41 protein-coding genes and 1 pseudogene (1 of these 42 cut by a window edge) are annotated in these 42,385 nt (G+C 67.6%); 14 read left to right on the top strand and 28 right to left on the bottom strand.

Annotated elements, in window-relative coordinates:
• Nucleotides 1-120: 120 nt before the first annotated feature.
• Nucleotides 121-2,772, bottom strand: a complete 2,652-nt coding sequence (locus AB0J95_RS30795; protein WP_364765504.1) for a carbohydrate-binding protein — start codon at nt 2,770-2,772, stop codon at nt 121-123.
• Here AB0J95_RS30795 and AB0J95_RS30790 point away from each other — a divergent pair.
• Complete coding sequence (locus AB0J95_RS30790; RefSeq protein WP_364765507.1) at nt 2,653-2,925, top strand: hypothetical protein; 273 nt, start codon at nt 2,653-2,655, stop codon at nt 2,923-2,925. The two genes, AB0J95_RS30795 and AB0J95_RS30790, sit on opposite strands and share 120 nt — an antisense overlap.
• Before the next feature lie 18 nt (nt 2,926-2,943).
• On the opposite strand, the gene AB0J95_RS30785 is transcribed toward AB0J95_RS30790, so the two are convergent.
• Nucleotides 2,944-4,419, bottom strand: coding sequence for a discoidin domain-containing protein (locus tag AB0J95_RS30785; protein WP_364765463.1), 1,476 nt, complete (start codon nt 4,417-4,419; stop codon nt 2,944-2,946).
• A 138-nt stretch (nt 4,420-4,557) separates the two neighbouring features.
• Between AB0J95_RS30785 and AB0J95_RS30780 the strand changes: the two genes are divergently transcribed.
• Both AB0J95_RS30780 and AB0J95_RS30775 read left to right on the top strand, forming a co-directional pair.
• Nucleotides 4,558-5,274, top strand: coding sequence for a tyrosine-protein phosphatase (locus AB0J95_RS30780; protein WP_364765460.1), 717 nt, complete (start codon nt 4,558-4,560; stop codon nt 5,272-5,274).
• Between the two features lie 119 nt (nt 5,275-5,393).
• Nucleotides 5,394-5,978, top strand: a pseudogene (locus tag AB0J95_RS30775) (response regulator transcription factor); the annotation flags it as partial.
• Here AB0J95_RS30775 and AB0J95_RS30770 read toward each other — a convergent pair.
• The 4 genes from AB0J95_RS30770 to lanKC all read right to left on the bottom strand — a co-directional run bounded on the left by AB0J95_RS30770 (nt 5,907) and on the right by lanKC (nt 12,221).
• Nucleotides 5,907-7,727, bottom strand: a complete 1,821-nt coding sequence (locus AB0J95_RS30770) for an ABC transporter ATP-binding protein (protein ID WP_364765457.1) — start codon at nt 7,725-7,727, stop codon at nt 5,907-5,909. The pseudogene AB0J95_RS30775 and the gene AB0J95_RS30770 overlap by 72 nt on opposite strands.
• On the bottom strand, nt 7,724-9,379 hold the full coding sequence (locus AB0J95_RS30765; RefSeq protein WP_364765454.1) for an ABC transporter ATP-binding protein: 1,656 nt from the start codon (nt 9,377-9,379) through the stop codon (nt 7,724-7,726). Before AB0J95_RS30765 ends, AB0J95_RS30770 begins: the two co-directional genes overlap by 4 nt.
• 84 nt (nt 9,380-9,463) lie before the next feature.
• Nucleotides 9,464-9,616 (bottom strand): SapB/AmfS family lanthipeptide, encoded by a 153-nt coding sequence (locus AB0J95_RS30760; RefSeq protein ID WP_364765451.1) that lies wholly within the window; start codon nt 9,614-9,616, stop codon nt 9,464-9,466.
• Nucleotides 9,617-9,638: 22 nt separating this feature from the next.
• Nucleotides 9,639-12,221, bottom strand: a complete 2,583-nt coding sequence (gene lanKC, locus AB0J95_RS30755) for a class III lanthionine synthetase LanKC (protein ID WP_364765448.1) — start codon at nt 12,219-12,221, stop codon at nt 9,639-9,641.
• 297 nt (nt 12,222-12,518) lie between these two features.
• Between lanKC and AB0J95_RS30750 the strand changes: the two genes are divergently transcribed.
• Entirely contained in the window at nt 12,519-12,887 is a 369-nt protein-coding gene (locus tag AB0J95_RS30750) for a VOC family protein (protein WP_364765445.1), read from the top strand.
• An 85-nt stretch (nt 12,888-12,972) separates the two neighbouring features.
• Here the strand turns inward: AB0J95_RS30750 and AB0J95_RS30745 are convergent, their stop codons facing one another.
• The 4 genes from AB0J95_RS30745 to AB0J95_RS30730 are packed head-to-tail and all read right to left on the bottom strand — an operon-like array spanning nt 12,973 to nt 15,844.
• Nucleotides 12,973-13,440, bottom strand: a complete 468-nt coding sequence (locus AB0J95_RS30745) for an NUDIX domain-containing protein (RefSeq protein WP_364765442.1) — start codon at nt 13,438-13,440, stop codon at nt 12,973-12,975.
• 28 nt (nt 13,441-13,468) lie between these two features.
• Nucleotides 13,469-13,978 carry a protocatechuate 3,4-dioxygenase subunit alpha gene (pcaG, locus tag AB0J95_RS30740; protein ID WP_364765439.1) on the bottom strand — a complete coding sequence of 170 codons (510 nt, stop codon included), beginning with the start codon at nt 13,976-13,978 and terminating at the stop codon, nt 13,469-13,471.
• On the bottom strand, nt 13,975-14,670 hold the full coding sequence (gene pcaH / locus AB0J95_RS30735) for a protocatechuate 3,4-dioxygenase subunit beta (protein WP_364765436.1): 696 nt from the start codon (nt 14,668-14,670) through the stop codon (nt 13,975-13,977). The genes pcaG and pcaH overlap by 4 nt, the downstream gene beginning before the upstream one ends.
• Before the next feature lie 10 nt (nt 14,671-14,680).
• A complete protein-coding gene (locus AB0J95_RS30730) occupies nt 14,681-15,844 on the bottom strand; it encodes a 4-hydroxybenzoate 3-monooxygenase (protein WP_364765433.1) in 1,164 nt (387 codons plus the stop codon).
• A gap of 73 nt (nt 15,845-15,917) precedes the next feature.
• Here AB0J95_RS30730 and AB0J95_RS30725 point away from each other — a divergent pair, with 73 nt between their 5' ends.
• On the top strand, nt 15,918-16,673 hold the full coding sequence (locus tag AB0J95_RS30725; protein ID WP_364765430.1) for an IclR family transcriptional regulator: 756 nt from the start codon (nt 15,918-15,920) through the stop codon (nt 16,671-16,673).
• Here the strand turns inward: AB0J95_RS30725 and AB0J95_RS30720 are convergent.
• A complete protein-coding gene (locus AB0J95_RS30720) occupies nt 16,654-16,860 on the bottom strand; it encodes a hypothetical protein (protein ID WP_364765427.1) in 207 nt (68 codons plus the stop codon). The genes AB0J95_RS30725 and AB0J95_RS30720 overlap by 20 nt on opposite strands.
• Nucleotides 16,861-17,228: 368 nt before the next feature.
• Between AB0J95_RS30720 and AB0J95_RS30715 the strand changes: the two genes are divergently transcribed.
• The 5 genes from AB0J95_RS30715 (at nt 17,229) to AB0J95_RS30695 (ending at nt 21,782) form a co-directional block, all read left to right on the top strand.
• Nucleotides 17,229-18,026, top strand: coding sequence for a CoA transferase subunit A (locus tag AB0J95_RS30715; protein WP_364765424.1), 798 nt, complete (start codon nt 17,229-17,231; stop codon nt 18,024-18,026).
• A complete protein-coding gene (locus AB0J95_RS30710; protein WP_364765421.1) occupies nt 18,023-18,709 on the top strand; it encodes a CoA-transferase in 687 nt (228 codons plus the stop codon). Before AB0J95_RS30715 ends, AB0J95_RS30710 begins: the two co-directional genes overlap by 4 nt.
• A 5-nt stretch (nt 18,710-18,714) precedes the next feature.
• On the top strand, nt 18,715-19,959 hold the full coding sequence (pcaB, locus tag AB0J95_RS30705) for a 3-carboxy-cis,cis-muconate cycloisomerase (protein ID WP_364765418.1): 1,245 nt from the start codon (nt 18,715-18,717) through the stop codon (nt 19,957-19,959).
• Nucleotides 19,956-20,708, top strand: coding sequence for an IclR family transcriptional regulator C-terminal domain-containing protein (locus AB0J95_RS30700; RefSeq protein WP_364765415.1), 753 nt, complete (start codon nt 19,956-19,958; stop codon nt 20,706-20,708). Before pcaB ends, AB0J95_RS30700 begins: the two co-directional genes overlap by 4 nt.
• A gap of 165 nt (nt 20,709-20,873) precedes the next feature.
• Nucleotides 20,874-21,782, top strand: coding sequence for a LysR family transcriptional regulator (locus AB0J95_RS30695; RefSeq protein WP_364765412.1), 909 nt, complete (start codon nt 20,874-20,876; stop codon nt 21,780-21,782).
• Here the strand turns inward: AB0J95_RS30695 and AB0J95_RS30690 are convergent.
• Genes AB0J95_RS30690 through AB0J95_RS30635 form a run of 12 tightly spaced genes read right to left on the bottom strand, consistent with a single transcriptional unit; the run spans nt 21,760 to nt 32,932 of the window.
• The gene (locus AB0J95_RS30690) at nt 21,760-22,245 is read right to left on the bottom strand and encodes a hypothetical protein (protein WP_364765409.1); all 486 of its coding nucleotides are present in this window, start codon (nt 22,243-22,245) and stop codon (nt 21,760-21,762) included. The two genes, AB0J95_RS30695 and AB0J95_RS30690, sit on opposite strands and share 23 nt — an antisense overlap.
• Nucleotides 22,242-22,715 carry a hypothetical protein gene (locus tag AB0J95_RS30685; protein WP_364765406.1) on the bottom strand — a complete coding sequence of 158 codons (474 nt, stop codon included), beginning with the start codon at nt 22,713-22,715 and terminating at the stop codon, nt 22,242-22,244. The genes AB0J95_RS30690 and AB0J95_RS30685 overlap by 4 nt, the downstream gene beginning before the upstream one ends.
• Nucleotides 22,712-23,926, bottom strand: coding sequence for an MCE family protein (locus AB0J95_RS30680; protein ID WP_364765403.1), 1,215 nt, complete (start codon nt 23,924-23,926; stop codon nt 22,712-22,714). Before AB0J95_RS30680 ends, AB0J95_RS30685 begins: the two co-directional genes overlap by 4 nt.
• Complete coding sequence (locus AB0J95_RS30675; protein ID WP_364765400.1) at nt 23,926-25,086, bottom strand: MCE family protein; 1,161 nt, start codon at nt 25,084-25,086, stop codon at nt 23,926-23,928. The genes AB0J95_RS30680 and AB0J95_RS30675 overlap by 1 nt, the downstream gene beginning before the upstream one ends.
• Complete coding sequence (locus AB0J95_RS30670; protein WP_364765397.1) at nt 25,083-26,261, bottom strand: MCE family protein; 1,179 nt, start codon at nt 26,259-26,261, stop codon at nt 25,083-25,085. Before AB0J95_RS30670 ends, AB0J95_RS30675 begins: the two co-directional genes overlap by 4 nt.
• Nucleotides 26,258-27,328, bottom strand: coding sequence for an MCE family protein (locus AB0J95_RS30665; RefSeq protein WP_364765394.1), 1,071 nt, complete (start codon nt 27,326-27,328; stop codon nt 26,258-26,260). The genes AB0J95_RS30670 and AB0J95_RS30665 overlap by 4 nt, the downstream gene beginning before the upstream one ends.
• The gene (locus AB0J95_RS30660) at nt 27,325-28,356 is read right to left on the bottom strand and encodes an MCE family protein (protein ID WP_364765391.1); all 1,032 of its coding nucleotides are present in this window, start codon (nt 28,354-28,356) and stop codon (nt 27,325-27,327) included. The genes AB0J95_RS30665 and AB0J95_RS30660 overlap by 4 nt, the downstream gene beginning before the upstream one ends.
• Nucleotides 28,353-29,657 (bottom strand): MCE family protein, encoded by a 1,305-nt coding sequence (locus tag AB0J95_RS30655; RefSeq protein ID WP_364765388.1) that lies wholly within the window; start codon nt 29,655-29,657, stop codon nt 28,353-28,355. The genes AB0J95_RS30660 and AB0J95_RS30655 overlap by 4 nt, the downstream gene beginning before the upstream one ends.
• A complete protein-coding gene (locus tag AB0J95_RS30650; RefSeq protein WP_364765385.1) occupies nt 29,654-30,514 on the bottom strand; it encodes an ABC transporter permease in 861 nt (286 codons plus the stop codon). The genes AB0J95_RS30655 and AB0J95_RS30650 overlap by 4 nt, the downstream gene beginning before the upstream one ends.
• Before the next feature lie 6 nt (nt 30,515-30,520).
• A complete protein-coding gene (locus AB0J95_RS30645; RefSeq protein ID WP_364765382.1) occupies nt 30,521-31,315 on the bottom strand; it encodes an ABC transporter permease in 795 nt (264 codons plus the stop codon).
• 7 nt (nt 31,316-31,322) lie between these two features.
• Nucleotides 31,323-32,081, bottom strand: a complete 759-nt coding sequence (locus AB0J95_RS30640; RefSeq protein WP_364765379.1) for a glucose 1-dehydrogenase — start codon at nt 32,079-32,081, stop codon at nt 31,323-31,325.
• Nucleotides 32,078-32,932 carry a 3-oxoacyl-ACP reductase gene (locus AB0J95_RS30635; RefSeq protein WP_364765376.1) on the bottom strand — a complete coding sequence of 285 codons (855 nt, stop codon included), beginning with the start codon at nt 32,930-32,932 and terminating at the stop codon, nt 32,078-32,080. The genes AB0J95_RS30640 and AB0J95_RS30635 overlap by 4 nt, the downstream gene beginning before the upstream one ends.
• 231 nt (nt 32,933-33,163) lie before the next feature.
• On the opposite strand from AB0J95_RS30635, the gene AB0J95_RS30630 reads away from it, so the two are divergent.
• Nucleotides 33,164-34,348: an acyl-CoA dehydrogenase family protein gene (locus tag AB0J95_RS30630; protein ID WP_364765373.1), complete on the top strand. Its 1,185-nt coding sequence runs from the start codon at nt 33,164-33,166 to the stop codon at nt 34,346-34,348.
• A 2-nt stretch (nt 34,349-34,350) separates the two neighbouring features.
• Nucleotides 34,351-35,337 carry an acyl-CoA dehydrogenase gene (locus AB0J95_RS30625; RefSeq protein WP_364765370.1) on the top strand — a complete coding sequence of 329 codons (987 nt, stop codon included), beginning with the start codon at nt 34,351-34,353 and terminating at the stop codon, nt 35,335-35,337.
• A gap of 59 nt (nt 35,338-35,396) precedes the next feature.
• Here AB0J95_RS30625 and AB0J95_RS30620 read toward each other — a convergent pair whose 3' ends face one another.
• The 3 genes from AB0J95_RS30620 to AB0J95_RS30610 form a co-directional block, all read right to left on the bottom strand.
• Nucleotides 35,397-36,002 carry a hypothetical protein gene (locus tag AB0J95_RS30620; protein ID WP_364765367.1) on the bottom strand — a complete coding sequence of 202 codons (606 nt, stop codon included), beginning with the start codon at nt 36,000-36,002 and terminating at the stop codon, nt 35,397-35,399.
• Between the two features lie 163 nt (nt 36,003-36,165).
• Entirely contained in the window at nt 36,166-37,254 is a 1,089-nt protein-coding gene (locus AB0J95_RS30615; protein WP_364765364.1) for a nitronate monooxygenase family protein, read from the bottom strand.
• 3 nt (nt 37,255-37,257) lie between these two features.
• On the bottom strand, nt 37,258-38,874 hold the full coding sequence (locus AB0J95_RS30610; protein ID WP_364765362.1) for an acyl-CoA synthetase: 1,617 nt from the start codon (nt 38,872-38,874) through the stop codon (nt 37,258-37,260).
• A 56-nt stretch (nt 38,875-38,930) separates the two neighbouring features.
• Between AB0J95_RS30610 and AB0J95_RS30605 the strand changes: the two genes are divergently transcribed.
• The gene (locus AB0J95_RS30605; RefSeq protein WP_364765359.1) at nt 38,931-39,710 is read left to right on the top strand and encodes a crotonase/enoyl-CoA hydratase family protein; all 780 of its coding nucleotides are present in this window, start codon (nt 38,931-38,933) and stop codon (nt 39,708-39,710) included.
• On the opposite strand, the gene AB0J95_RS30600 is transcribed toward AB0J95_RS30605, so the two are convergent.
• Nucleotides 39,691-40,323, bottom strand: coding sequence for an SDR family NAD(P)-dependent oxidoreductase (locus tag AB0J95_RS30600; protein WP_364765356.1), 633 nt, complete (start codon nt 40,321-40,323; stop codon nt 39,691-39,693). The genes AB0J95_RS30605 and AB0J95_RS30600 overlap by 20 nt on opposite strands.
• 101 nt (nt 40,324-40,424) lie before the next feature.
• Between AB0J95_RS30600 and AB0J95_RS30595 the strand changes: the two genes are divergently transcribed.
• Complete coding sequence (locus AB0J95_RS30595; RefSeq protein ID WP_364765353.1) at nt 40,425-41,264, top strand: helix-turn-helix transcriptional regulator; 840 nt, start codon at nt 40,425-40,427, stop codon at nt 41,262-41,264.
• On the opposite strand, the gene AB0J95_RS30590 is transcribed toward AB0J95_RS30595, so the two are convergent.
• A protein-coding gene (locus AB0J95_RS30590) for an acyl-CoA synthetase (RefSeq protein ID WP_364765350.1) crosses the window boundary here: on the bottom strand, nt 41,255-42,385 show its 3' portion. The gene runs 381 nt beyond the window's last position; 1,131 of the gene's 1,512 nt are visible here — the last part of the coding sequence; its start codon lies beyond the right edge, outside the window; it ends in the stop codon at nt 41,255-41,257. The two genes, AB0J95_RS30595 and AB0J95_RS30590, sit on opposite strands and share 10 nt — an antisense overlap.

Here is a 42,385-nt window from a genome sequence, read left to right as displayed (position 1 = left end):
ACTTGACAGATGTGATTCCCTCCGGGCAGGCCATACCGGAGGGACAGGGCACGGCCCTGAACCCCCTCTGGGTGGCGCTGCCGCGCGGCGAGCGCATCTTTCGACGAACCCGAAGAACAACTAATACTGAACCGTCAGTGTATCCACATCAAACAAGAACCCAGTCCCCCCAACAAAAACAAGGAACAGAGCCCCAGAACCCGAAGACAGGGACGTGGAGACAGTCTGGAAAGTCTCCCACCCACCAGTGTTGGGAACAGAGACAGACCCAAGCAGAGCCCCCGTAGCAGACCCAGCCCGAACCTGAATAGTCCCACCAGAACCAGCGGAAGAGACCCGAGCAGAGAAGGACCGAGCCCCAGCAGCGGGAACCTGAGAGTACCCAGCCCAGTCCCCGTTCTCAATGAACCCGGCGGTCTGCCCACCCGAAGCGGGAGCATGAGCGGCGGCCTGAACCCCAGAGGTGGAGGTAAAAGCCTCCCCCTCCACAGTCCGGGTCACCGGCCCAGAACCCCCAAAAGTGAAGGAGTCCAGGTCAAACAAGTTCCCCTGCCCGGTAACCCCCTTGAAAACCAAGAACAAAGAGGTGGTCCCAGCAGGAACACCAGACAACCCAGCAGAGACAGTAACGAAGTTGTCCCAACTCCCAGTATTGGCAACAGCCACAGATCCCACCAGAGGCCCACTAGCAGACCCAGTACGAACCTCAAGAGTCCCACCAACACCACCAGAAGAGACTCGAGCAGTAAAACTCCCGGCCCCGTTCAAAGCGTACGGAGTAAAAGAAACCCAGTCGTTGTTGTCAACAAAACCAACAGTGGTACCACCTTCAGCCCCGCCGTGAGTGGCCAGCTGGATCCCGGACTGCGAACTGAAGTGCTCCCCCTGCCGGTGCCGAGGTTGCAACTTCCGCACGCTGTGGGTGGTCAGCCCACCGTTGTCGGTGTACTCGGCATCGAACACCCCATACACGTTCGCCGCCGGATCATGCTCCCCATCGATAGGCACGGCGATCGACCCCGAGCACCCGTTCACCGAAGTGATCTGATGCGAATGACTGTCATGCCCCAGAAGATACGTGACCTTCACCCGCGAACAGTTGATCGACCCATCCTCCGGATCGGACACGTTCACCTGGAACGGCACGGTATCCCCAAACGAGAACAACTGACCGTCCAAAGGAGACGCAAGCGTCACCGAAGGCGCCGTGTTCCCCACGGAGATCAGGACGTTCGCAGACCCAGTCAACCCCTGCGGATCCCGCACGGTCAAAGTAGCCGTGTAGTTGCCGTTCGCCGTGTAGGTATGCGAGGGATTAGCAGCGGTAGAAGTACCGCCATCGCCAAAAGCCCAGGAGTAGGTCAAAGCCCCACCCTCAGGATCACTACTCCCCGCGGACGAGAAGTTGACCGCCAAGGGAGCCCGCCCGGAGGTAGGCGACCCGGCAGCCACAGCGACGGGATTCCGGTTCTGCCCACCAATGTACTCGATCCGCCACAACGCCTGATTCCCAGACCCCGTGCCATAGTCGAGCACATACAACGCCCCATCAGGCCCGAAGGCCATGTCCATGACCTGAGTCCCAGTCCAAGGGAAGGCTCCGATGTCCCCAACCCCACCAGACCCGGTGACCTCGATGGCCTTGATCCACCGCCGCCCATACTCCCCGGCGAAGAACCGCCCATTCAACGAAGCCGGAAACTTCACCGTCGACGGGTTGGCAGCGTCATACCGGTACACCGGTCCACCCATAGGCGACTCGGACCCGGTCCCAAACTCGGGAGGAGTCCCGTTGTCCCCGCCGTACTTGATCCAGGAAGCCTTGGCAGCAGGCAACTTCTGCAACCCGGTGTTCCGCGGCGAGTTGTTGGTCGGGCCGCCCGCGCAGTCGAACTTCGCCCCAGAAGGCCCAGACGGGAACACGAAGTCGTTGTAGGTCTCGTCAGAAGTGTTGGTACCAGTGCAATACGGCCACCCATAGAACCCCGGCGAGGTGATCCGGTCGAACTCCACCTGCCCGTTCGGCCCACGCTGCGGGTTCGTCGTCCCCGCATCGGGACCGTAGTCACCCAGGTAAACGATCCCAGTGGCCCTGTCCACGCTCATCCGGAACGGGTTGCGGAACCCCATCGCGTAGATCTCCGGCCGCGTCCCGGAAGTCCCCGGCGCGAACATGTTCCCCGAGGGGATGGTGTACGACCCGTCGGCCTGTGGGTGGATCCGTAACACCTTGCCCCGCAGGTCGTTCGTGTTCCCCGCGGACCGTTGCGCGTCGAACTGCGGGTTCCGCGAGGTCCGCTCGTCGATCGGCGTGTAGCTGTCGGACTGGAACGGGTTGGTGTCATCCCCCGTAGTCAGATAGAGGTTCCCGGCGGCGTCGAAGTCGATGTCCCCGCCCACGTGACAACACTGCCCACGGTCGTTGGGCACCACCAGGACGACCTTCTCCGAAGCCATGTCCAGGGTGTTGTTGGTGGTCAACACGAACCGCGACAGATGCAGCTCACCCTTGAACCGGTCGAAATCCGCCTGCGTCCCATCAGTCGGCGCATCACCGTCCGGAGTGGACAGGCGCGGCGAGTAGTACAGGTAGATGAACCGGTTCGAGGCGAAGTTCGGGTCCGCGGCCACACCCTGCAGACCCTCTTCATCGTGCGAGTACACGTTCAGCTTCCCAGCCTGAACGGTGGTCCCAGCGGCATCGGTGACCCGCACTGTGCCGTCACGTGCGGTGTGCACCACGGATCTGTTGGGCAGCACGGCGATCGACATGGGCTCGCCCAGCTCGCCGGCACCGAGGGCGAGCTGGACCTGTTGGTAGTCGGCGGCGGGAATGGTGGACCCCGCGAAGGCCGGGGCGGGAACAGCGAAGGCGGCGGTGACAAGCAGTGCGGCCGTGAAGCCGCACCGACGCCGTGGAGCTGAAGACATCGGCGTCCTCTCTCAAACGCGATAGGCCTGCAGATCGGCGAGCTGCCCGGCCGGCCACCCGGTGTTGGCGGTGAAGAAAAGCCGGAGATAGCGGTAGGTCACCGGCCCGAACGTCACGGTCACGGTGTTCTGCGAAGAGGGACTGAAGGTATAGCCCGAGGACCCCAGAACCTGCTGGAACGCCAGGTCATTCCCGGCACCGAGGATCGACAGCGTCTGCGTCCGGGCACCCCAGAACGAAGGCAGTCTCAACACCAGCTTGGACACCGGGGAAGCCGTCCCCAGATCCACGGTCAGCGACTGCGGGAAAGCGTTGTTCGCGCTCTCCCAGTACGACCCCTGGTTACCGTCGACGGCGTACCCGGGGAAGTACCCAGGCACGTTGGACGAAGCGGAAACCGGCCGCCCCAAAGCGAGATCCGGGTTCGGCAGCGGACCCGGCGCACCGGTGAACTGCCCGACCCAGTACCTCGTCCGATCCAGGTACGCCGTTTCCGAAGCCGCACCCGAAGTCCCATAGGCGCCGGAGTACGTCAAATACCCTTGCCCACCAGGCGGAGAAGACCGCGCGGGCTCGAGCATCGAACCCTCATGCCACTCGTTGAACGAGGTCACCGACACCCATGTCGGCGCCCCACCGGTGGCCGGGTTCAGCGCGTTGCCCCACTCCCTGTCATACGTGCCACCGTTCGCCCGGTCCACGGTCGGCGTCGAGTTCCCCGGAACCGCGCGATCGTCGATATATCCCGGAGCCACCGAGGGCGCCCACACCAGACCGTTGGCCTTGCAGAAGTCCGAGGCGTTCTTCCACCCGGGAGCCGTGGCGCCCGCGATGCCGTCGTAGGTGTACATCCCGCCGAAGTGCGCGACCTTGGTCGTGTCGGTGGTCTGGGCCAGCACGATGCTGGACGACCGCACCTGGTCCAGCGCGGTCCAGTCGGCGATCCGCAGGCTTTCGAACACGTAGAACGCAGATCGGTTGCCGTGCGCGGCATCCCGGTAGAACGCCGGGCTGCTGCCGTACTTGTTGTTGATGTAGTTGATGTCCGCGACCGTGGACTCCGCGGTCCGGTTGCCGTAGGGCTCGAGGTGCCAGGCGACCTTGATGCCGAACTTGGCCGCCGAGGCGAGGATCGTGGGTACCAGGTTGTCCTCGTAGGACCCTTGGCCCCACCAGCTGGTCACGATCACGCCCGCGCCGGACCGCTGGACCCAGGCCATGTGCTGGTCGACCACGGCGGGGTCGCCGGAGTCGTACGCGCCCAGGGTGGGGTAGAAGTTAGCCCCGATGTCGTTGGGCGGCGTGTGCCCGCCCTGGTCCCAGTGCCGGTAGCTGCCGAGCCTCGCGGGGCTGCCGTACCAGGGGTAGTAGAAGAGATGGACGTCGGTCGATACCGCCTGTACCGCTGCCACAGCCGGTGGCGCAGGCACACCACTGGCTAGCAAGAGCAGGGTCAACAGGCCGACAATGCTTTGCAGGGTGCGCATGTCTGCCTCTCTTTCCCGGCAACGCTGCCGGGTGCCCGGAGTGTACGCATTGCGAACAGATCACGGCAAGATATAAACGTCATTACGCAAATTTTTGACTTGTCCAGGACAACGGGGGCCTCAGGCATGCTGGAGCCCATGACTGTGGAACGGCACCTGGACTGGGACAGCTGTTACAACGCGCGCGACCTCGGCGGTCTGCCGCGCCGGAATGGCGGCCAGACCCGTTGGGGCGCAGTGGTCCGGTCCGACAACCCGGACCGCTTCTCCGAGGAGACCTGGGCCAAGGTCCACGACTACGGCATCCGCACGCGCATCGACCTGCGCGGCGAGCACGAGATGCTCGACGGCGTCGAGCCCAAGGGGATCACCAGGCTGACCATCCCGCTGGACGACCGGTCCGACGAGGAGTTCTGGAACAAGTACGGCGAGAACGGCGACTTCACCAGCTGCACGCCGCTGTACTACACGCCGTTCCTGGACCGGTTCCCGCACCAGATCGCCAAGGTCTGCACCGCGATCGCGCACGCCGAGCCGGGCGGGGTGCTGTTGCACTGCGCCGCCGGCCGCGACCGCACCGGCCTGATCTCACTGGTGCTACTGGCTCTCGCGGACGTCGAACCGGAGGCGATCGTCGCCGACCACGCGCTGAGCACCGAGCGGCTCAAGCCGGCCTGGGCGGAGCTGAACCTCGACGACCAGACCGCCGCCATCGAAAAGGTCATCGCCCGTTCAGGTACGACCGCTCGCGACTCGTTGCTGGCCACCCTCGAACGGCTCAACGCCCGCGACTACCTGACGAAAGCCGGGATGAGCAGCGCGGACGTCGAGTTGCTCGAAGATCGGCTGGTGTGACGACTACTCCGATCGTATGAGCACGAATCCACCTCTCCGCCCGCCAGGTAACGGCCATCTGCCCGTGCCCTATCTACCCGTCGCATGGAGTGCGCGCCTGACTGCACTCCGAGGGAGGGATGATGTCGGCAGGGCCCCAGATGAGCCCGGAGGCGTACCGTGGCGCGGCCACCGAACCGCGCCTGATCAGTGTGCTGCTCGTCGTTGACATGGACCTGTTACGCGACGCGCTTGTGACGCTGTTATCCGACCAGCACGACATGGAGGTGGTCGCCGACCTGAAGTGCGATGAGAAAGTGGTCGCGGTCGCGGCCCGGATCCGCCCGGCCGTGGCGGTGATCGACATCGACCATCCCGGCTCGCACGGGCTGACGCTCGTCCATCAGCTGCGGGACTGCTTACCGGACACGCAGGTGGTCGCGCTGGCCGCGGCCAAGCCGCCGGGGCTGATCCAGCAGGTGCTCTCCACCGAGGTGCTTGGGGTAGTGGACAAGCACACCTCGGCCGAACGCCTGCTGCAGGCCATCCGCGGGGTGGCCAGGGGAGACCAGGTGATCGACGTGGGCCTGGCGGTGGCCGCGCTGTCCGCCGGACCGAACCCGTTCACCCCACGGGAGCTGCAAGTACTGCGGTTAGCCGCCGACGGTGCCTCCGGACCGGAGATCGCCTCCCGGCTGTCGCTGTCCAAGGGGACCGTGCGCAACTACCTGTCCAAGGTGATGAACAAGACCTGTGCCCGCACCCGGATCGACGCCATCCGCATCGTCCGTGAGGCGGGCTGGTTGTGAGGATGCCCAGTGCCCCCAGAGGTCCCGGTAGAGCGGTGACGTCGCCAGCAGTGTGGCGTGGTCGCCGACGGCCGCGCTGACCCCGTCGAGGACCAGGATCCGCTCGGCCCGCCGCGCCGAGCTGATCCGGTGGGCCACGACGATCAGCGTCCCCGGGCGCTGGGCGAACGCCAGCTCGGCGCGCCGCTCGGCGACCGGGTCGAGGTGGCAGGTCGCCTCGTCCAGCACCACAACCGGTGCCGTGGAAAGGTATGCGCGCACGAGCGCGATGAGTTGCCGCTCCCCAGCGGACAGTTCCGCGGGGTTGACCGCCTCGCCGAAGCCGATCCGGTCGGCCAGCGAACGTGCCCCCACCGCGTCCACCGCGGCCTCGATCTCCGCGTTCGTCGCGTCCGGCCGTAGATAGGTCACGTTCTCCCGGAACGTCCCGGCGAACACATATGCCTCTTGCGGGATCAGCACCCGCGCCTCGGGAACGACCTCCCGCGCCGGAACGCCGCCCAGCTGCACGGTGCCCGAGGTGGGGCGGCGCAGCCCGCAGACCAGACTGGCCAAAGTGGACTTTCCGATCCCGCTCGGTCCCACGACCGCCAGGTGTTCACCGGCCATCACCGTCAGGTCGAGGTCACACAGCACCGGTTCGGCGTGCGGGCCGTACGCGAAGGTGACGTCCCGCAGGATCAGGTCGTGGCCGTCCGGCTGGAGGGCCGGGCGCGGCGGCAGCGGCCGGTCACCGGACTCGTCCAGGATCCGGCCGAGGGTGACCACGAACCGCAGCCCGCTGCCGCCCACCCCGGCGATGACGGCTCGGAGGGCGGGCTGGAGTCCAGACAGGACATACGTCAGCCCGCCCATGATCGCGCCGGCGGTCAGGCCCCGAGAGACCAGCCATGGGCCGGCGCCGAGCAGCACGAGGAGCGGAACCCAAGCGCCGAGGGCATAACACCCGGTGCGCAGCGCGGCGACCTTGGCCAGCGCGCGTTCCGCGTCGGCCTGGTCCTGGATCGGGCCCGCGACCATGGCGGCCGCGTGTTCCTCGGCTCCGGCCGCGACCACGTCACGGGTTCCGGCGAGCACCGCGCCCGCCGTCCCGGCCAGACGTTCGTCGGCCAGCACGGAAGCGCGCTGCTTCGAAGCCGAAAGCCCGAGAATGGCGAGGAAAGCGCCGAAGCCGAGCAGAAACGGCGGCAGGATCAGCAGAACGACGACCGGCGCCAACGACAGCGAGCCGATGACCACCCCGACCACGGTCACCAGAAAACCCCGGATCACCACGATGATCCCGGCGAACGTGTCCCGGACGACCTCCACCTGACGGGTCAGCCGAGCCAGAGCGCCTTCGTCCCGCTGTCCGGAGACCGCGCGACGCAGGGCTCCGCCGACGACCTTGCGCACCAGCTCGTCGCGGAACGGTTCGACCAGCTCCCCCAGGCGCTGGAACACCTTTCGCGAACCGGCCGCGCCGATCACCGACGCGGCGAACAGAACGCCCAGCCATACGAACCCGACGACCAGGTTCCCAGCCAGAAACCCGTCATCCACGGCATGCGCCACAGCCAGACCGGACACCGCAGCGGGCAAGGCCTCGGGCAGCGACCACGCGGCCAACGCAACAGCGGGGCGGCCGCGCAGGGCCGCCATGCCGTACCGGACCTCGCGCATCATGCGGCGGCCCCGAAAACGTCGCGGTAGGCCGGGTCGAGCCAGAGGTGTTCGTGCGTACCGATCGCTCTGACCCGCCCGGAGTCCAGCCATACCACCAGATCCGCGCGGGCCGCGGTCGCCACCCGGTGGGTCACGATGAGGCGGGTGCGGTGGCCGTGGTCACCGGTGAGGGTCTGGCTGATCTGCATCTCGGTGACCATGTCCAGGCTGGAGGTGGCGTCGTCCAGGACAAGCAGGCGCTGCGCGTGCCAGGCCCGGGCCAGGCCAAGGCGTTGGGCCTCGCCGCCGGACATCGGCGCGTCGGCCAGGGGTGTGGTGTAGCCCAAGGGAAGCCGCGTCACGAACTCGTGCGCGTGGGTCGACTTCGCCGCTTCTCTAACACTGTTAGAGTCCCGGCCCATGCCGACCGCGTCCGCAATGGTCCCGCCCACCAGAACCGGTCGCTCGAACGCGCAGCCAATGGATTTCCGCAGTTCGGCGTGCCCCAGGTCACTCAGCGGAACGCCATCGAGCAGGACCTGCCCGGCCGACGGGTCGCGCAGCCGGGCGGCAACCGCTGCCAGCACTGACTTTCCGGCGCCAGACCGGCCCACGACCGCGACCGCCGCCCCGCCGGGCAGCGTCATGCTCACCCCGTCCAACACCAGCGCGTCTCCACTGTGGACGGACACCTCACGGAACTCCAGCTCGCCGGGCCCGCGTGGAAGTCGTTGCCGGCCATAGCCCATCGGCTCGACGTCGAGGACCTCACCGGCCCGGTTCGCCCCGGCCTTGGCGCGGGCGAGCCGGCTGAAGATCCCGGTCATGCTGCCCAGCCCGGCGCCGATGACGGCGTACTGAACGGCCGCGAACAGCTCACCCGGCGTGATCCGCCCGGCCGCCAGGGCAAAGCCACCGGCGCCGAGGACCGCGATGGTGACGAGTGGACCGACGACCGCGCCCTGGGCGACCGACCGGGACAGCACGTGCCAGCTGCGCATGCCCTGGTCGTGCAGCGCGGGCAGGTCGGTGAGCACGCGGCGTTTCTCGTCGTGCACGGTGCCCGCGGCGGCGATGGTCCGCGCGCCGGTCAGCGACTCGGTCAGGCGGGCGGCGATCCGGCCCTGGACCCGTTGGTAGGACGTGATGACCGCGGCCGTCCGTTTCGTAAAAGCGCGAAGCACCAGGGCGACAAGCGCCACCCCGGCCAGGAAGGCCGCCGCGAGCAAGGGATCGATGAGGGTGAGCAGGACCAGGCTGCCGACCGGCGGCAGCACCGCGACCCACACTGTGAGCAGGCTCGGCCCCGCCTGTGCCGCGTCGACGGCGTTCCCAGACACACGTGTGACCAGATCGCCGGTGTCGAACCGCGAATCCGGGCCGACCGCCAGCAGATGCCGGATCAGCCGATTACGTAACCAAGCTGTTGTACTTGCCGCACAAGCGGTTCCTACGAAACTGTCAAGAAGGTCGACCGCGATCCCCAGTGCGATCAGCACAGCGGCGGCCACGAGCCACAGATTTCCGGTCCCACCAGCGACGATGGCGTCCACAGCGCGACCGAGCACAGTGGGCAGAGCGAGGGTGCACAACGTCCCGGCGAGGGCCGAAGCCGCGAGCCAGGGCAGCCATCGGCCGCTCTGCCGGGCTATCAAGCCGAATGCCGTCGGCACACCCAAGCTCCTATCATGAGGGCGCTGCCCCGGGGCGAGGCTCAGTCGTCCCGAGGCAGCGCCTGCTGGTGTGGATCGCCAGACTCAGTGGCAGATCAGCACAGACAGGCCGGAGGAGCCGTCGCACAGGGTCACGGACAGGTTGCTCGGGCAGCTGTGGCCGCTGCTGCTGCTGCCGCCACCGCCGCCGTTCGCCGGGGCCGACGATTCCATACCCTGCAGGTCGAGAAGCGACATTTCGTTCTCCTTGTCGGGGGTGTTACGAACCCGCACCGGATGGCGTGGGCGTCTGGGGAGCCGACCGCGCGGACACGGTCAGCAGGGGGATGCGCACGGGCTCGTCGTGCAGCGCGGTGCCCAGGGCCAGCAGGATCCCGGCGGTGCCGGTGCCCAGGTCCATGGACAGGCGCAGCAGGCCCGTGCCGGGGAAGGCCATTCCCTCGCCGTACGGCAAGGCGTGCCACGCGAGGTTGCGGATCTGTTTGACCACGAGGGGGTCGTCGGCGGGCAGGCGGCTGGCGAGGTAGGCCAGGATGCCCGCCCGGCCGGACAGCAGCCCGGGCAATATGTACATTGTGGACTTCGCGGCCAGCTCGATGCCCCGGTTCGCCTGGACGAACTCGTCGTCGTGCCGCCGGGCCAGGTACTGGTCGAGTACCACGCCGATGCCGACGCTGCCGACGTCGAGGTACGGCATGGTCCGCCAGCCCTCGTTGACCTCCAGCACACCGTTGTCCCGCAGGTAGCACTTGCCGAGGTCGTGTTTGAGCGCGACGGCGGCCTTGTCCAAATAGGACTTGTCACCGGTCTCGTCGTAGGCCCGGATCAGCAGGAGCGCCTGACCGGAACGGCCGCGCAGGAGGCCCGCGTACGGATGGGCGCCGCCGCTGATGCCAGAGTCGTCGTCCTTGTGCTCGCGCTCGGCGACCAGTTCGGCCGCCCGCATCCCGGCCACGCGCAACGCGGGTTCGCCCGTGCGGTCGGCCAGGTGCAGCAGGTTCAGGCCGACGCCGGCGAGGCCACCGGCCAGGTCCGGCCCGAGCGACTCCCACTTCTCGCGCAGGCAGATGTCCACTGTGTCCAGTGCTTCTTGCTGGTATCCCAGGTGGTCCAGCGCGAACGCGGCGCCGTGCAGCCCGTCGTACAGGCCGAGCCGGGAGCCCGAGGACGGCATTTTGGCGTGCCGCAGCAGCCATTCCTCGTACTGCTCGAACCGGCCGGCGCCGGTGGCCGACAGGGCGTAGAGGACACCCGCAGCGCCGTAGGCCAAGCCGAGCCCACCGACTGCGAACACCTCGGGATCGCCGGGGAACAACCGGTCCTCGCGGTCCGGGGTGGCGCTGGCGACGATCGCGCGGACGAGCTGGTCCCGAAGTTCCGGCCATCGGGCAGGGTCGGCCGGAACTTCGGGACTCGTCGTCGCCGGAGTCCCCGGAGGGACGATCACGTCCACGCCCTTGGCCAGAAAGCCTTGGGGCACAGGGAAATGCTCGGCGATGATCTCGGCGAAGTGCCGGGCCTTGACCCGGTGCAGCCCGACCAGGTTGGTCATCGGCAGGAACAGCGCGAGCCGCAGGCAGGCCAGCGCGTACTCGTCGATGGCGTAACCGGTGGTGCTGCGCGGGGCGGTGAACCCCTGGTTGCCCAGGCCGGGCCGGGTCTCCTCCTCGATCGGCGTGGCGACCTCGTAGTCCAGCAACGCGATCGTGTCGTCCTCGCGGACCACGATGTTGTAGAGGTGCAGGTCGCCGTAGACGATCCCGCGCTCGTGCACGGCTTTCACGGTCTGTTCGACCTGTTCGTACACGTGCACGGCCCATTCGGTGAACCGGGCGTGGTCCTCGGCCGTCGCGGCCGGGTTGATCAGGGGGTACTTGCTGGTGATGGAACTGGCGATGGTGGTGCCCTTGACGTACTCCATCACCATGAACCGGTGCTCGCCCAGCCAGAACAGGTCGTACACCTCGGGGATGCCGGGGATCCCGGCCAGCCGGCGGAGGATGTTGTGCTCGCGTTCCAGGCGGTGCACTGCGTCGTGGCCCCAGGCGTCCACACCGGCGTGCGGGCGGGCCTCCTTGAGCACGACCTCCCGGCCGTCGGAGTCCTTGCCGACGTAGATGCCGCCACCGTTGGAGAAGTGGATGACCTGCTCGAACGTGTAGGGCAGGCCGACGGTCTTGACCGCGTTGCGCTTCTCCAGCTGGGGCTTGAGGAAGTCCGGTAACGTGACCCAGGGCGGCATGTAGAACACCGGGTCGCGGCGGTCCGCGACGAGGGTGCCGTCCGGCTGGGCGATCGCGGCGACCACCTCACCGGTGGCCGGGTCCACTGTGTACCGGTTGGCGAACGCTCCATATCGGACGTACAACGGCCCGCGTTCCCAGCGCAGGTCGGTGAGGATGTACGGACTCGGCTGGCCGTCGAGCAGTTCGCCCAGTTCGGTGAGGATCTGTTCGCAGTGCGCGTCGTTCACCGGGTAGATCGTGACCAGCTTGCCGCTGAACCCGCGCGGCGCGTACTTGGAGATCCGGGCGATCAGGGCCTGCTGGGAGCGCAGGAACTTGAAGTGGATGCCGCGTTCCACGCAGTAGTCGGAAATGGTCTCGACCACCTGCGCGGCGTTGCCCTGAGCGGCGCTCGCGTGGATCTTCCAGCCCTGCAGGGGCAGGCCGGTGACGAACGAGGGAGAGAACACGAACCAGTCGTCCTGCTCGTAGCGCTCCCAGCCATCGGGCAACGGCCGGGAGGCGGCGGCGAAGGACTCACCGGCGGTCGCGACGGAGTGCATCGCGTCGTAGAACGACGGATCAGCCATCACGTAGGCCTCGTACTCCCTGTTCATAGCGCTAAATCCTGGTGAGCGAGCACCTGAATCGATAGTGAGTTCCGTCATCGGTCCCCGACGCGCATGTCACCGGCTACTGGTGCGTTCTTCACACACCTCGGCTCCGGGGTGTAACGCCCCGATCATCCAGCGCGATGTCCCCCCTGACGAAAGGGCTGGTCACCAAAGCCCCCCGTGGTGACCAGCCCCGAGTCACACCCACCGGCTCCACCGCGCATGGGACGTCAGTGGGTGAAAGTCTCGCGGCAGGTGTGGCCGGGAAAACCCCGGCCACCCGCCGGTAGGTTGGTTCCCATGGCCCACCTGCGCGACCTGGTCATCGACTGCCACCACCCCGCCGCCCTCGCCCGCTTCTGGGCCCAGGTGCTGGACGATTACGCCGTGGCGCCCTACGGCGAGCGGGAGCTGGAACGCCTGCGCGAGCAAGGCATCACCGACCCCGAAGACGACCCCACCGTCCTGCTGCAGCCCGCCACAGGCGGCTTGCGCATCTGGTTCCAGCAGGTGCCGGAGTCCAAAGTGGTCAAGAACCGCGTCCACTTCGACGTCAACGGCGACTACCAGGACATCATCCGGGCCGGCGCCGTCCTCGTCGAGCACTTCGAGCACTGGACCCAGCTCGCCGACCCCGAAGGCAACGAGTTCTGCGTGTTCCCGGTCTGACTGCCGGCCAGCGCCTTGGTGACCGGGCAGGTGCGCTCGGCGGGCTCGGCGAACGTGGCCTCGTCCACCCCGTCCACCACGGCGGTCAGGAGTAGTACGGCGCCGGGGAGGCGTCGAACCCGTGCTGGATGCGCAGCCGCACGGCGGGGTGAATGGTCAGCTCGTAGAGAAGTGCCTGCTCAACCCACAGGACTTCCTTGCTGTCGGTGCCGGGGTGCGGCGATCCGCCGAGCACACGGCCGCGGAACGCGATCGCGAACTCCTGCCGGACCTCCCCGGTGTCGTACGAGATCACGTGCTCCGGGTCCGAGTAGATCCCGATCAGCCCGGTGACCTCGATGTCGATCCCGGTCTCCGCCTTGACCTGCCGGACGGCCGCGGCGCTGATGGTCTCGCCGACCTGCTGCGGCCCGCCCGGCAGCGAGTACAGGTCGTTGTCGGCCCGCCGGATCATCAGCAGCCGCTCGGCCTCGTCCAGCACGAACACGCTGACCGCCACGACGATGCTGGTCGCGGCGGGGGCGTGGAACTCCAGATAGTGGTCGATCCGCATGACCCCATCCTGGCCCCGCGGCCGGGTTCTACAAGTCGAAGAACACCGTCTCGTCGGCGCCCTGGAGGTGGATGTCGAACCGGTACCCGTCCGCCGTCGCAGTCGCGATCAACGTCTGCCGCCGCTCCGTGGGAACACCATCCAGCACGGGATCGGGCGCATCCGAGAGGTAGATCCGCGTGACGACACGGTCCAACAGCCCACGGGCGAACACCGACACGTCGATGTGCGGCGCCTGCCCGGAAAGCGCACCGGGCGGCAGAGTCAGGATCCAATAGGTGCCCTGTGCATCGGTCGGGCACCGGCCGAAGCCACGGAACGAAGTCGCCGCCGGGGACTCGGGATGGTTGAACAAACCGTCAGGATCGGCCTGCCAGGTCTCGATCAGCGCATCCGGGACGGCCGCCCCGGCGCCGTCGAAAACCGTACCGGTGATCCGGATCGCGCCCGGAGTCCCCTCCGGCACCACCAACGGCCCGTCCGGCCAGGGCAGCCCGATCGCCAGGAACGGCCCGACGGTCTGCGATGGAGTCGTCATTCGTCGTCGTCCTCTTCCTCGAACGGGGTCGCGTCCCGGCCGCGCAGCACGATGTCGAACTCGAAGGCCAACGCCCAGTTGGCTTTGGTGCGGGACATGTCGAACCGGGAGACCATCCGGTCCCGCGCGACCGGATCGGGCACCGAGTTGAAGATCGGGTCCTGGAAGAACAACGGGTCGTCCGGGAAGTACATCTGGGTGACGAGCCGCTGCGTGAAAGACCGGCCGAACAACGAGAAATGGATGTGCGCCGGCCGCCAGGCGTTGTCGTGGTTCTTCCACGGGTACGCACCCGGCTTGATCGTGGTGAACGTGTAGCGGCCGTCCGAGTCGGTCAGCGCCCGGCCGGCGCCGTCGAAGTTCGGGTCCACAGGGGACGGCCAGCGGTCCTCGACGTGGTTGTACCGGCCGCCCGCGTTGGCCTGCCAGATCTCGACGAGCGAGTCGGGGATCGGTGTCCCGTTGCCGTCCAGTACCCGGCCGTGCACGATGATCCGCTGGCCCTGCGGCTCACGCAGGGTCAGGTCGTTGTCCTGCGGCCCGATCCGGCCCGGGCCCAGCAGCGGGCCGGTCAGCTCGGTCAGCTTCTGCGGCAACAGAACCAGCGGCCGGCTGGGGTGCCGCAGCTTGGTCGAGCCGTAGCCCGGAAAGTCGAGTGGCGGGTGCGTTCCCTCAGGGTCTTTGCGGTACAACGAAATCCTCCTAGGCGAACGGGAGGCCGACGTAGTTCTCGGCGAGGCTGGTCGCGGCGGCGGTCGAGGTGGCGGTGTACCGCAGCTGGGACAGCTGCAACCGCTGCTGGAAGGGGTCCGCACCGGGCGCCCGGTGCAGCATGGTGGTCATGAAGTACGAGAAGTGCTCGGCGCGCCACACCCGGCGCAGACAAGTGTCCGAATAGGACTCGAGAAGCGACGAGTCCCGATCCTGCAGCAATGCCTTGAAAGCGCGGGAAAGCACGCGGACGTCGGCGATGGCGAGGTTCATCCCCTTGGCGCCGGTCGCCGGGACGATGTGCGCGGAGTCACCGGCCAGGAACAACCGCCCGTGCCGCATCGGCTCCACCACGAAGCTGCGCATCGGCGCGAGCAGCCGTTCCACCACCGGGCCCTCGTTCAGCCCGAACCCGAACCGCGCGTTGAGCTCGTCCCAGATCCGCGAGTCCGGCCAGTCGGCGATCACGTCGTGCGGGTCGACCTGCAGGTACAACCGGGTCAGCTCGGGCGACCGCATGCTGTGCAACGCGAACCCGCGCGGGCTGTTGCAGTAGATGAGCTCCTCGTTGGATGGAGCGGCTTTGGCCAGGATCCCCAGCCAGGCGAAGGGATACACGTGGTCGTACGTTTTCAGCACGCTGTCCGGAATGGACGAGCGGCTCACCCCGTGGAAGCCGTCGCACCCGGCGATCAGGTCCGCCTCAAGGGTTTGGTTGACCCCGTTGGCATCCCGGTAGGTGATCCGCGGCAGGTCCGAAGCCAGGTCGTGCAAAGCCACGTCGGACACCTCGAACTGGATGTCCGCACCGGCGGACAGGCGAGCGGCGATCAGGTCCTTGACGATCTCCTGCTGCCCGTAGACCGTGATCTGCTTGCCGGTCAACGCATGGAAGTCGATCCGGTGGTCGGCGTCGTCGAACCGGAGGATGACTCCCTGGTGCCGCAGGCCCTCCCGGTCCAGCCGGTCGGCGAGTCCCACCTCCCGCAACAGCTCGACGCTCGGATGCTCGACCACACCGGCGCGGACCCGAGCCTCGACGTACTCCCGGCTGCGGGCCTCCAGCACGACCGAGTCGATGCCCTCCAGCCACAGGAGATGGGACAGGAGTAAACCGGCGGGACCTGCCCCGACGATGGCGACCTGGGTGCGCATGAACCCCACCTTGGCGGAAAACCGGCACGTCAGCGAGTCCACTTTCCGCTCAATGGAAGGCACACTGATAGCCATGACCACGAAGTCCGTCGCGGGCCGGGTGTTCCTGCTGCTGGACGCGTTCACCGAGAGCAAGCCCGCGCTCACCCTCTCGGAGCTCAGCGCCGCGGCCGGGCTGCCGCTGAGCACCACGCACCGGCTGGCCGGCGAGCTGACCGCGTGGGGCGGCCTGACCAAGGGCACGGACGGCCGCTACCGGATCGGCCTGCGGCTGCTGGAGATCGGCTCTCTGTCGCCGGGCAGCCTGTCGCTGCGCGAGCGCGCGATGCCGTTCCTGGAGGACCTCTACGAGGCCACCAGGCAGAACGTGCAGCTCGCGGTGCGCGACGACCTCGAAGTCGTCTACGTGGAGCGGATCTCGGCCCGCGGCGCGGTCAACATCCTGACCCGGGTGGGCAGCCGGATGCCGCTGCACGCGGTCGGCGTCGGCCTGGTCCTGCTGGCGCACGCCGACGCGGACGTGCGGGACCGGGTTTTCGCCCGGCCGCTGGAACGATTCACCGAGATGACCATCTCTTCGGTGGCACAGTTGCGAGAAATACTCGCATCCACCCGCCGCGACGGTTATGTGGTGAGCGACCGGCAGCTGGAGATGATCACGAAGTCGATCGCCGCGCCGATTCGCGATGCGGGCAACACCGTTATCGCCGCCCTGTCCATTGTCGTGCCGGTGGAAACCGATTCACGCACGCTGATCCCGGCGGTTCGCGCGGCCGGTCAGGGCATTTCCCGGGCGATGGGCTGGCGGCCTACGACGCGGCCTTCGTGACCGTTTCCACTTCCGCGCAGGCGCACCCGCCGGTCACCTGCCAGCACTCGAGCACGAGTTCGTGCTGGTCAACGGTCAGAACTTCGCAGCCGGAGTCGGTGCATTCGAGGGTGGCGTCCACATGCTGGACGAGCGTCCCATGACAGTGCTCGATCCCCCGGCTGCACGCTAGGCATTCGATGGGCATTCACCGTTGCTACTACATCCGGGGGATCGAGAGCGTCAGACACGCCGAGGGATCAGGATTCCGAGTCGTCCTCGTGGCCGATGAGGTCGGCCAGCTCCCACTGACCGAACTCTTCGCGCAGCTCGTCGAAGATCGGTGTCTCCCCCACGGTGGCGTTCATCGCCATAGCCCCTCTCCCTTCACATAGCGTGCGCCCGCATACCCCCACGAGACGTACGCCTGTCACCCGTATGACGTAAACCGCCCCGATTTCATTCCGGGTCTTTTGAGTGACTTACGTCTCATTAGCCCCAGCGGTTCATCCTGGAGTAGTGTTCGGGATAAGTACATGCGTTCGCTCTGCGCACAAGTCGATGAAGGAGCAGCTCATGGCCCGTATCGCGTCGCTCGCCGAGGCCGTCGGCGAGCTGGTGCACGACGGTGACCAAGTCGCCCTGGAGGGCTTCACCCACCTGATCCCGTTCGCCGCCGGGCACGAGATCATCCGCCAGGGCCGCACGGACCTGACCCTCGTGCGGATGACGCCGGACCTGATCTACGACCAGCTGATCGGCGCCGGCTGCGCGCGGAAGCTGATCTTCTCGTGGGGCGGCAACCCGGGAGTCGGTTCGCTGCACCGGTTCCGCGACGCCGTTCAGCATTCCTGGCCGGTGCCACTGGAGATCGAGGAGCACAGCCACGCGGGCATGGCGAACCGTTACGTGGCAGGTGCTTCCGGCCTGCCGTTCGCGGTGCTGCGCGGCTACACCGGTACTGACCTGCCGAAACAGACCGACACCATCAAGCCGGTCAGCTGCCCGTTCACCGGCGAGGTGCTCACCGCGGTGCCCGCGCTGAACCCGGACGTGACGATCGTGCATGCCCAGCGCGCGGACCGGAAAGGCAACGTGCAGCTCTGGGGCATCACCGGGGTGCAGAAGGAGGCGGTGCTGGCGGCCAAGCGCTCGCTCGTCACGGTCGAGGAGATCGTGGACGAGCTGGAGCCGCGGCCGAACGCGGTCACCCTGCCCGGCTGGGTGGTCACGATGGTCGCGGAGGTCCCCCAAGGTGCGCATCCCTCGTACGCGCACGACTATTACGTGCGGGACAACGAGTTCTACAAGCAGTGGGACGCCATCAGCCGGGACCGTGACTCGTTCGGACAGTGGCTTGCGGAGATCCGATGACCTACACGACCGATGAGATGATGACCGTCGCCGCCGCACGTTCCTTGCGGGACGGCACTTCGTGCTTCGTGGGCATCGGTTTGCCCAGCACAGCGGCGAATCTGGCCCGCGCCACGCACGCGCCGGACCTCGTGCTGATCTACGAGTCCGGCTGCATTGGGGCCAAACCAGGCCAATTGCCACTGTCCATTGGCGACGGCATCCTCGCCGAAACGGCCGACTCCCTGGTCAGCGTGCCGGAGATCTTCAACTACTGGCTGCAGCCCGGCCGGATCGACGTCGGCTTTCTCGGTGCGGCCCAGCTGGACCGGCACGGCCGCATCAACACCACGGTGATCGGCGACTACGCCGACCCGAAGGTGCGGCTGCCCGGAGCCGGTGGGGCGCCGGAGATCGCGACCGCGTGCAAGGATGTGGTGATCATCGTGCGACAGTCCAAACGGACCTTCGCGGAGCGGCTCGACTTCGTCACCTCGGCCGGCCGCCCCAGTATGATCATCACGGATCTGGGTGTGCTGCGGCCGCGGGACGGCGAGTTCGTGCTGACCCAGGTGCACCCCGGAATCGAGGTCTCCCAGGCGATCGAGGCCACCGGCTGGCCGCTGCGGGTGTCGGCGGACCTGTCCACCACCGAGCCACCCACCCCCTCGGAGCTGACCGCCTTGCGCCGCCTGACAGGCTAGGAGCCGTGTTCGACGAACTGTTCGGCAAACTGGACGACCACGACTGGCTGGTCGCGCTGCTGGACGCCGAGCGGGCGCTGGCCGTCGTGCTCGGCCGGGCCGGGCTGATCCCGGACGATGCCGCCAGGGACATCGCCCGCTGCTGCTCGGCCGACGCGTTCGACCCGGTCCGGATCGGACATGGCTCGGTCGCCTCTGGCAATCCCGTTGTGCCGTTGGTCAAACGGCTGCGGTCACTGGTCCGCCCGGACTGCGCTCGTTATGTCCACTTCGGAGCGACGAGCCAGGACATCATGGATACGGCGGCCTCGTTGGTCGCCACTCGTGCGCTGACACCGGTGCTGGCCGACGCGAAGGCGGCGGCCGATCGGTGCGCCACGCTCGCGGACGAGCACCGCGACACGCTGATGATCGCGCGGACCCTGATGCAGCAGGCCCTGCCGACTGTGTTCGGTCTCAAGTGCGCGGGCTGGCTGGTGGCGCTGGACGAGGCCATGGACGGGCTGCGGCGTGTCGAACCGGCGGCCCAGCTTGGTGGCGCGGTCGGAACGCTGTCGGTTCTTCAGGACGCCGGCATTCCGGACGCCTTCGCGGCGGAACTCGGCTTGGCCGCGCCGGTGATCCCCTGGCACACCAACCGGACCCGGATGGGCGCGCTCGCGGGCGCCCTGGGTGTGCTGGCGGGGGTGCTCGGCAAGATCGCGCTCGATGTGACACTGATGGCGCAGACCGAGGTCGGTGAGGTCGCCGAGGCCACCGGCGGCGGTTCGTCGACCATGCCGCACAAGCAGAACCCCACCCGGTCGGTGCTGATCACCGCCGCCGTGCGGCAGATCCCCGGCCTGGTGTCGACCATGCTCGCGACCATGCCGCAGGAGCACGAGCGTGCGGCCGGGAACTGGCACGCCGAATGGGAAACGCTGTCTTCGTTGCTGCGCCTGACCGGCGGCGCAACGGCCCGCACCCGCGACCTGCTGGACGGACTGCGGGTGAACCCGGACCGCATGCGCGCCAACCTGGACCTCACCGGTGGCCTGGTGATGGCCGAGGCGATCTCGACCCGGGTCGGCGACGGCGAGCTGGTGGCCGAGATCGCGCGTGAGTCGGTGGCCTCGGGCAAGTCGTTGCGGGAGTGCCTGATCGAGGACCCGCGGATCACGCTGTCCACTCAGGACATCGACGCGGCCATGGATCCGAAGGCCTACCTCGGGGCCGCCTCGGACCTCATAGACCGGGCGTTGCGGCGGTGAGCGACTTCGTGCAGTCCCTGGAGCGCGGGCTCGCGGTGATCCGCGCGTTCGACGCCGAGCACCCCGAGCTGACGCTGAGCGATGTCGCCCGGATCACCGGCCTCACCCGCGCGGCCGCCCGCCGGTTCCTGCACACGTTGGCAGAGCTGGGTTACGTGCGTACCGACGGCCGGTTGTTCGCGCTGCGGCCCAAGATCCTCGAGCTGGGCTTCTCCTACCTGTCCAGCCTGGGACTGCCCGAGGTGGCCCGGCCGCACCTGGAGAAGTTCGTCGCCGAGGCGAACGAGTCCTGTTCGGTGTCCATTTTGGATGGACACGACATCGTCTACGTCGCCCGGGTGCCCACGAAACGGATCATGACGGTGATGATCGACGTCGGCACCCGGTTCCCGGCGCACGCCACGTCGATGGGTCGCGTTCTGCTCGCTGCCCAGAGCGAGGCCTGGCTGGAGGAGTTCCTGGCCGCTCCCCTGCCCGCCCGGACCGACCGCACCATCACCGATCCGGCCGAGCTGCGGGCCGAGCTGGGCCGGATCCGGACCCAGGGCTGGGCCATGGTCGACCAGGAGCTGGAGTACGGCCTGCGGTCCATCGCGGCGCCGATCCGGGGCGCGGGCGACCGCGTTGTCGCCGCTGTCAACGTGTCCACGCACATCAGCCGCGGCACCCAGGAGGACGTCCTGGCCCAGCTGTTGCGGCCGTTGCGGGACACCGCGGCCGCTATCAGCGCGGACCTCCGCCTGCTGTGACCGGTCGACCGCGATTCACCTGATTCACCTGCTGTGGCATTGAAGTCATCACACTCATTCCCGCTCCTCCGCGCGCCCTTCGCACGCTAAGATCGACTCAGGCATGCGTCCAGTGCATCGTTGGCAATCGACAGTTGCGTAAAACGCAATCGACCTGGAGCGACCTTGACCGACCTGGACCTCAACCTGCTCACGGTCCTCGACGCGCTGCTGAGCGAGGGCAGCGTCACCGGCGCGGCCGAGCGGTTGCACCTCTCCGCGCCGGCCACCAGCCGGGCGCTCGGCCGGCTGCGCCGGGCGTTGGATGATCCGCTGCTCGTGCGCGCGGGCCGCGGCCTGGTGCCGACGCCGTTGGCCCTGTCGCTGGCGCCTCAGGTGGGCGCGATCGTCGAGCAGGCGCGTGCGCTGCTGAGCACCGACCGCGAGACCAATTTGTCCATTGTGGAGCGCAGGTTCACCGTGCGGGCCAACGACGCCTGGATCAGCCAGACCGGCGGGCCGCTGCTGGCCATGGCGGCCGAGGAGGTGCCCGGGCTGCGGCTGCGGTTCGCGCCGCAGGGCGAGGAGGACATCCAGCCGCTCCGGGACGGCACGATCGACCTGGACATCGGCGTGCTCGACGACCTCGGCCCGGAGATCCAGCTGGAACCGTTGTGGCGGGAGTCCCGGGTGCCGGTGGTCGCGCCCGGTCATCCGCTCACCCGCGGCAAGGTGACCTGGAAGCGCCTGGCCGGCCACCCGTACATCGCGATCTCGCGGCGCGGCCGGTCGTACGGTCCCTACGATGAGCTGCTGGCCACCCATGGCCTGCAACGAAAAGTGGCCGCCATCGCCCCGACCGCGACCACCGCGGCACACCTGTTGTTCGGTTCGGACGCGGTCTGCCTGTTCTCCGCCGCCTTCGCCGAGTATGTCGAGACCCGCCTGGGCCTCAAGACCATCCGCACCCCGGATCCCCTGCCGGTCATGCAGATCAGCCAGGCCTGGCATCCCCGCTCGCAGAACGACCCGGTGCACCAGTGGTTGCGCGCGGCGATCCGGTCGCTCGCGCCTAGAGAACCTGGATCTCGGTGATCTTCCAGGTGTCGCCGGACCTCGCCGCGTGCACGATGAGCTGGGCGACGGCCGACTCGTGCTTGTCGCCCTGGACGAGCTGACGGTCGACGAACACGAGCAGGCGGGCCGCGTCGTCGTGCATGTCGATCACGCCGATCGAGCGGACCGCGGTGGTGAGCACCTGCTGGGTGGCGATCGCGTTGTCCTTCGCCTTGCCGAACAACGAGTTGTACTGGTCCATGGCCGCGCCGGTGAGGACTTCCCCGGCTGCCTGGGCGGTCTGGTCGAGCCGGGACGGGTCGTAGGAGAACACCGTCCGGATCGCCCGGCCCACCTGATCCGTCACGGCGTTGGTCGCGGCCACGTCCACCAGGGCCGTGTTGGCGGGCTGCGGCGGGCCGGCGAGGGTGAAGTACCCGGTCAGGCAGCCGAACAGGACGATCACCCCGGCCAGGATCCCCGCTGTGGTCCCGCGTTTCATGTGCCGACCACTTCCAGGCCGCTGACCTTCCAGCCCGCGTCGGTGCGCTGCAGGTCCATGTCCAGCCGGCTGATCTTGGCGGTCGCCTGCCCGCCGCCCTGTGAGAGGGTGATCTCCAGTGCCGCGATCATGGTCGCCGACCCGCTGTGCGAGTTCAGGTTCGTGACGGCCGCGGTGACGACTCTCGCCGTGGACACGGTCTTGTTGGCGACCGCGTTGGCCCGGTCGTTCTCCTGGTTGCGGTTCAACCGGTCCAGCAGGGCTCCGGTCGCCGCGTTGCGCCAGCGGTCGAAGTCCGGGCTGTGGTAGTCCACTGTGTTCAGATCGACCGCGTACCGCTGGCCGTCGGACAGGACGGTGTCGCGTTCGGCGGCGAAGTCCGCTGTGGCCGAGTTCCACCAGAACCAGCCGCTCACTCCCGCCGCGGCAACGGAAAGCACGGCGAGCACGGCCAGGACCCGGACGATCATCGCGGCAATCCCAGCAGCTCGCCCATGCTGTGCAGCCCGGCGCCGCCCGAGGACATCCCGATCACGCCCGGCGCCTGCGGAGCCGGTGGCGGCACGTTCTTCGGCATACCCCCGAAAGGCGCGTTCTGCGAGCCGCGGACGCCGATCGGGCTGTTCGGTGGCTCGGCGCAGTAGGCGTTGCGGTTGACCGGGATCGGGTCGGTCTGGCTGGCGGTGCGCTGTTTCGTGCCCTCGTAGCCCTTCACGCACGGCGGCGGGTCGAAGAAGTTCAGCATGATCCCCAGGTGCCCGGTGCCGTCCGGGGCGGTGCTCGGGGTGAACGCCGAGATCACCGGGTAGGCCACCAGGAACTGCTCGATCGCGGACGTCCGGCTGGTGGTGATGGTCGTCGTGGTGAGCAGGTTCGCCATCACCACGCCGAGATCCGTGCCGGACGTGCGCAGGATGTCGATCACCTGCTGGGCCACGCCGGGGGTGACGTCGATGAGCTTGCGCAGGTCCGGATCGGACGTCTTGAGCTGCGCGGAGATCTTGGCCAGTCCGGCGCTGAAGTCGGCCAGCTTCTGCGAGTCGGCCTGTTGACGTTCCAGCACGGTCCGCCCGGTGCGCAGCAGGTCCGCGGTCTGTGGCAGGTGTTCGGAGGCCGTGGTGGTGAACTGGCCCGCCGAGTCCAGCAGCCGCTGGAGGTCCGGACCGGCGTTGGCGAAGGCCGTGTTCAGCTCGGTGACGACGGTCCGCAGCGAGTCGACGGGCACGCTCCGCACGAAGCCGTCCAAATTGGACAGCATGGCGTCGGCGGTGGGCGGGACCATCGTGCGGTCGCGCGGGATCACGGACCCGGCCGTGAGGTACGGGCCGCCTTCTCGACTTGGCTGCAAGTCGACATACTGCTCGCCGATCGCCGACCGGTTGGCCACCAACGCCTTGGTGTCGGCCGGGATGTCCGGCGCGGACGAGTCCATCTGCAACTCGACGTCGACGCCGTCCCGCACGAGTTTCAGCTGGCCGACGCGACCCACTGCGACACCGCGGTAGGTGACCTCGGCATTGGTGAAAATCCCGCCAGAGTCCGGCAATTGCACCGTAACGACGTAACCAGTGGCCCCGAACAAGCGGTCAAGGCCCGCGTACCGGGCGCCCGCGTAGACGACCGCGACCACCGCGATCAGCACGAACACCAGGATCCGGATCCGGACACCGCGAGTGAGCATCAGCCACCTCCCAGCAGGACCCCGAGCAGCCCGCCCAGCGGCGACTGGTTCGGCGCGGGAGACCCGGTCGGCGCGGGCGGATCGGGCAGGATCTGGATGGGCAACGGGATCGGGCCGGTGTTGTTCCCGTATGGCTTGCCGGGCGGGGCAAGCAGGGTCTGGCCGGAGTTGGTGATGTTGCCGAGCATCTCGCTGAAGTCGAGGCTGAGCTTGGCGTCCACGTTGAAGTAGTCCCCGCGCACCGCGTTGACCGCGTACGACGGATACGGGTACGTGACGAGGTACTCCAACGCGACCGGGAGGCTGTCGCCGGTCTCGACGAGCTTGCGCAGAGTCGGTTCCAGCTGTTTGAGGTCCGCGACCAGGTCGGCTTTGCTGCGGTTGACCACGTCCACCGTCACCCCGGACAGCTTGTCCAACGACTGCAACATGGTCACCAGCTGGCCGCGTTGTTCCTCGATCACCTTCAACCCGGGCGCGAGGTTGTCCAGGGCGTTCGTCAGGTTCCCGGTCTGCTGGACCAGCGTGCCGGACAGCTTGTTCAGGCCGTCGATCGCGCGGACGATGTTGTCCCGCTGCCCGTCCAGGCTGGTGACCAGCGTGTTCACATTGGACAGCAGCGAGCGGATCTGGGCCTCGTTGCCGGACAGGGCCTTGTTGAGCTCGTCGATGATGTTGTGCAGCTGGCTGATGCCGCCGCCGTTGAGCAGCATCGACAGCGCGCCCAGGACTTCCTCGACCTCGGGGTTGCGGTTGGTGCGGTTCAACGGGACCACCGCGCCCTCCGTCAACTCCCCCTGCGGCGCCTCGTCAACGGGTTCCCGCAGCTGAACGTACTTCTCGCCCAGCAGACTCGACTGCCGGAGCTCCGCGCGGGCATTGGCGGGCAGCCGGACATCCCCGTTGATCACCAGGCTCACGACCGCCATCTTGTTGTCCGGCGTGAGATCGATCTGCGCCACCCGGCCGACCGACACGTCGTTGACCTTCACACTGGCCTGCGGCACCAGGTCGAGCACATCCCCGAACTGCGCCTTGACGTTGTACGGATGGTCCCCGATGTCCGCGCCACCAGGCAAAGGCGTGTTGTAGAGCCCGCCGAACCCGCCCACGCTGCATCCCGAGAGCAGCAGGACGAGTGCGACGGCGAGCCGCTTCATCTGGACATCACTTCCAGCAACGGCACCGGAAGCGGCGGCAGCTTGCCCTGCTGGAGGGACTGCAGGGTCTCGGCGACGGTGGGGAGTTTGAGGGTGCCATCGAGGACGGGGGCGAGCTTCTTGCAGATGTCCGTCAGCGTTTGCGGCACGGACTTGGGCGTGCCCTGTTCGATCAGCCGGCAGACCATCAGGATCGGCGGGTGGGTGAACTCGTTCAGGTCCGCCCGCACGCCGATCGTGCCCGAGGCCGCGTCGTAGGAGTTGATCAGGTTGGTGGCGCCGACCGGGGCCACGTCGAGGATCTCGGCGATCGCGGCCCGTTGGTCCACCAGCGCCTTGGTGACGCCAGTGAGCTTCTGGACGTTCGCGGACAACAGGTCCTTGTTCTCCCCCACGAACGCCTTCACATCGGTCAGCGCGGTTCCCAGTTCGCTCAGGGCATCGCCGACGGCTTGGCGGTCGTCGGCGAGGAACGTGCTGACATCCGCGAGCCTGCCGTAGAAGGCGTGCACCGCACTGTCGCTTTTGGCCAGTGCGTCGGTGAACTTGCCGAGGTTGTCGACGGTCGCGAACAGGTCGTCCTTGGAGTTGGACAACGTCGTCGCGGCTTCGGCGAGTTGCTTGACGGTGTCGTTGAGGTTCTGGCCGTTGCCGTCCAGGGTTCCGGCCAGCGAGTTCAGCAGGTCCGACACGGCGCCGTTCTGGTTGGCGCCGTTGGGACCGAGCTGGGTGGTCAGCTTGTTCACGCTGGCGTACAGGTCATCCAGCTCGACCGGGGACGCCGTCTTCGAGCGCGGGATGACCGTGCCGGACGCCATCTCCGGGCCGTCGTCGTAGGCCGGCGTGAGCTGGATGTACCGGTCGCTGACCAGGCTGGGCGCGACGATGATCGCCTGGGCACCGGCCGGGATCTGCACGCCGGAGTCCACCACCATGTCCACTTTGACCTGATCGCCCTCGGGCTGGACATTGGTGATCTGTCCAACCGGGACACCCAGGACCCGCACAGCGGAGCCGGAGTAGACGCCGACGGTCTTGTCGAAGTACGCGCTGAGGGTGAGCCCGGACGGGGACCGCAGCAGCCACCAGACCCCGGTCGCGAGCAGAAGCCCGAGCACGCAAGCGATTGCGACGGTCCGGGCCGCGGTCAGCCGGGCGGGCGTCCTGAACGTCATCGCCCACCTCCCGAGATCGGCGGCAGGCAGCCATCGGGGTTGATGGTCAGCCCGTTCGTCTTACCCGGCCCGAGGTTGATGTACGGCGGCAGCAACCCGCAGAGATAGCCCTCGAACCAACGGCCGTTTCCGGTGGTGTTGGTGGAGATCCGGACGAACGGCGCCAGCGCGGCCAGCCCGCGGCTGAGGTTGTCCTGGTTGCGTTGCAGCAACGACGTGATCTTGTCCAGCTGCTGCAGGGTCGGCTGCAGCTGGGTCCGGTTGTCCGCGACGAGGCCACGCAACTGAGCGGCGAGGTCCTTGGTCCCGTTGAGCAGCTGGGTGATCGCGTCCCGGCGCTTCTGCAGCTCGGCCAGCAGCAGGTTCCCGTCGTCGATCATCTTGGTGATCTCGGCGTTGCGGCCGGCCAGGGTCTGCGAGACCTTGCTCGTATTGGCCAGCAGGGTCGCCAGGGCCTCATCGCGCGACGAGATCGTCTTGGACAACGCGGACAGGCCCTGCAGAGCGGACTTCATGTGCTCGGGCGTGTCCTTGAGGGTGTCCGCGACGACTTTGAAGCTATCGGCGACCTTGGTGGTGTCGATCTGGCCGACGGTCGTGCTGAGATCGCTGATCGCGGCGGTGATGTCGTACGGAGCGGTGGTCCGGGTCTTCGGGATCGGCACACCTGGGTCCTGCGAGCCGCTGCCCGCGGGCTCCAGGGCCAGGTACTTCTCGCCCAGCAACGTCTTGATGCTGATCGCGGCCCGGGTCTGGTCGCCCAGCCTGACATCCCGGACCTTGAACTTCACCTGCACCTGGTTGCGGGCCAAGGCCACTTTGGACACTTCGCCGACCTTCACGCCCGCGATCTGCACCTCGTTGCCGTCCGCGAGCCCACCGGCCTCGCTGAAGTACGCCGAGTACGTCACGCCCGTGCCGATGATGGGCAGGTCGTCCGAGAAGAACACGGCCAGCGTCGCCAGCGTGATGGTCACGAGCGTGACCGCGCCGACAACGGCCTGGTTGCGTTCCTTTCGCGGTGACGTGCTCTTCCCCGCGGAGCCGCCGAACAATTCCGCCTTCATGGGCCGCACCTCTCCGGCATCTGCGTGGACGGCACCGGCAGCAGGCTCAGCGTCAGGTTCAGCGAGGACACGCCGACGGTCCCGGACATCCGGCACAGGTAGAAGTTCAGCCAGCTGCCGTAGCTCACCGCCCTGGTGAACGTGTCGGCACGGTTCTCCAGGCCCTTGAGCATCCCGTCCAGCAACGGTTGCTGTTTGTTCAACGTCTCCGCCAACGGTCCCAGCAGCGCGATGTCCTGTTTCAGCGCCGGCCGCGCCTGGTCGAGCAGCCCGGCCGTCGTGTCGGTCAACGAGCCAAGGGCCGAAATGGCATCGCCGATCGGCTTGCGATCCGCGGAAAGCCCGGAGACCAGCTGCTGGAGGCTGACGATCAGGTCGTTGACCTCGCCGGTGCGGCCGTTGACCGTGCCGAGGACGTTGTTCAGGTTGGTCACCAGGTCGCCTATCACCTTGTCCCGGCCCGCGATAGTCGAGGTCAGGGTGGCCGTGTGCTGCAGGATGCTGTCGACGGTGCCGCCTTCACCTTGCAGCACCTGGATGATCTCGAACGCGAGCTTGTTCACGTCGTCCGGCTGCAACGCCTGGAACAGCGGTTTGAAGCCGTTGAACAGGACGGTGAGGTTCAGCGCGGGCGTGGTCCGCTCGACCGGGATGGTCCCGCCCGGCTCAAGCAACGCCGTCGTCCCCGTTCCCATGCCCAGCGCCAAGTACCGCTGACCGACCAGGTTGCGGTACCGGATGATCGCGGTGGCCGAGGCCGGGATCCGCCGCCCCGCGTCGATGTCGAAGCTGACCTCGGCGTACTTGTCGTCCACAACGGACAGCGAGTCGACGGTTCCGACCTTGACGCCCAGGATCCGGACGTCGTCGCCGGGCTTGAGGCCGGACGCGTCGGTGAACCTGGCCTTGTACGACGAGGTGCCGCCGAAGTTGCTGTTCGCGATGGTGGCGCCGAGCAGGGCGGTCAGGGCGATCGTGACGATGGCGAAGATGGTCATCTTGACGACCGGGCCGACGACGCTCCTCATTGGACGGTCACCTCCATCCCGCGGTAGACCGGCGCGAACAGGAACTTCGTCCACTCCGGCACATCTTCAGGGGCCACGCCAAGCGAAGGCGCGACCAGCAGGCCCACGAGATCCCGCTCGGACTCCGAACCGGCGGCCTGCGGGGAGGTCGAGCCGGGGATGATCTGGGTCGAGCCGGTCTGCTTGGGCGGCGGGGGTTTGGTCGAGCCGTCCTTGACCGGGCCGCCCGGCGGGTACTGCGGGAACACCGCGGGCAGCTGAACCTGTTCGTAGCAGCGAGGTCCGCGCTTGTCCTCGAACCGGGGAGTGTCCACTCCGGGCAGGTACTTGCCGCGGTTCCCGGTGAACTCCAGGGTCACGCGCATCATGTTCGGGTGCTCCTGGCCCTTGCCGAACGCCGCCTCGGCGGCGGGCACCCGATCGGCGATCTGCTTGAGCATGCAGGGGTACTCGGGCGCGTACTTGGCCAGCACATCCAAGGTGGGCTTCGCCGTCACCACGAGGTTGATCAGGTTGTTCTTGTTGACCTGCAGGAAGTTGCCGAGGTCGATGGAGGCGTTGGTCATCAGCGCGAACAGGTTCCGCGTGTTCACCTGCTGCTCCACGATGGTCTTGCTGGTCACCGTGAGATCCGACAACGCCTGCAACAGATCCGGAGCAGCATCGGCCACGCTGTTGGACACCGAGGCCAGCGCGGCGATGTCGGCGTTGAGGTTGGGCAGCGACGGGTTGATCCGGGTCAGGTACTCGTTGAGCTGCACCAGGGTCTGGCCGAGCTGCTCGCCGCGGCCGTCCAGCGCGGTGGACAACGAGTTCAGCGTCATCGCGAGCTTCTCCGGTTGCACCGCTTGCAACACGGGCATGACATCGTCCAGGACCCGTTCCAGCTCAATGGCCACCGAGCTGCGGTCCTGCGTGATCACCGACCCCGCGCCGAGCCGCTTCGCGTCCGGCCGCGCCGGAATCTGCAGCGCCACATACCGTTCGCCGAACAGGGTCTTGGGCAGCAGCCGCGCGGACACGTTCGCGGGGATGACGTCCACTTTGTCCGGCTGCAAGGCGAGATCCAGCACGGCGTGGTCGCCGGTCGCGCGAATGGCCCGGACCTCGCCGACGATCATCCCGCGGACCTTCACGTCCGAGCCTTCGCGCAGCTGGTTGCCGACGTGGTCGGTCTCCAGGCTGACCATCACGACCGGCGTGAACGCCTTGCGGTAACCCGCGATGGTCAGGACCACGAACAGCGCCATGATCACCAGGAACAGCAGTCCCAGGAGGTGATAGCGCAGCCGGGTGATCATCCGGCTATCCGTACCGTGGTGGTGGAGCCCCAGATGGCCAGGCTCAGGAAGAAGTCCAAGATGGACAGCATCACGATGGCCGCGCGCACCGCCCGGCCGACCGCGACGCCGACTCCGGCCGGTCCGCCGGTGGCGGTGTAGCCGTAGTAGCAATGAGTCAGGATGACCATCACGCTGAACACCACCACCTTGAGGAACGACCAGAGCACGTCCTCGGGCGGCAGGAACAGGTGGAAGTAGTGGTCGTAGGTGCCCGCGGACTGGCCGTAGAAGTAGACGGTCACCGCGCGGGAGGCCAGATAGGACGACAGCAGACCGACCGCGTACAACGGGATCACCGCGGCCAGACCGGCCAGCACCCGGGTCGTCACCAGGTACGGCATGCTGGGCACGGCCATCGTCTCCAGCGCGTCGATCTCCTCGGAGATCCGCATCGCGCCCAGCTGCGCGGTGAACCCGCAGCCCACCGTGGCCGACAGCGCGAGACCGGCGGAAAGCGGTGCCACCTCACGGGTGTTGAAGTACGCGGACAGGAACCCGGTCAGCGCCCCGGTTCCCAGCTGGTTGAGCGAGGAGTAGCCCTGCAGGCCGACGATCGTGCCGGTGAACATGGTCATGCCGATCATCACGCCGAGCGTGCCGCCGATCACCGCGAGCGCCCCGGTGCCGAAGCTGACCTCGGTGAGCAGCCGCAGCACCTCCTTGGCGTACCGGCGAAGCGTGCGCGGCGCCCACAGCAGGGCCCTGGCGTGGAAGGACAACTGCCTGCCGAGGTGCTCCAACCCGTTGAACGGCCGCGCCACCAGCTCCAGGATGGCCGCACGCGGCTCCTGGTCCCGGGGCTTCACAGTCGTCACCGGGTATCACAACCCCTTCGACGGCACGATCCGCAGGTAGATCCCGGTCAGCACGACGTTGATCAGGAACAGCAGCAGGAACGTGATCACCACGGCCTGGTTGACCGCGTCACCGACGCCTTTCGGCCCGGCCGCGGGGTTCAGCCCGCGATAGGCCGCCACGACCCCGGCCACGAAACCGTACAGCACCGCCTTGATCTCCGAGATCCACAGGTCCGGAAGCTGTGCCAGGGCGTTGAAACTGGCCAGGTACGCGCCGGGGGTGCCGCCCTGCATGATGACGTTGAAGAAGTAGCCGCCCATCGTGCCGACCACGCTGACCAACCCGTTGAGCAGCACCGCGACCACCATGGCGGCCAGCACTCTCGGCACGATCAGGCGCTGGACCGGGTTGACGCCAAGGACTTCCATGGCGTCGATCTCCTCGCGGATCTTGCGGGCGCCGATGTCCGCGGTCACCGCGGATCCGCCCGCGCCGGCCACCAGAAGTGCCGTGATCAGCGGGCTTGCCTGTTGCACGATGGCCAACGCGCTGGCGGCGCCGGTGAACGACTGCGCGCCGATCTGCGTGGTCAGCGACCCCAGCTGCAGCGCGATCACCGCGCCGAACGGGATCGCGACCAGCGCGGTGGGCAGGATGGTGACGCTGGCGAAGAACCAGCACTGCTGGATGAACTCGCGGAACTGGAACGGCCGCTTCGGGATCGCCCGGGTGACCTCCCAGGCGAGCGTCGAGATCCGGCCCACTTGGCGCAGCGCGGCCGCGCCAGGGACCTTGGACCTCTTGCCGGTGCTACTCATAGACGGGTCAAGTTAGAGAGTTCGCGGCCGTCGCGCCACCGTCGGCGAGGAACTCCCCGCCGGTGGAGTACGAACTCTCGTCGCTGGCCAGGAAAACCTGCAAGTTCGCGATTTCGTCGGCGGTACCGACCCGGCGCAGCCCGGCGACCCGTTTGCCCACCTTGGCCATGTCGATCTCGAGGCCGCCCATGGCGTCGCTGGCCATCTGGGTGTCGATCGCGCCTGGGTGAACGGAGTTCACCCGGATGTTGTGCTTGCCCAGCTCGAGAGCGGCGGCCTTGGTCATCCCGCGAACGGCGAACTTGCTTGCAGTGTATGCGGTCAGGTACGCCGAACCGGTCATACCCTCCACCGAGGACACGTTGATGATCGACCCGCCGCCCGACTCGATCATGCCGGGCACGACCGCCCGCATGCCGAGGAACGTACCGATCTGGTTGACCTTGATCACTCTCTCGTAGTCCGCGAGCGTGGTGTCGACAATGGACGAGAAGTGCAGGATACCCGCGTTGTTCACCAGCACGCTCGGGTGACCGAAGATGCTCACCGTCTCGGCCACCGCCGCCGCCCAGTCCTCTTCGGACGTCACGTCGAGGTGCTGGTAGATGGTGGCTTGACCGAGCTCGGCGGCGAGTTGCTTGCCCTCCTCGTCGCGGATGTCCGCGATGGTGACCTTCGCGCCCTCCTCGACGAACCGGCGCGCGGCCGCGGCACCCTGCCCTCGGGCGGCGCCGGTGATGATCGCGATCTTGCCGCTCAGCCTCATGACTCTCCTCTGAAAGTCTCCGTGCAAGCGAATGTCCTCGCCGGGTCGCGGTTCGCGAAAGCCGTTGTGATGTCGTCGAAGCCGGTGAACCGTTGCTCCACTGTGGGCGGTGCCATCAGCAGCACGTTCTCGCCGTGCACCACGAAGACCTGGCCGTTGATCGCGTCCGCCTCGGGTGCGGCCAGGTAGGCCACGAACTTCCCGACGTGCTCGGGCGCCAGCGGGTCCGGGCCCTCGGGGGCGTCACCGAAGACCTGGGCGGTCATCTGGGTCCGGGCGCGCGGGCAGATCGCGTTGGCCCGGACCCCGTAACGGGACAGGGACCGGGCGCTGGTGAGGGTCAGCGCGGTGATCCCCGCCTTCGCGGCGGCGTAGTTCGGCTGTCCTTCCGAGCCGAGCAGGAACGCCTCCGACGAAGTGTTGACGATCCGCCCGTACACCGGCGCACCATCCGATTTGGACTTTGAGCGCCAGTACGCGGCGGCGTTGCGGGACAACAGGAAGTGCCCGCGCAGGTGGACCTTGATGACCAGGTCCCACTCCTCGTCGGTCATGCTGAACAGCATCCGGTCGCGCAGCACACCCGCGTTGTTCACCAGGATGTGCAGCCCGCCGAGATCCAGCGCGGCCCGCGTCAGCGCATCCGCGGTGTCCCTTTCGGACACATCGCCCTGGACGAAGACGGCCTTGCCGCCCAGCTCCTCGACCTCGGCGACCACGTCGTTCTCGGTGAGGTCGCCGAGCACCAGATCCGCGCCCGCGGCCGCCAGCGCCAGCGCCTCCGCACGGCCCAGACCGGCACCCGCCCCGGTCACCACCGCGACCTTGCCGGCCAGATCAGCTGCCACCACGGACTCACACTCCTCGCCGAGCGGGTACGTTCCTCGCCACACTAGAATACGTTCTCACACGTGACAAGCTCGCCGACCTGCCGATTCCCGGTCTGGTTGATAACAGGTTCTAAGTAGTAGCGGACGTTCACTACCTCAACGACCGACCCCGCCGGAAGTAACGCGGCCTCTTGCGCGGGCCGTACCACCCGCTATCGTGAACTAGAACGTGTTCCAGTCGCGGGAGGGTGCATGCGCATCACGTACACGCCGGAGCAGGAGGAGCTGCGCCGCGAGCTGCGCGACTACTTCGCGGCCCTGATGACGCCGGAACGGCGCCAAGCGCTTGCTTCGGAGGGCGGCGAGTACGGCGACGGCGCCGCCTACAAGGAGGTCGTCCGGCAGATGGGCACGGACGGCTGGCTCGCGCTGGGCTGGCCGAAACAGTACGGCGGGCAGGACCGGTCCCCGCTGGACCAGCTGATCTTCAACGACGAGGCGGCGATCGCGGGCGCGCCGGTGCCGTTCCTGACCATCAACACCGTCGGCCCGACGATCATGCGGTTCGGCACCCCCGAGCAACGTGCCCAGCTGCTGCCCGGGATCTCGGGCGGTACAACGCATTTCGCGATCGGCTACTCCGAACCCGGCGCGGGCACGGATCTCGCGTCGCTGCGCACCCGGGCGGTCCGGGACGGCGACGACTACGTGATCAACGGTCAGAAGATGTGGACCAGCCTGATCCAGTACGCCGACTACGTCTGGCTGGCCTGCCGCACCGACCCGGACGCGCCCAAGCACAAGGGCCTGTCGATGATCATCGTGCCGACGACCGCCGCGGGCTTCTCCTGGACGCCCGTGCACACCGTCTCCGGGGTGATGACCAGCGCCACGTACTACGAGGACGTCCGGGTACCGGTGGCCAACCTGGTCGGTACGGAGAACCAGGGCTGGCCGCTGATCACCAACCAGCTCAACCACGAACGGGTCGCGCTGACCTCCTCCGCCCCGGTGCGCAACGCGTTGCGGGACGTGGTCGAGTGGGCGCAGAACACCAAGCTGCCCGACGGCCGCCGGGTGATCGACCAGGAGTGGGTGCAGCTGCATCTGGCCCGCGTGCACGCCAAAGCCGAGTTCCTCAAGCTGATGAACTGGCGGATCGCCTGGGGCGTCGAGCATTCCCCGAAGCCTTGGGACGCGTCGGCGACCAAGATCTTCGGTACCGAGTTCGCCACCGAGGCCTACCGGTTGCTGATGGAGGTACTGGGCACGAACGCCTACGTGCGCACGGGTTCGCGCGGGGAGCTGCTCGGCGGCCGGATCGAGCGGATGCACCGCGCCGCGCTGATCCTGACCTTCGGCGGCGGCACCAACGAGGTGCAGCGCGACATCATCGCCGCGACCGGGCTCAAGCTGCCGATGGCCAAGAGGGGCTGACCATGGACTTCTCGTTCTCCGAGGCGCAGCTCGCGCTCACCGAGCTGACCCGCACCATCCTCGCCGACGTGCCCGAGGACCGGTTGCGCGCCGCCGAGGCACAAGAGGACCGGTTCGACCCGCAGCTGTGGGAAACGTTGAAGAGCAGCGGGATCGTGGACGACCTCGGGCTGCTCGAACAGTGCAGCGTGCTGGTCGAGCTGGGCCGGGCGGTGGCGGCTGTGCCGTACCTGTTCTCGGTCGTGGTCGCCGGGCGCACCGATGTCCTTGCCACAGCTGCCTTGTCCGAAGACGAGGTGGTCGCCGAGCCGGACGGGGACGGATGGCTGTTGTCCGGCACCAAGTCCTGTGTCCCGGCGGGCGGGATCGCCGAGCTGTTCCTGGTTCCGGCACAGACCCCCAACGGAGTCCAGGTGTTCGCCGTGCCGCGGGAGGCACCAGGCCTGACGATCGAACGTCAACGCGTGGTGGACAACGACTCCGAGGGCTGGCTCGAGTTCGACTCGGTGCCGGCCAACGAGATCGTCGGCGGCCAGGATCTGGTGGACGCGATGGTCACTCGTGCCACGGTCGGCTTGTGCGCCCTGCAACTCGGGGTCACCGAACGAGCCCTGGAACTGACCGCCGAACACGCCCGCAAGCGAGTCCAGTTCGACCGTCCGATCGGTACCTTCCAGGCCGTGGCCCAGCGGCTGGCCGACGCTTACGTTGATGTCGAAGCGATCCGGCTGACCCTCTGGCAGGCCGCCTGGCGGGTCAGCGAAGGCCTGCCGGCCGGCACCGAGGTGGCCACGGCGAAGTTCTGGGCCGCCGACGCCGGGCACCGCATCGCGCACACCGCGGTCCACGTCCACGGCGGCATGGGCATCGACATGGACTACCCGCTGCACCGCTATTTCGTGGCCGCCAAACGCAACGAGTTCACCCTCGGCGCGGCCACCGCACAGTTGCGCCGGATCGGCGCCGCGCTGGCCGCAACCCCCGTATAACGCGAAAACTGGGCCGTGAACCGGGGAAATCCCGGTTCACGGCCCAGTTTTTCGCTGAGTCAGCGGCCGGCGGCGGCGCGCTTCGCGGCGATGTAGTTGCCCGGGCCCGAACCGGCGGCCAGGATCAGGCCGATCACCGGCATGATCGCGAAGCCGACGGCGATGATGATCAGGCTGTTGCGGAAGTTCTCGACCGCGCTGATGCCCGCGGTGTCCGCGGCACCGAACCGGATGGCCCAGTACAGCGACAGCGCGACCTCGAGGCCGGTGGCGATCAGGAACAGCATCCGCGACGAGCCACCGATCAGCTGGACGGCGCCCACGATCAGGATGACCACGCCGACGAACTGGGCGACGCAGACCGCCCACGGCTCACCCAGGCCCTCGGAGGCGATGCTGGCGGCGTTCATCAGGCCGACGGCGAAGATGATGGTGGAGATCAGCGTGAGGCCGGCCTGGATGAAGCCGAGGACGGCGGCACCGGTGATGGTGCCGGGCTTCTCGATCGGCGCCGGACCGTAACCGGACTGCTGCTGCGGGTAGGGCTGGCCCGCGTACACCGGCTGACCACCGGGCGGCGTCTGAGGGTAGCCGTAGCCCGGCTGACCCTGGCCCTGATACGGCTGCTGACCTGGGTAAGGCTGCTGGCCATATTCGTTTGTCATCCGAACTCCTCAAGCGCCTGCGGGTTGGGTGGCCACGGATGACCACGGCGTTTTCTTCGACGCGCGCAGTATGTCGCTAGTTCCCGCAGTTTTGTGACACTTTCGGACAAATTGATGGCACCGCGACCGAACGGTCACCGAAAACCGCCCAAAAGGCACGCGGTCACAGCGCCCGCAAGCGCTCCAGCGTCGCCGCGGTCTCCTCGACGAGCTGGTCCATGACCGCCGCGACCGGACGGATCTTGTCCATTCTGCCAACGATCTGGCCGACCGGCATGGAGATCACCGATGGATCGTTCGCCCGGCTGATGCGGTCATGTGCCTCCGCCACAAGGAGGTTCTGCAGCGGCATCGGCAACGGCTGCGGGGCGTCCTCGGCCGCCCACGCGTCCGTCCATCTGGTCTTGAGCAGCCGCGCGGGTTTGCCGGTGTAGATACGGGTTCGCACGGTGTCGCTGGAGGTCGCTTCCACCAGGGCCTGTTGCATAGCCGACTCACCCAGTGACTGCGAGTATTCCTCGGTGGCCAGCCAATACGAGCCCATCCACACACCGTCCGCGCCCAGCGCCAGCGCGGCCGCGACCTGACGTCCGGAGCCGATTCCTCCGGCCGCCAGAACAGGTGTGTCGACGGCGTCGACGATTTCCGGGACCAGCACCATGGACGCGATCTCACCGGTGTGCCCGCCGGCCTCGTAGCCTTGGGCAACAACGATGTCGACACCGTTGGCGACATGCCTGCGGGCGTGTTCCGCGGTCCCGGCCAGGGCCGCCACCAAAACGCCATGATCGTGCGCCTGGGCGATGACATCGGCCGGCGGTGAGCCCAGGGCGTTGGCGATCAGCTTGACCGGGTGCTCCAGCGCGACGTCCACATGCGACCGTGCCACCGAGTGCAGCCAGCCGAGGACCCCGGCCCGCGCCTCGCCGGCCAGGGGCGGCACGCCGAGCTTGAGCAGGGTCCGTTCGACGAACTGCTTGTGCCCGTCCGGGATGAGCTTGTCCAGGTCGACGGCCTTGCCCTCGGTGGGCACCTTCGCGGGCATCACAACGTCCACACCGTACGGCCTGCCGTCGGTGTTCTCGTCCATCCAGTCCAGCACCTTGGCCAGCTCGGCCGCGTCGTTGAACCGGACGCAGCCGAGCACGCCCAGGCCGCCCGCGCGGCTGATCGCGGCCGCCACGTGCTCGGACGGGGTGAAGCCGAAGATCGGCCGGTCAATGCCCAGTGTGTCGCACAGGGACGTTCGCACAGTTCACCGCCTGGTGCCGCCGGCGGTGATCACCGCGTGCTCGGCAGCGTCGTGGGTTTTCGCGTACTCGATCGCCCACCGGTAGTCCGGCTTGCCACTGGGCGACCGCTTGATCTCGTCGACGAGCCACAGGCTGCGCGGCACCTTGTACCCGGCGATCGCGTTGCGCGCATGGGTGTCCAGTTCGGACAGTGACGGCGTGGTGCCCTCGCGTGGCTGCACGATGGCGGCCACCCGCTGGCCGAGCCGGTCGTCCGGGATGCCGATCACCAGGGCGTCGAACACGTCCGGATGGGACTTCAGCGCGCCCTCGACCTCCTCGGGGAACACCTTCTCCCCGCCGGTGTTGACGCACATGTTCCCGCGCCCGAGCAGGGTGACCGTGCCATCCTCCTCGACCCGCGCGAAGTCTCCAGGCACGACATAGCGTTTGCCGTCGACCTCGGTGAACAACGCCTTGGTCTTGGCCTCGTCGTTGTAGTAGCCCAGCGGGATGTGCCCGCCGCGCGCCAGCCTGCCGACCACACCGGGCCGCACGGGCTGGTTGTTCTCGTCGATGACCAGGTTGTCCGCGTCGATCTTGACCCTCGGCCCACCGGACTGGGTAAGTCCCTTTTGGACGATCCCGAGGCCGGAGAACCCGGTCTCGGACGAGCCGATCGAGTCGGTGATCACCACGTTGGGCAGCGTGTCGAGGTACTGCTCCTTGACCGACGGTGAGAACAGCGCCGCGGTGCTGGCGATCGCGACCACCGAGGAGGTGTCGTAGCTGTGTTCCTTGAGCGCCTCGATCATCGGTCGGGCCATGGCATCCCCGGTGAGCAGGATGACCTGGGCCTTGTGCTGTTCGATCGTTCGCCAGACCTCGTGCGCGTCGAACTGTGGCACCAGCACGACCGTGCCGCCGGAGAACAGGCTCTGGAACGTGCCCCACTGGGTCGCGCCGTGGATCAGGGGCGGGATCGGGAACCGGATCAGGCTGAACTGCTTGCCGGAGTTGGCCTGCTGCCACTCGTCCTCGATCCGGGCACCGCTGTAGAAGTCGATGCCGCCGCCGAGGACGCGCCAGACGTCCTCCTGCCGCCAGACCACGCCCTTGGGGTTCCCCGTCGTGCCACCGGTGTAGAGGATGTAGGTGTCGTCGGCGCTGCGTGGTTCGAAGTCGCGCTCGGGTGAACCCTGGGTGAGCGCGGACTCGTACTCCTCACCCGAATAGTCCAGTCCGGAGTCGTCATCGACCACGATAACGTGTTTCAGTTTCTCGGTCCGTGCCTGCGCGACCTTGTCGGCGTAGCAGCGCTCGTGCACCAGCGCGGTCAGGTCGGCGTCCTCGAAGATGTACTTGAGCTCGTTGGCCACGTAGCGGTAATTGACATTCACCGCCACGGCCCGGAGTTTGTAGGCGGCCACCATGGTCTCGACCGCCTCGATCGAGTTGCGCGAGTACACACCCACGTGCGACCCGCGGCCGACCCCTTGGGCGGCCAGGTAGTGCGCGAGCCGGTTGGTCCGTTCCTCCAGCTGTGCGTAGGTGACCCGGCGCTCGCCGCAGATCGCGGCGATCCGCTCAGGCACGACATCAACGGCGTGCTCGACGAGATCGGCGATGTTGAAGGCCACGAGAGCCAAACTAGAACATGTTATTGTTCAGGACAATCCCCCACTGGAGGCGCCCGATGACCGACGACTGCCTGGTGGACCGCCAAGGCCATGTACTCATCGTGACGATGAACCGGCCGGAGGCACGCAATGCCTTGTCCGGCCCGATGATGGCGATCATGCGCGAGGCCTGGGACCAGGTCGACAAGGATCCGGAGATCCGCGCGTGCATCCTCACCGGGGCCGGCGGCGCGTTCTGCGCGGGCGCCGACCTGAAGGCGATGACGGCGAGCCATCCCGGCGACACCGCGGCGGACTGGGACCTGTCGGTGATCGAGCCCCTGCTCAAAGGCAGGCGGCTGACCAAGCCGCTGATCGCCGCCGTGGAGGGCCCGGCCATCGCGGGCGGCACGGAGATCCTGCAGGCGACCGACATCCGGGTGGCCGGACAGAGCGCCCGGTTCGGCGTGTCCGAGCCGCGCTGGGGACTGTTTCCGCTGGGCGGCTCAGCAGTTCGGTTGCCCCGGCAGATCCCGTACACGGTCGCCTGCGACCTTCTGTTGACCGGGCGGCACATCACCGCCGCGGAGGCCCTGCAGATCGGCTTGATCGGTCATGTCGTGCCGGACGGACAGGCCCTGGACAAGGCGCTGGAGCTGGCCTCGCTGATCGCGGCCAACGGTCCCCTTGCCGTGCAGGCGACCCTGCGCACCATCCGGGAGACCGAGGGCATGCCGGAGAACGACGCCTTCAAGATCGACGCCCGGCTGGGCATCGAGGTGTTCAAGAGCGACGACGCCAAGGAAGGACCGCGCGCGTTCGCCGAGAAGCGCAAGCCTAACTTCCAAGGGCGCTGAGCTTCACCGCCCTGGTCCGCTCGTCGGCCAGGACCTCCTCCTGCCCGGCCTCGACGGCGTCCAGCACCAGCCCGGCGATGTGCTCCGGGCGGTGCTTGGGCCCGTCGAAGCCGTCGGCCAGGCGGGTGTCGATGAAGCTCGCGTGCACGCCGACGACCAGGGTGTCCGGGAGTTCCAGCCGGACCGAGTTGGTCAGCGACCAGGCGGCCGATTTGGTGGCGCACAGCGAACCCATCCCGGGGTAGCTGAAGAACGACACGATCGACAGCATGTTCACCAGTGCGCCGCCGCCGTTCGCGGTCAGCACCGGCGCGAACGCCTTGCACATGGCCAAGGTGCCGAAGTAGTTCGTCTCCATCTCCTGGCGCGCCACGTCCATCGTGGGTGCGGACAGTAACGGGCTGGTGGTCGCGCTGACCGCGTTGTTGATCAACAAAGTGACGTCGCCGCAGCGCTTCGCGGCCGCTTCGACGTGCACCGGGTTGGTGATATCCAGATCCGCGCGGGTGGTGGCGTAGACGCGCGCTCCCCTTTCCTCCAGGGTGGTGACAAATGCCTCGCCCAGGCCCCGGTTCGAGCCGGTGACCAGCGCGACCGCTCCTTCGATTCGCATGTCCCCAGCGTGCAGGCGGTTTCGCCGGTCTGCCGAGAGCCCGCTGATACTGGTACTGACACCACCCGGCACGTGGTGTGACTTCCGGACACAATTGCGGTATGTCGTCTCGTCGTCCGGAGCTAGCGGCGTTCCTGCGCAGCCGCCGCGCCCGCCTGTCCCCTGCGGACGTGGGCCTGCCCCCAGGTTCCGGCCGTCGCACGCCGGGTCTGCGGCGTGAGGAGGTCGCGCTGCTCTCCGGTGTGGGCCTGACCTGGTACACCTGGCTGGAGCAGGGGCGGCCGATCAATGTGAGCATGCAAATACTCGACGCGGTGGCGCGGACGCTGCGGCTCTCCCCGGCCGAGCGGGCTCATCTGTACCGGCTCGCCGAAGTCCCTACCGTGCCCCCGGTTTCCGGCTCCACAATGGAACCCGAGGTTCAGCAGATCCTGGACAGTCTGCCGTTGCCCGCGTGTGTCCTGAACTCCCGGTTCGACGTGCTCGCCTGGAACGCTCCGTACGCGGTGTTGTGGGCGCGAACGCTTGCTGGTGAACGCAATGTGCTGTGGCAGTGCTTCACGATTCCGGCGTGCTGCAGCCCATTCGCTGCTGATCGCGAGGCGGAGCTCCGGCAGATGGTGGCTACTTTCCGTGCCGCGTATGGCCGTTGCGTGGGTGAACCGGAGTGGGAGGACCTGATCGAGCGGCTCTCCTCGGCCAGTACGGAGTTCCGGGAGATGTGGGCTGCTCAGGACGTTCAGGCGCCGACGAACCGGGTGAAGACCTACCGGCATGCGAGCGCGGGCGACTTTTCCTTGACCGTCACCGGCTTCGACCTGACCACAAACCCTGAGCTACGGATGACCGTGTACACGCCCGCGGATGAGGAGAGCCGCAAGCGCGTCGAGTGGGCGCTGGCCCATCCCGACGCGCCGGTGGCCGATCACGTTCACACATAGGCTTCTCGCAGCTTTCGCTTGTACAGCTTGCCGTTGGGGTCGCGGGGCAGCTCGTCCATGTAGTCGATGGACTTGGGCAGCTTGAACTTGGCCAGGCGTTCCTGGGCGTAGGCCAGGAGTTCCTCGGTCAGCTCGTCGCTCGGTTCGACACCCTCTGCCGGCTGGACGACGGCCTTGATCTCCTCGCCCCAGTCGGGGTGCGGAATGCCGAACACCGCGATGTCCGCGACCTTGGGGTGCACCGCCAGTTCGCCCTCGATCTCGGCCGGGTAGATGTTCACGCCACCGGAGATGATCATGTCGCTCTTCCGGTCGCGCAGGTACAGGTACCCGTCCTCGTCGAGATACCCGATGTCGCCCAGGGTGAACAGGTCGCCGACCCGCGCGGCGAGGGTCTTCTCCTTGTCCTTGTGGTACTCGAAGGAGGACGCGCCCATCCGCATGTACACCAGGCCGGGTTCGCCGGGCGGCAGCTCCTCCCCCTTGTCGTCGAGGACCTTGACCACCGAGCCGGGCCAGGCCTTGCCGACCGAACCCGGTTTGCGCAGCCATTCCTCGGCGCCGATGGAGGTCCCGCCGCCTTCGGTGGCCGCGTAGTACTCGACGACGACCGGGCCCCACCAGTCCAGCATCCGCCGCTTCGTCTCAAGTGGACAGGGAGCGGCGCCGTGGATCATGGTGCGCAAGGAGGACACGTCGTAGGAGTTGCGCGTCTCTTCCGGCAACGCCAGCAGGCGGTGGAACTGGGTCGGCACCATGTGGCTGTGCGTCACCTTGTGCCGCTCGATCAGCTTGAGCATCTCCTCCGGGTCCCACCGCTCCATCAGCACGACGGTGTGTCCCATTTGGATGGAAATGCCCACGAAGTTCAGGACCGCCGTGTGGTATAGCGGGGAACCGCAGATGTGCACGTGGTCGTCGAACGGCTTGAGCCCGAAGATCCCGAAGAACCAGGTCGACGCCGCCGGCACTTCGTCCGGGTCGCTGCCGGTCAGCGGGCGCCGCACACCCTTGGGCCGTCCGGTGGTCCCCGAGGTGTAGACCATCGGCGCCCCGGCCGTCCGCTGCTCCGGCCGCTCGGCCGAACTGCCCAGTTCGGACAGCGGGCGGAAGCCGTCGAT

The sequence above is a fragment of the Actinocrispum sp. NPDC049592 genome (assembly GCF_040675465.1).
Lineage (GTDB): Bacteria > Actinomycetota > Actinomycetes > Mycobacteriales > Pseudonocardiaceae > Kibdelosporangium.
The sequence above is the reverse complement of the archived record's forward strand: the minus strand, read 5'-3'. Positions and strand labels throughout refer to the sequence as shown.

Bases quoted from the DNA above. Each gene is read 5' to 3' on its own strand.
- AB0J95_RS30595 (WP_364765353.1), top strand. From the start codon at position 40,425: ATGTCGTCTCGTCGTCCGGAGCTAGCGGCGTTCCTGCGCAGCCGCCGC.
- AB0J95_RS30660 (WP_364765391.1), bottom strand. From the start codon at position 28,356: ATGAGGAGCGTCGTCGGCCCGGTCGTCAAGATGACCATCTTCGCCATC.
- AB0J95_RS30785 (WP_364765463.1), bottom strand. From the start codon at position 4,419: ATGCGCACCCTGCAAAGCATTGTCGGCCTGTTGACCCTGCTCTTGCTA.
- AB0J95_RS30750 (WP_364765445.1), top strand. From the start codon at position 12,519: ATGGCCCACCTGCGCGACCTGGTCATCGACTGCCACCACCCCGCCGCC.
- AB0J95_RS30760 (WP_364765451.1), bottom strand. From the start codon at position 9,616: ATGTCGCTTCTCGACCTGCAGGGTATGGAATCGTCGGCCCCGGCGAAC.
- AB0J95_RS30625 (WP_364765370.1), top strand. From the start codon at position 34,351: ATGGACTTCTCGTTCTCCGAGGCGCAGCTCGCGCTCACCGAGCTGACC.
- AB0J95_RS30795 (WP_364765504.1), bottom strand. From the start codon at position 2,772: ATGTCGATCGCCGTGCTGCCCAACAGATCCGTGGTGCACACCGCACGT.
- AB0J95_RS30780 (WP_364765460.1), top strand. From the start codon at position 4,558: ATGACTGTGGAACGGCACCTGGACTGGGACAGCTGTTACAACGCGCGC.
- AB0J95_RS30770 (WP_364765457.1), bottom strand. From the start codon at position 7,727: ATGATGCGCGAGGTCCGGTACGGCATGGCGGCCCTGCGCGGCCGCCCC.
- AB0J95_RS30730 (WP_364765433.1), bottom strand. From the start codon at position 15,844: ATGCGCACCCAGGTCGCCATCGTCGGGGCAGGTCCCGCCGGTTTACTC.
- AB0J95_RS30685 (WP_364765406.1), bottom strand. From the start codon at position 22,715: ATGATCGTCCGGGTCCTGGCCGTGCTCGCCGTGCTTTCCGTTGCCGCG.
- AB0J95_RS30655 (WP_364765388.1), bottom strand. From the start codon at position 29,657: ATGATCACCCGGCTGCGCTATCACCTCCTGGGACTGCTGTTCCTGGTG.
- AB0J95_RS30605 (WP_364765359.1), top strand. From the start codon at position 38,931: ATGACCGACGACTGCCTGGTGGACCGCCAAGGCCATGTACTCATCGTG.
- AB0J95_RS30600 (WP_364765356.1), bottom strand. From the start codon at position 40,323: ATGCGAATCGAAGGAGCGGTCGCGCTGGTCACCGGCTCGAACCGGGGC.
- AB0J95_RS30745 (WP_364765442.1), bottom strand. From the start codon at position 13,440: ATGCGGATCGACCACTATCTGGAGTTCCACGCCCCCGCCGCGACCAGC.
- AB0J95_RS30675 (WP_364765400.1), bottom strand. From the start codon at position 25,086: ATGAAGCGGCTCGCCGTCGCACTCGTCCTGCTGCTCTCGGGATGCAGC.
- AB0J95_RS30670 (WP_364765397.1), bottom strand. From the start codon at position 26,261: ATGACGTTCAGGACGCCCGCCCGGCTGACCGCGGCCCGGACCGTCGCA.
- AB0J95_RS30715 (WP_364765424.1), top strand. From the start codon at position 17,229: ATGGCCCGTATCGCGTCGCTCGCCGAGGCCGTCGGCGAGCTGGTGCAC.
- AB0J95_RS30725 (WP_364765430.1), top strand. From the start codon at position 15,918: ATGACCACGAAGTCCGTCGCGGGCCGGGTGTTCCTGCTGCTGGACGCG.
- AB0J95_RS30690 (WP_364765409.1), bottom strand. From the start codon at position 22,245: ATGAAACGCGGGACCACAGCGGGGATCCTGGCCGGGGTGATCGTCCTG.
- AB0J95_RS30620 (WP_364765367.1), bottom strand. From the start codon at position 36,002: ATGACAAACGAATATGGCCAGCAGCCTTACCCAGGTCAGCAGCCGTAT.
- AB0J95_RS30680 (WP_364765403.1), bottom strand. From the start codon at position 23,926: ATGCTCACTCGCGGTGTCCGGATCCGGATCCTGGTGTTCGTGCTGATC.
- AB0J95_RS30640 (WP_364765379.1), bottom strand. From the start codon at position 32,081: ATGAGGCTGAGCGGCAAGATCGCGATCATCACCGGCGCCGCCCGAGGG.
- AB0J95_RS30665 (WP_364765394.1), bottom strand. From the start codon at position 27,328: ATGAAGGCGGAATTGTTCGGCGGCTCCGCGGGGAAGAGCACGTCACCG.
- lanKC (WP_364765448.1), bottom strand. From the start codon at position 12,221: ATGAACAGGGAGTACGAGGCCTACGTGATGGCTGATCCGTCGTTCTAC.
- AB0J95_RS30645 (WP_364765382.1), bottom strand. From the start codon at position 31,315: ATGAGTAGCACCGGCAAGAGGTCCAAGGTCCCTGGCGCGGCCGCGCTG.
- AB0J95_RS30720 (WP_364765427.1), bottom strand. From the start codon at position 16,860: ATGCCCATCGAATGCCTAGCGTGCAGCCGGGGGATCGAGCACTGTCAT.
- pcaG (WP_364765439.1), bottom strand. From the start codon at position 13,978: ATGACGACTCCATCGCAGACCGTCGGGCCGTTCCTGGCGATCGGGCTG.
- AB0J95_RS30630 (WP_364765373.1), top strand. From the start codon at position 33,164: ATGCGCATCACGTACACGCCGGAGCAGGAGGAGCTGCGCCGCGAGCTG.
- AB0J95_RS30710 (WP_364765421.1), top strand. From the start codon at position 18,023: ATGACCTACACGACCGATGAGATGATGACCGTCGCCGCCGCACGTTCC.